Source organism: Coprococcus sp. AF21-14LB, from assembly GCF_003458885.1.
GTDB lineage: Bacteria > Bacillota > Clostridia > Lachnospirales > Lachnospiraceae > UBA9414.
The window spans coordinates 1-57,671 of record NZ_QRVX01000012.1; the positions used below are offsets into that span (position 1 = coordinate 1).

The following is a 57,671-nucleotide window of genomic DNA, read 5'->3' on the forward strand; positions in this document are numbered from 1 at the left end:
TTTGTTCAATTAGGTCAAATCGAAAATAGAGTAAACGAAGGGGCAGTTCACTGAAATGTCAAAACTGCTTTTTCGTTTACCCCATCATCGATTCTAACCTAAAGAATTTGTTTATTTCTCATAATATCATACTTTGTAATTATTTACACCATTCTAATCACAAAAATAACGCAGACAATATCTCTACTATCTGCGTCATTCCTCTAATGTCTTATTGAAATATTTACTCCATTTTCTTTCAATCTTTACTCCAAATTTACTCCATTTTAAAAATCTGTTACGATATTTTGCGGTATTCTACGATACCTTTTCATTGAAGAAAACTGTCTGTAAACCTTGATTTTCAGCGAACTTTTCAATATTTCCAAGCACTTTATTCTACAGTAGTGCTGCTCAAGCTCGAATCCACTTCGCTTCTTCTCGCTTGACGGCATATGCCTATAGATAACAAAAAAGATGTCCTTATTCCTGTAAACAGGATAAGTCCATCTTTTCTGTTATCTGCACTGCCTATTATTTCTGCACAATGTTGATGATCTTCTTCGGAACATAAATTTCTTTTACAATTGTTCCTGTTAATTTATCTTTGATAGCCTCTTTTCCGGCTGCGATTGCATCTTCTTTAGAAGCATCTGCCGCAATTGTAACGATTGCTCTTGTTTTTCCGTTAATCTGTACCGGAACTTCAATCTCATCGTCTTTCATTGCCTCTTCATCATAGGTCGGCCATCCTGCATGGAATACACTTCCTTCATTTCCAAGCTGCTGCCAGATTTCTTCTGCAAGGTGCGGTGCAAACGGAGCAAGGAGTACTGCAAGTGTATTTAATGTTTCTTTGTCTACTCCGCCCTCTTTCTTCGCAATCTCAATCAGTTTATTATTATATTCCATGAAACCGGAAACAACTGTGTTAAGACTGAAGCTTTCCAAACGTTTTGTGATCTCACATACCATTCTGTGGCGTGTTTTAATCATTTCTTTTGATGCTGTCACATTTTTCTCTTTGCTGTCCATCACGAGGTTCCATACTTTGTTTAAGAAACGATAAACACCGTCAATTCCTCTGTCATCCCACTCTGCATCTAATTCCGGCGGTCCTACAAACAGCTCGTACATTCTCAAGGAATCACAACCATAATCTCTTACAAGATCATCCGGAGAAACAACATTTCCTTTTGATTTACTCATCTTAATGCCGTTCTTTCCTGTAATCATACCCTGATTAAACAGTTTGTGGAACGGTTCATCAAAATCAACTACTCCGATATCATGCAGGAATTTTGTATAGAAACGTGAATACAGTAAGTGAAGTACCGCATGTTCTACACCACCGATGTACATATCAACCGGAAGCATTTCATCTGCTTTTTCTCTGGAAACAAGCTGCTCTTTATTATGTGGATCTACATAACGAAGGAAATACCAGGAAGAACCTGCCCATTGCGGCATTGTGTTTGTCTCGCGTTTTGCAGGAGCCCCACATACCGGACAAGTTGTATTTACCCAGCTGTCGATTGCTGCAAGCGGTGATTCTCCTGTTCCTGTCGGCTCATAGGAATCTACTTCCGGCAATGTCAGCGGAAGCTGATCTTCCGGAACCGGAACGTTTCCACAATGCGGACAGTGAATGATCGGAATCGGTTCTCCCCAGTAACGCTGACGTGAGAATACCCAGTCACGAAGCTTAAAGTTCACTGTTGCACGTCCAAATCCACGCTCTTCAATCATATGCGGCGCTTCTTTTTTCAGCACAGCTGATTCCATACCATTCCACTCGCCGGAATTAATCATAATTCCAGAAGCTTCTGTGTACGCTTCTTCCATATTTTCAATTTCTTTGCCATCTTTTGCAATTACCTGAATGATCGGAATGTTAAATTTCTTTGCAAATGCAAAGTCACGGTCATCGTGTGCCGGTACACACATAATCGCACCTGTACCATAATCAGCAAGTACATAGTCAGACAGCCAGATTGGTGTTTTTGCTCCGTTTAATGGATTAATTGCATAACTTCCTGTGAATACACCTGTCTTTTCTTTATCCTGAAGACGATCTACATTTGATTTCATAGAAGCATCGTAAATATACTGTTCTACTGCCTCTCTCGTCTCATCTGTTGCAAGTTCTTTTGCAAGTGCGTGTTCCGGAGCAAGTACCATAAATGTTGCTCCATGCAGTGTATCCGGTCTTGTCGTATAAACTGTAATCTTTTCGTCTCTTCCCTCTACCTGGAAATCTACTTCTGCACCATAGCTCTTGCCGATCCAGTCTGCCTGCATCTTTTTCACTTTTTCCGGCCAGTCAAGCTTATCAAGGTCATTCAGCAAACGGTCTGCATATTTTGTAATCCGCAGCATCCACTGGCGAAGATTCTTCTTTGTTACCTCTGAACCACAACGCTCGCATTTTCCATTGACAACTTCTTCATTGGCAAGACCTGTCTTACAGGACGGGCACCAGTTAATCGGGAATTCTTTCTCATATGCAAGACCATTTTTAAACATCTGCACAAAAATCCACTGTGTCCATTTATAAAATTCCGGATCTGTTGTATTTACTTCTCTGTCCCAGTCATATAATGCTGCGATTTCATTAATCTGGCGTTTAATATTTTTTACATTTTCTGCTGTGGAAATTGCCGGATGAACCCCCATCTTAATTGCATAGTTTTCAGCCGGAAGTCCAAACGCATCCCATCCCATTGGATGAATGATATAATAACCCTGAAGTAATTTATAACGGCTCCATACATCAGAAATAACATATCCTCTCCAATGTCCTACATGAAGACCATTTCCTGACGGATATGGGAACATATCCAGACAATAATATTTTTCACGCTTTCCATTGGCGTCTTCTTTGATATTTACCGGATTCTTTTCCCAGTTTTCACGCCATTTTTTCTCAATTGCCTTATGATTATAAGGTGCTGCCATGACTTTTCCTCCTTCTTCCTTATCCACAACACCGGCGGAGTCCTTTTCGTTAATAAAAAAAAGACTCTCATCTCATTCAAGAGACGAAAGTCATAATGATTCCGCGGTACCACTCTAATTTATCTGTACGAAACAGATACACTTACATTTCTATAACGGGAAATCCCGCTTCCGGCTACTGTACATATAGAACGGTTCACCGAAAGAACTCCGAGGTGAGTTCAAAATCTGCATCTGCTGCCTCACACCTTCCGACAGCTCTCTGAAAGATTAACAGCTCTCTACTATTCCTCTTCAACGTTTATTCGATATATTTTTTGATAAACTATATTTCATTCTAACATATGCCTGCTATTTGTCAAGCACTTGCTTATAAATTCCTCGTTTTCTGAAGTTTCCCCAAAATTACGCCCAATATTTTTGTTCAGTTTTCTCAAATTTGTTGTTGTTTTAAGCAGACATTTAGTGTATAATATACATATCTTGTAAGAGACGATAAAACAACATAAAGGAGATTACGATTATGGTTAATTTATTAATAGGCCCGAAAGGCACTGGAAAAACACAGATTATGATTGATCTCGCTAACAAAGCTGTAAAGGACTGCAATGGTAACGTCGTATTTATCAAGAAGAGCCATCAGGATACTTTCAACTTATCTTTCGACATTCGTGTTATCTGTATGGACGATTATGCAAAGGTTACAGGAGCTGATGCTTATCTCGGATTCATTTACGGTATGCTCAGCGCGAACCATGATATTGAAGCAGTTTTCATTGATGGATTATTAAAACATTCCGGTATTTCATCTGATCACATGCCTGCATTCATTGAAGAGTTGAAAAATATTTCCAAGAATGATAACGTTGACTTTTATGTAAGTCTCTCTGCTGAGAAAGACAGTCTTGCCGGAGTTGACATGACAGATTGTACACTTTTGAATTAATTTCAATATTACATAAGATGAGGAAGACATTCATCCCCTGAATCTCTTCCTCATTTTTATTACTGTTTTTATTACATTTTTTTCTAAAGCTTTCCATAACTACTGCGCTTCTTCCGGCACAACAATCTCCTCTGTAAACCTTCTCCAGAATTCTGATTCATCTTTTGCAGTTTTCAGTGCATTTGATAATTTATGTACTCCTATCTGTTCTGCCAGTGTCTTTTCTCCCGAATACAGATTTGTTCCAAGTCCAAGCTGATTTCCTTCAATTTCTACGCCAAGCTCGCCAATGTTGTCGGAAACATATCCAGCGCAGTAAATTTGCGGAACGTTGTTTCTTCTGCTTCTATTGGAGAATTTAAAATCGTGTTATATAAGGTACGCCGATAGTCCGGATCAATCGTGCTGCAAAAATCTGCATCCATTGTCCGATGATCTCCTGACAAAATTACTGTTGTATCTTTATAAAATTCCTGCTGTCGGATCCATGCCACAAAATCCGCCACCTGGCGACTTGAACAGGACAACACGGTTCCATACTGATCTGCTCCATATTCCCACCTGCAGAGCGGACATGGCCACCCATTTTCTTTATGTGTGTCTACCGTCAGCATTGTGAAATTAAATGGTTCTTCTTCTGCCGCCAGTTTCGTAAGCTCTTCTTTCGCATATTCAAAAAGCCTCTGATCTTCATATCCCCACCAGACACGGTAATCTATTGGAAATTTCTTATTGATCAGTGCTGTCGAATAATCATAGATTTTATAGCTGCCATGCTGTGAAAAATATTGCAGTCTTCCTCCGAAAATCGCATCTGAACCAATAAGTAATTCCTGCTGATAGCCTTCCTGTTCAAGAATATTCCCAAGACTCCATACTTTCGGAAAAAATACTTCCTGCGCATTCATAGCATTTCGCGCAATCGGAATCAATAACGGCAGCCCCGATGTTTGTGCAAACATGGATGCAACTGTCCAGCGTATTCCTTCTACTTCGTATGCTCCTCCTACTTGATCTGTATGGGAAAAGTTTAGATTTTCTTCTGCCAATGCGGTAAGTTCCGGAATATAATTGATATCATATGCCCCTCCATCCAGCTTTGACATATAGGTATTTTCCATTGATTCCAGGAAAATATAGATTAGATTTCTCTTTTTCTTCGGAAAATTAAGCTTTACATTTCTCGGATCTACATAGTTCTCCGCGATCACATCCGGATGAGCTTTTTGTTCCTCCTGATATTGCTCATATGGAAAAATTGTTTTAATTTTACTGCATTCTTCCGGAACAATATAAAATGAACTGCACAAAATACAGGTGCCAAGCACACCGGCAATAAACCGATGTGCCCTTATAGAAATCATAATTGTCAGTACAATTATCCCAAAAATAATCACCGGAGGCACCACATATTGAAATAAATTCTGCAATTCTTCTGTCAGAGATGTCTCTAATGGCACTTTTAATTGAAATACCATCTCTTCTATCGAAACATCACCCCAGCGTTTTGCAAACCATTTCTGAGTCAGACTGACAGCTCCAATAGCGATTCCCCCACATACTGCCGCTATAGCTGCCATAAAATAGCCAACTCTCTTAATCGCTTCCTTTGTCTTCTTTCTCAAGACAGATTCCTCTCATTTCTCTTCGTTTTAGCGTTTTTTTACAACTAATTGATATTTACTACCGTATGGAGTTCTTCACCCTCTTTGTATTCTATATGAAGTTCATCCCCCACATTATAACGGATAATTCCAATAAATTCATTTACCGCCACATCAAAAATATCTTCTGAACCTTCCAGCATAATATAGTAATGTGAATTTCCTTCCACAACGCTTTGTGCAATCTTTGTAATCTTTCCGGTAAGCTCTTTTACTTCTCTTGTGTCCTTTGTTTCTTCTTTCACTCCATTACTTACAAGAAGCTGATGATACTGTTCCTCACACGCAGAAACCGTATCTCCAATAGCTACAAGCTGATATTTCTGTACATTTACCATCGCATATTTTTTAACAAGTCCTGCATCATCTTTCAATGCGATAAAGTATGTCGGCTCTCCGGAAATGTTTAACAGAAGCGGAAAGGTAGCTCTGTATTTTAAGTTCTGAACCTGACCTTCTGCGGAAGATTGTGCCGATTCCTCTGTGGCGCCTTCCACCGGATAGAATTTTGTCTCCATTGTACGCTGATTCATCAAAACAAATCCAACATTCGACTGGTCTCCGCTGACAGAAGTTACTCCTGTATACACCCATACGTCATCATCAATTGCCAGATAGTTATATCCTGTTGTTGTCTTCAGGCAGTCTTTCTGACCGAGGATACTGTTAAAATAACCGTGTTTTAATGCGCCATAATAATCATACAGCCGAATCAAAAGATCTGCAGAATATGCATGGTCAATCCATTGCGGAACCTCGTCAATCTTATAATCTTTTGTTTCTCCCGTTATTGCATTGCAAAGCACAACACGTCCTATCGTCTCTCCTCCAAAAAGACCGATGTTATATTTCTTTACCGGACATACCCAGTACGGTATTCCTTCCTCGTCAATCTCGAAACTAAGTTCATCAAAAATATACGTCGGATAGCGGAAACGTAAATGACGGTAAATATTCCGGTTCAAATGTTCACTTGTGGAATACTTCATTCCCTCGTCCAGTTTTACAAGTTCTGTCGTCTGGCTGGCCATATCAATTTTAATATATGCCGGGATTCCTGTTTTCCAGTTGGTAAACCATTTAATAGTATTGGCATAACGAAGCGGCGATACTCTGACCGGACGGTTATTATAATTAATCTGGCTATAGATCTCATCTACTTCGTACTGAGATACCATGTCTACCATACTTCCCATCTTACGGTTTCCGAGCAGTTTAGCAGAATCTTTGTCAAGAATCGGAATCTGGTCAAAAGAAAGTTCTTCGATATCTTTCGTAAATTTTCCTTCCTCCACGTTCAAAAGCTTCTGATACTTCTTCGCATTAATAATCGGTGAAGACAAAAGGCTTCCGACAAGAAAAACAACCACAACAGCTCCGATCAAACCGATCATCAATTTCATCATTTTTGACTGTTTCACTTCTGAAGGGCTAATACGCTTACGGACAGCGTAAATTACCGTCACGACTGCGATTCCAAAGATAATAAAATACCAGAAATCAACAGAATGAATATTTACTGCCGGAAGACTGACATAGTAATATACAAATCCGGCTATCAGAAGTGCAAGCACACTTAAGATCTTTGTTTTTAGTTTCATATTTCATTTCCTCCCTTATATGAGGCAATTATACAAGATAATCCTGTGAAAATCTACGGTCACACCGAAACTAAAACCGTTTTTCTAAAAATTTAATAATTTCCTCTCCGGCATCGGAGCAGATCTCTGTTTCCAACCAGATTTCTTCTGACCGGATTGCCTGACCAACTAACATTGACAGACCGGATACTGTCTGCAGCCCGGCTTCTTTTGCAAGGCGCAAAAATTCTGTCTCCAGCGGATTGTATACCATATCTGCTGCAACACGATATGCTTTTATCTGTGATGCTTCAACAACACTTTGACCGGTATTTGGATACATCCCCACCGGCGTCGTATTCAAGATGATATCTCCCCCCGGAAGATCTTCCAGCGTACAGATATCCACTTCCGGAAAGTATGCTTTGATTGCTTCTGCCTTCTTTGGATTACGCACCGCCAGCGTTACCGATGCCGCTTCGCCCTGTAAAAAAGCATATACCGCAGCTTTGGCAGCTCCACCGGCTCCAAGCAGCGTCACATTTGCTCCCTTTAATGCGACACCGGCACGTTTGAACATATATAGGACACCTATATAATCTGTATTATATGCATATACTTGACCGTCTTTTTGTTTCAGCGTATTCAATGCTCCAATATTTTTCACATCTTTATCCGCAATCACATAAGGCAGTAACGTTTCTTTATAGGGAATTGTCACATTCAGCCCAAGATAGTCTTCCCGGATCATTCGGGGAATTATCTGATCTGTTTCCTCTTCCGGCACTTCCAGAAGTTCATATGTTCCCGTCATTTCTTGCTCCTTTAGTAAGTATCCATGAATTTCCGGAGACAGAGAATGTCCCAGCTTCTTTCCAATTAATCCCAGTTTCATTTTTTCACCTTTCCCCTGACCGTCTTTTCAAAAAGCACTGTCTCATTTGTCACATTTTACCATTCCTCTTCGGAGTCATTTTGCTAGATCACGCCTGCCTCATGAAAGAATTCTGCCTCTGTCGGATAGACGAAGCTTTCTCCGATTTCTTTCAAAAGTACTAAGTTCAAACAATGGTTCAAATTCTTTTTATCATGTTTTACTGCTGCCAACAATTCTTTCATCTCGATTCCACATTCTGTTGGAAGCCCATATTGCTTAAGCGTATCTCGGATCTGTTCTGCACAGCCTTGTTTTGTCATACCTCTTTCTTCAGATAATTTCGTAATCTGATACATTCCGATTGCCACCGCTTCTCCATGACTTTCCCTCTCATAATGATAATATTGCTCAATTGCATGCGCCAGCGTATGACCAAAGTTCAAAAGCATTCTTTCTCCTACATCAAATTGATCCTGCTCGACTACTTGACGTTTAATGTCTACACAGCGTGAAATAATCTCCGCCATATATGGCTTCAATCCTTCAAATCCCTCTGCTTTCCTGATGGTATGAAATAGCTGGCGATCCTTAATACAGCCGTATTTGATAACCTCTCCCATTCCATCAATCAAGTAGCGTTCCGGCAATGTATCAAGCACATCCGGATCGATCAAAACAAGCTTTGGATGGTAAAAAGCTCCCACAAGATTTTTTCCTTCTGACAGATCTACTGCTGTCTTTCCTCCTACTGAAGAATCCACCTGTGCCAAAAGTGAAGTCGGAATCTGCACATACGGTACACCCCTCATATAAGTTGCTGCTGCAAATCCGGTTAAATCGCCCACTACGCCTCCTCCAAGTGCAATCACAAGATCACTTCTTGACATTTTTGCTTCCAGCATAGAACTGTAGATGCCTGGAAGCGTCTGAAAACTTTTGGACGGTTCTCCATGTGGAATAATTGTCTGAAAACATTCATAATTCTCTCTTAATCCCTGAAGCAGTTTTTCTCCATAAAGTGCAAATACCGAATCATCAGACACTACCATAATTTTTCCTTTCGGAAATATCCTGGCAATATACTTTGATGCTTTTTCCAAAATTCCCCGCTCTATTTCTATCGGATAACTCTGTTCTCCAAGATGAACTGTTAACTGCATTTTACTACACCTGCTTTCCTACTACCGGAGCAATCTTTGTGATTGCCTGAATCAGTGCATCATATTTCTCTGGTTTCAATGACTGAGCGCCATCGCAGAGCGCATTCGCCGGATCATTATGTACTTCGATCATCAGTCCGTCTGCTCCTGCTGCCACAGCTGCCTTTGCCATTGGTTCCACAAGCCACCACTTGCCTCCCGCATGACTCGGATCAATGATAATCGGAAGATGAGTCATACTTTTGATTACTGGAATCGCCTGTAGATCTAACGTATTTCTCGTATAAGACTCAAATGTTCGAATTCCACGTTCACAAAGGATTACATTTTCATTTCCTGCTGCCATTATATATTCTGCTGCCATAATCCACTCCTCATAAGTTGCGTTTAATCCCCGTTTCAAAAGAATTGGACGTTTCGTCTGTCCAAGATGTTTCAACATATCGAAATTCTGCATATTTCTTGCACCAATCTGAATTAAATCTACTTTTTCATCAAACAGTTCTAAATGTTCCAGCGACATCAGCTCTGTCACAATCGGAAGTCCGGTTTCCTTTCTTGCAGTGCAGAGGATTTCTAACCCTCGCTCACCCATTCCCTGGAATGCATACGGACTTGTGCGCGGTTTAAATGCCCCGCCTCGCAGTAAATTCGCTCCTGACTTCTTCGCTGCTCTCGCAATCTCAATTACCTGTTCTTCAGATTCTACGGAACATGGACCTGCAATCAGCGCCAGATGATTGCCTCCTACTTTGACTCCACTGACATCAATCACAGAATCCTCCGGATGAAAAGCTCTGTTTACTAATTTATATGGTTCCTGCACATGCATAACCTTTTCCACACAAGGTTCTACTTCAAACAGTCTGGAATCCACACTTGTCGTATCTCCAATACATCCGATAATCGTCATTCCTTCTCCGATTACTGTATGTGTTTTCAAACCTTTTGCTAACACTAACTGTTCTACATGTTTTACTTCTTTTTCTCCTGTCCCCGGTCTTAATACAATAATCATTTTTATCTTCTCCTTTGCTTTGAAAATTTTATACAAGTTTCCGTCAACTCTCTCAAATGCGAAAAAACTCCCGCCCTCCTGGTTAAACCAGAGGGCGAGAGTCATAAATCCTTCGCGGTTCCACCTCTTTTTACAGATTCTTCACAAAATCTGCCTCATGAAGTACGCTGTTGATTCACAGATAATACTTCTGCAAGATAACGGCTGCAGCCGGAGATGCCTACTGTTGTTTCAGCACTCTACTCCAAGAGGAATTCGATATCGTCTGCTGTGTCCCGCTTCCACCACCCGGAACTCTCTGTGTCAGCCTCTCAATATCTACTATTTCTTTTCATCGTATTTGAGAGCGGATATATTATTTTTTACAATAGTACATTGTTTTGATCCATTTGTCAACTACTCTTCATTCGGATAGAATGAGTAATATTCTTCGCCATTCTGAAGTGCGATTCCTCTCGCTTCTGCCAATTCCTCAATTGTCACAAGCTGGTATCCTTTATCCACCAGCTGTGGAATGGCTGCAATCGCTGCATCAATCGATTCTGTATGAATATCATGCATCAGAACGATATCTCCATCCCCGGCCTCGTTCATAATGCAGGCAACCGTCTGATCCACATTTCTTGTCTTCCAGTCAAGTGTATCAATAGACCACATTCCAAGCGGCATTCCGGCATTCGCACGAACTTCATCATTCTTCGCTCCATAAGGCGGGCGGAGAATCGTAGCCCCATGCCCAATATAGCTTGTCAACAGATCATTCACTCCGCCAATCTCTGCCTGAATTCCTGCTGCATCTAAATGTGTCAGCTGTGGATGAGACATTGTGTGGTTGCCAATCTGACACCCTATCGCTTCCATCTTCTGAACCGTCGCAGCAACATCAACTCTGCTGTTCTGAAGTCCTGTTCCTGTCATAAAGAATGTTGCTTTTGAATTATACTGTTCCAGCACATTCAAAAGTTCCATTGTGCGTTCTCCTGGGCCGTCATCAAATGTCAGCGCCATCATTGGCCTTGTCAGATCAAGGGAACTCTCTTTCGATTTAAGCTTTCCGTCTTTTGCAAAAACACAGTCGCTTGCACCAATATGTTTCTCCCCTGTTACCATCTTGGCTTCTCTGTCAAAATAGTATGTATCTTCTCCAAGCTTAACCCAGCCGACAGCTGCTTTCCCATCCTCCTGAAGATAGTACTTTGCCCCGTCGCGTTCCTGCCAGCCTGTCTGCATCACACCTTCTTTATCAAACAGGTATTGTGCATTCTGAATCGTCTGCCAGCCTGTCACTTTATTTCCTTCTGTATCAAAATAATACATCTTGCCTTTAGAAGGAATAAAACTGTCGGTTACATACGCTCCTTCAAGATTCTTAAACTTATCGCCGTCCCACTCGCCATATTTATTCTTTACCGTCAGAAGTCCATCTTTTGTATACACTTGAACTTTTCCAAGCCATTTGTTGATCAGTGCGTTCTCTAACTCTTTCGAAAGCTTAACATCTACCGGAAATTCTCCTTCTGTTACGCCATCGGCATCACACTTCAATTCAATTCCTTCACCGCTTTTCAGCTGTTCTGCCAGATCCTTCACAGTCATATGTGTCTTCTCGTCAAGTACAGTATCTCCGTCTCCTTCAATCTCTACCTGAACTCCAAGCGCAGGCATCTCTGCTTCCTGAAGCATGGATTCCGCAGGTCCTGTTACTTTAACTCTGGTAAACTTTTCCTTGCTTGCAGCTGCTGCCGTATTGCACAGCAAAATTACCAGTACCAGCAATGCTGCAAGGCCCATCTGGCGTCTGCGTAAAAAGCGTTGTCTCCTTCTGTTTCTAATCTGACTTTCCATCTGACTGTATCTCCTTCTATAAAAATCCTCATCTCCTTTTTTATTATATCGAATCTTGTCAGATTAAGCAATTACTCTAATTCTTAAAACTCTGTCAAATCCCTTAATATCTTCTTCAAAATTTCTTAACATTTTTCAGCAATGACCATACATAGCTGACAACGCATTTATAGCTGTTCCATATCTTCTTCACTGAACACTTCACTGATTGCCGCGCCCGGAGCTACCATAGGCCATACTTTCTCATCTGCATCAATCTGACAGTCAATCACTACCGGCCGTCCAAGTGTCAGCGCCTTCTGAAACGCTTCCTGAAATTCTTCTCGCGTCGCCGCACGCATTCCTTCTGCTCCCATTGCCTCTGCAAGCTTTACAAAGTCTACCGCATCATTCAGTACGGTTGCCGAATAGCGTTTTTCATAGAATAAATTCTGCCATTGACGTACCATCCCAAGTACATGATTATTCAGTACAACTTGAATAATCGGGATATGATATCTTGCGGCCGTAGCAATCTCGTTCATATTCATTCGAAAACACCCATCTCCTGCAATATTGACAACAATCTTCTCTTTCACACCAAGTTTGGCGCCGATTGATGCCCCAAGTCCGTATCCCATTGTTCCCAGTCCGCCGGAAGTCAAAAATGTGCGTGGTTTCGAATATTTATAAAACTGCGCCGCCCACATTTGATTTTGTCCGACTTCTGTCGTAATAACAGCCTCTCCCTTTGTCTGTCGGTAAATCTCTTCCACAACATACGGACCGCTCAATACTTCCGGATGATATGTCAGCGGATATTTCTTTTGATACATCTGAATCCGCTCAATCCATTCATGATGATCCTGCTGTTCAAACCGTTCATTTAATAATCTCAGAACTTCTTTTAAATCCCCTGAAATACTGGCATCGGTAATAATATTTTTATCCACTTCCACCGGATCTACATCTATTTGAAGAATCTTCGCTTTATCTGCAAATTTAGCTGCATTTCCGGTAACACGGTCACTAAATCTGGCTCCTGCAACTACAAGCAGGTCACACTCACTCACACCATGGTTAGAGGTTTTTGTGCCATGCATTCCAAGCATTCCCGTATAGAGTGGATCTGTTCCCGGAAAACCGCCCTTTCCCATCAGCGAATCACAAACAGGCGCATCCAGTTTATGTGCAAATTCCAAAAGCTCCTCAGAAGCTCCTGACAGAATTGCCCCGCCTCCCACGAAAATGTACGGTCTTTTGCTATCCTTCAGCATCCGGATTGCTATATTGATATCTTCTTCTGTAATATGTTCCGTTACCGGCTTAATCTCTTTTCTTTCTGCTTTCACATATTCTGCTGTCTGAGCTGTTATATCCTTTGGAATATCAATCAATACCGGACCCGGACGGCCGGTTCTTGCAATCTCAAAGGCTCTTCGGATCGTATCTGCCAATTTCGCCACGTCTTTGACAATATAATTATGTTTTGTGATCGGCATTGTAATCCCTGCAATGTCAATTTCCTGGAAACTATCTTTTCCAAGCAGACTCACTCCTACATTACAAGTAATCGCAACGACTGGGATGGAGTCCATATAAGCTGTTGCAATTCCTGTTACCAGATTTGTAGCGCCCGGCCCACTTGTGGCAAAACATACGCCAACTCTTCCTGTTGCCCTTGCATAACCGTCGGCAGCATGAGCCGCTCCCTGTTCATGTGACGTTAAAATATGAGTGATTTCATCACTGTGTTGATAGAGGGCGTCATAGACATTCAAAATTGCTCCTCCCGGATATCCGAAGACCGTATCCACCCCCTGTTCTTTCAGACATTCTATTACTATTTCAGCTCCTGTCAGCTTCATAAACCTTTCCTCCTACTTTGGTATTTCAAGCACTGCTCCGCGGTTTCCGCTTGTCACAAGCGCGGCATATCTTGCCAGATAGCCGGTTGTTACCTTTGGTTCTCTCGGTTTCCATTCTCTTTTTCTTCGCTCCAGTTCTTCTTCTGTGACATCCAATGTAATGCGAAGTCCCGGAATATCAATGCGAATCATATCTCCTTCTTCTACAAGTGCGATCGGTCCTCCGACTGCCGCCTCCGGAGAAACATGTCCGATGGATGCTCCTCTTGATGCCCCGCTAAAACGTCCGTCTGTAATCAATGCCACACTGGAGCCAAGTCCCATACCCGCAATTGCAGATGTTGGATTCAGCATTTCTCTCATCCCCGGTCCGCCTTTCGGTCCTTCATAGCGGATCACTACCACATCTCCAGGTACGATCTTTCCGCCCTTGATTGCAGAAATTGCGTCCTCTTCACAGTCAAATACTCTTGCCGGACCTTCATGTACCATCATTTCTTCTACAACAGCAGAGCGCTTCACAACACTGCCGTCCGGAGCCAGATTTCCTTTTAATACAGCAAGCCCTCCCGTCTTACTGTACGGATGTTCCACCGGCCGGATGACTTCAGGATTTTTATTAACACATCCTGCAATATTTTCTCCGACAGTCTTCCCTGTCACTGTCATACATTCTGTATGAAGCAGCTGAAGTTTATTCAATTCATTCATAACTGCATACACACCGCCTGCCTCATTTAAATCCTCCATATACGTCGGACCTGCCGGTGCAAGATGACATAAATTCGGTGTACGCTCACTGATCGGATTCGCAAAATCAATTTCAAAATCCATTCCAATCTCATGGGCAATTGCCGGAAGATGCAGCATACTATTCGTTGAGCATCCAAGCGCCATATCTACTGTCAATGCATTTAAAATTGCTTCTTTTGTCATAATATCTCTCGGACGGATCTGCTTACGGTAAAGTTCCATTACCTGCATTCCGGCGTGCTTTGCCAGACGGATTCTCTCTGAATACACCGCAGGAATCGTTCCATTTCCTTTCAGTCCCATACCAAGCACTTCTGTCAGACAATTCATACTGTTAGCCGTATACATTCCGGAGCAGGAACCACACGTCGGGCATACTTTACATTCAAATTCTTCCAGCTCTTCATCATTTATTGCACCTGCGCATGTGCTCCTACTGCCTCAAACATACTGGACAGACTTCTCTTCTCTCCCTTTACACGACCTGCAAGCATCGGACCGCCGCTGACAAAGATGGTTGGTATATTAATTCTGGCTGCAGCCATCAAAAGTCCCGGCACATTTTTATCACAATTCGGCACCATAACAAGTGCATCAAACTGATGTGCCATCGCCATCGCCTCTGTGGAATCTGCGATCAGGTCGCGTGTTACAAGGGAATATTTCATTCCGGTATGTCCCATGGCAATTCCGTCACAAACAGCAATCGCCGGAAAAACAACCGGTGTTCCTCCTGCCATAGCGACACCCATCTTCACGGCCTCCACAATCTTATCCAGATTCATATGACCTGGTACAATTTCATTATAGGAACTTACAATCCCGACAAGCGGTCTTTCTAATTCTTCTTTCGTATATCCTAATGCATTAAATAAAGAACGGTGCGGCGCCTGCTGCACTCCCTTCGTTACAGTATCACTTCTCATTGATATCTTCTCCTCACTCTGTATCTATTTCTATTCAAACGATTGCTGTCTTATTTGACTGATCTCATCACAGATCAAATCTCCCATTTTTCTCGTTGAAACCTGCTCTTTGCCTTCTGACATAATGTCAATCGTCCGATAGCCCTTCTGAAGTACACGCTCTACCGCATGCTCAATTGCTGCTGCCTCTCTGTCAAGATCAAAACTAAAACGCAGCATTAACGCAGCTGAAAGGATTGTCGCAATTGGATTAGCAATGCCTTTTCCTGCAATATCCGGTGCAGAACCGCCGCTCGGTTCATATAAACCGAACTTTGTCTCATTCAGGCTGGCACTTGCAAGCATACCGATCGAACCTGTAATCATACTTGCCTCGTCAGATAAAATGTCTCCAAACATATTCTCGGTCAGAATGACATCAAATTGCTTTGGATCTTTGACAAGCTGCATAGCACAATTATCTACAAGCATATGTTCCAGCGTCACATCCGGATATGCTACAGCAACTTCTTCCACGATGTTTCTCCAGAGTCTGGAAGAATCCAGTACATTGGCTTTGTCCACACTTGTAACTTTCTTCCGCCGCTTCTGCGCCACTTCAAAGGCTCTGTGTGCGATTCTTCGTATCTCATACGCATGGTAGGTTAATGTATCATGTGCCGTCAGCTCCCCATCTTCCATCTGCGTTGCACGCGCTCCAAAGTAAAGGCCTCCTGTTAATTCGCGCATAATCATCAGATCAAAGCCGCCTGCTGTAATTTCTTCTTTCAGCGGACATGCTTCTTTTAATTCACCATAAAGCACAGCCGGTCTGAGATTCGCGAAAAGATTCAAAGCCTTTCGAATTCCAAGAAGTCCCGCTTCCGGGCGTTTTGACGGTTCCAATTTGTACCACGGCGATGTTTTCGCGTTCCCTCCGATCGATCCCATTAACAGTGCATCACACTGTTTTGCACAATGAACCGTCTCTTCTGTCAATGGTATGCCATATGCATCAATAGAGGCTCCTCCCAGCAACAGTTCTTCATACTGCAGTTCATGTCCAAATACTGTTCCAATTATCTCAAGCACTTTCACTGCCTCTGCAACGATCTCAGGACCGATTCCATCTCCTCGAATAATACCAATATGTAACTTCATTTCTCTCATCCCTCCTGCTGTTGTCTGATTATTATTTTATAATGATACTCTATTCTTATATGAAATTCAAGCTTTTATCCGCGAAAAATAGAGTGCGTTCGGTATTTTTGTTTTTCCGGAAAATATAGAAAAGAGCCTGTCCCTGATCGGTACAGACTCTCATCTTCTTAAGTATTCTTTTTCCTATGCTCCCGGTTTCTCCACCTGCATAATTGCAGCCTTCTGCATCGGGATACGGCAGTTCTTGTTGTTACCGAATTCTACGATGACATCTGTTTCAGAAATATCAATTACAACACCATAAAATCCGCTTGTAGTCAATACTGTATCGCCTACTTCCATATCAGCGATCATCGCTGCCAGTCTCTTTTTCTCTTTTTTCTGTGGACGCATCAATAAGAAATACATGATTCCGAAAATAGCAACATACATTAAAATGATCGGAAATAATCCCATTGTTCCTCCCTGTCCTGAAGCTAATATACCTTTCATTTTTCTTCCTCCTAATTGGCTTTAAAATTGGCATTACTACTAATATACACAAGTTTTACTGTTTCATCAAGCAATTATTATGACTTTATAGAAAATTTATGCTTCTTTCTGTTCAAACCCTGCTAATTTTGCCTTTTTATAAGACTGATACCGTCCTTCTTCAATCGCCTGACGTATTTCTTCCATCATATGATTATAGAAATATAAATTATGAAGAACGCAAAGACGCATTCCAAGCATTTCTCCCGCCTTCAAAAGATGTCTGATATAGGCTCTTGTATAGCTTCTGCACGCCGGACACTGACAGCCTTCCTCGATTGGCCGTTCATCCAGTTCATATTTCTTATTAAACAAGTTCATCTTTCCATGATTTGTATAAACGTGTCCATGCCTTCCATTTCTGCTAGGATACACACAGTCAAAGAAATCTACGCCTCTTTCTACTGCTTCTAAAATATTTGCCGGAGTTCCCACTCCCATCAGATAGGTAGGCTTATCCGATGGTAAATACGGTACAACTGACTCTAAAATGCGGTACATTTCTTCATGTGTTTCTCCTACTGCGAGTCCTCCGACAGCATATCCATCCAGATCAAGTTCTGAAATCTGCTTCGCATGTTCAATGCGAATATCATCATAAATACCACCCTGATTAATACCAAAGAGAAGCTGATTTTTATTAATGGTGTCTTCCAGTGAGTTCAGACGCTGCATCTCTGCTTTACATCTTGCAAGCCACCTTGTTGTACGGGCAACTGAATTCTCCATGTATTCTCTTGTCGCCACGCTGGACGGACATTCATCAAATGCCATTGCAATCGTAGATGCCAGATTAGACTGAATCTGCATGCTCTGCTCCGGACCCATAAAAATCTTCCGACCATCTACGTGAGAATTAAAATAAACGCCTTCTTCTTTAATTTTACGAAGTTTTGCCAGAGAAAATACTTGAAATCCGCCGGAATCTGTCAGAATCGGACGATCCCAATTCATAAACTTATGAAGACCGCCAAGTTGTTTGACAATTTCATCTCCCGGACGCACATGCAGATGATACGTATTTGATAATTCCACCTGCGTCCCAATCTGACGGAGATCATCTGTAGAAACAGCGCCTTTAATTGCTGCAATCGTTCCTACATTCATAAATACCGGAGTTTCAATCACTCCATGAACTGTCTCAAGACGTCCTCGCTTTGCAAGACCGTCTTTTTTCAATAAATGATACATAAATTACTTAACCTCTTTTTCTAATAGTGCATGATTACCGGAACACCCACATAAATCATATCATACAAGGTAGCTGCCCCGTTATATGTCATGTTAATGCATCCGTGAGAACCATAACCGTCTTTATACCGGGTGCCGCCAAAGGAAGACTGCCATGTGGCATCATGGAAGCCGATTCCCGTCCATGTTACACGCATCCAGTAACTTACCGGCGTCTCATATTCCGGTTTCCCATTTTCCTGTATCTCGCCTTTTAATACTTTATTTCTCATCTTTTCTAAAATAGAAAAAATTCCAGCCGGCGTCGCATGTTTTGGATCCGGTTTTCCCGTAACTACATCAGCCTCAAACGCACTTGCGCCATCGACAATATACCACATATGCTGTGCCGACAAATCCACTTCAATAAATGTATTTCCCCAGTCATTTGCTGCATGTATCACAGCTCTCTGACTATATTCCGGCTCTCTTGTTACCTGTTCACTTCTTGTAATATTCCCAATCAGCGCCTCTATCTCTGCCTCCTGGTTGATTTCCCAACCATAAGAGCCACCTGATACCTGCGCTGTCTTTCCTGCCGGCGTCTGAATTGTTCGTGTTGTGCCTACTGTATCATACCTTGCCGCCAGATCAGCGACATAAGCTGCTACTTGCTCTCTGTTTACTGCAACTGCCATATTCGCATCGGCAGCAAGCCACTGTGAGATCAGGGTTCGATCTACAACTTCTGTATTCGGGTTCAAGTCATAAGTGATTGCTGCATTCAAATAGCTGTTCATCGTATCTTTCGCCGCTACAACCTCCTGAGACTGTGATGTAAACTGCGGTTTTGCATAACATCCTTCCGATTCCATTTCAAGCATCGGCTGAAACTGATGAATCGCCTCTGCCACTTTTGTACGGAATACTTCATCATTGACCTGTGTTCCATATGTTTCAGGCTGAATTACATATTCTGTTCCATTAAATACCGGCACAGCTGAAACAGGCGGTGTCTGATTCTCCGGCTGCATAATCGTCAGTGATATAATCTTCTCATTCAGAGCATTTTCATCATATTTTACCCCGATGCTAGTCTGAACTTTATCTTTCTTCCAAAATGCCTGCGGCCATAGAAATGGATTCTGTTTGTCAAGATACTTTTTCAGTTCTGTGCCCGGCTGATATTTCAGACCGATTTCGGAACCTAAAATCTGTTCCTGCCCTCCATCCAGTTCTTTCAATGTCAATGTGTAACCACTTACCTGAGATTCCATATACTTTTCCACATCTGCAACCGTTTTCCCGGAAAAATCTTTCCCGTTGATCTCTGTAAAAAAGTAGTAGTGCTCCTGAAAATAAAAAGCAGCTCCAAAATAAACTGCCAGAAGCACACCCAAAATACTTCCTACAGTAATACCGATAATCTTACGACGTTTTTTTTCGTTTTTTATAATTTTCAAGCTCTTCTTCATATGATTCTTCTTCGTCTGAAAACTCATCATCTTCCTCGGAATCATCGTACTCATCTTCATATTCTTCTTCCTCAGAATCATCGTATTCGTCTTCATACTCATCTTCCTCAGAAGCATCGTATTCGTCTTCATACTCATCTTCCTCAGAAGCATCGTATTCGTCTTTATACGCTTCTTCAGAATTGTCGTAATCATCTTCATGGGCACGCCAATTCTGATCTATATCTTCTTGAGATTTTATATCTTTCTTCTTGCTCATGCGGTACTCTCCTTACTATTTCTGTCCATATGCGGTCATTATAATACGAAAAAAACGAAAAGTACAGTCCAAAATAAGGATTGCCTGTTTTTTTATCATCTTATATAATGAATGTAACATTTTGTTACAAACATGTCATTTACATACAATATTTGTCAATTATTCGAAAAATATTACTTCAGAAAGGATGATTTTATGTCTGGATCAATTTACGGACAACTTTTTACAATTACAACATGGGGAGAATCCCACGGAGCCGGCATTGGCGTCATTATTGACGGCTGTCCTGCCGGACTTCTGCTGGAGGCTAGCGATATTCAACACTATTTAAATAGGAGAAACCCGGTCAAAGTCGTTTTACTACTGCAAGAAAAGAAAATGATTCTGTAGAAATCCTCTCCGGCGTTTTTGAAGGCCGCACAACCGGAACTCCCATCTCTCTTCTTGTCAGAAACACAGATCAGCATTCCAAAGATTACGGCAATTTAAAAAACTGCTATCGGCCCGGACACGCTGATTACACCTTTGACAGCAAGTTTGGATTCCGGGACTATCGCGGCGGCGGACGTTCTTCCGGACGGGAAACAATCGGTCGTGTCGCTGCCGGCGCTATTGCTGCCAAAATTCTTAAAGAATTGAATATCCACGTTTGTGCATATACGAAAGCAATTGGTCCTGTTGTGATCAAATCATCCGAGTATGATTTCTCACAGCTTGGAGAAAATCCTCTTTATATGCCCCATAAGGAAAAAGCTATCCTGGCATCTGAATATCTTTCTGACTGTATTTCCCGTCAAGATTCCTGCGGCGGAATTATTGAATGCCAGATTACCGGAATGCCTTCCGGTATTGGCGATCCTGTATTTGAAAAACTGGATGCGAATCTGGCTAAGGCAGTTCTCTCTGTCGGGGCGGTAAAAGGATTTGAAATCGGAGACGGCTTTACAGCAGCCTGTGCAATGGGAAGTGAACATAACGATTCTTTCTGCTCTGAAACGACAGAATCCGGACCAAAAATTTCCAAACGGACAAACCATTCCGGAGGGGTACTTGGCGGAATGAGCGATGGCAGTACCATTTGTTTCCGGGCTGCTGTAAAACCGACGCCATCTATTTCACATCCGCAGAAGACAGTCACTGCATCCGGTGAAGAAATAGAGCTGAGTATTCATGGAAGACATGATCCGATTATCGTTCCAAGAGCTGTTGTCGTCATAGAATCTATGGCCGCTATTACTGTTCTTGATGCACTTTTAAAAAATATGAGCTCCCGCATGGATTCTTTGCTTCGTTTCTATCAGTAATGCTTGCATTTTTCGACAAAACATATATAATTTAAGAAGATTATTCAGAACAGTCAGACATTTGACATATTATCATGTACAGGAGGGTATCACGTGGCGAATAAATTAATTGACATTGTTAATATTTCTAAATCTTATGGGGATAATCTTGTCCTCGATGAATTGAATCTCTACATCCGGGAGAACGAATTTCTGACTCTGCTTGGACCGAGTGGATGTGGAAAAACAACTTTACTTCGAATTCTTGGCGGATTTGAAACTCCGGACTCCGGAAAAGTTATTTTCGATGGCAAAGACATTACGAATCTTGCTCCGAATAAACGTCAGCTGAATACCGTATTTCAGAAATATGCACTCTTCACACATATGACAATTGCTGAAAATATTGCTTTTGGATTAAAGATTAAAGGCAAATCGAAAGCCTATATTCAGGATAAGATTAAATATGCATTGAAACTTGTAAACCTGGATGGATTTGAAAACCGCTCTGCCGACTCTCTAAGCGGCGGACAGCAGCAGCGAATCGCCATTGCAAGAGCGATTGTCAATGAACCAAAGGTACTCCTTCTTGACGAACCTCTCGGCGCTCTTGACTTAAAACTTCGCCAAGATATGCAGTACGAGTTGATCCGACTGAAAAATGAACTTGGAATCACTTTTATTTATGTTACCCATGATCAGGAAGAAGCCCTTACCATGTCCGACACCATTGTTGTCATGAATCAGGGCTATATTCAGCAGATTGGTACACCGGAAGATATTTACAATGAACCGGAAAATGCTTTCGTGGCAGACTTCATCGGTGACAGTAATATTATTTCAGGACGCATGATCCGAGACCGCCTTGTCAACATCCTCGGCGCAGATTTCGAGTGTGTTGATACCGGATTTGGACGCAACCGTCCGGTCGATGTTGTAATTCGCCCGGAAGATATTGATCTCGTCAAACCAAACGAAGGCGTTATTAACGGAATTGTCACACACCTGATTTTCAAAGGTGTACACTATGAGATGGAAGTCTCTGCAAACAATTATGAACTGCTCGTCCACAGTACCGATATGTTTCCGGTTGGTACAGAAGTTGGAATCCGAGTAGATCCATTTGATATCCAGATTATGAACAAACCGGAATCTGAAGATGAGGAGGCTGTAAACATTGAAGAATAACGAAACCGCTATGAAAAAAGATTTTTTTTCCGATCGGGTTCGGGAGATTTTTCTTCGCTGGAAAAATGAATGCGGAAAAAACAAAAAGAAATATCTTGCCGGCCCATATCTGTTCTGGTCTGTCTCTTTTACGATCATCCCGTTGTTGATGATCTTCTATTACGGACTGACCGATGCAGACGGTGCATTTACGTTCGCAAATATTGCTGAAATCACGACTCCGGAGAACTTGAAAGCGCTCGGTCTTGCGCTCCTGCTCTCTCTTATCAGTACTTTGATCTGCCTGATCCTTGCCTATCCGCTGGCAATGATCCTTGCGAATTCCAACGTAAATCATACAAGTTTTCTTGTGTTGATCTTCATCCTCCCAATGTGGATGAATTTTCTTTTGCGTACGCTTGCATGGCAGACACTGCTTGAGAAAAACGGTGTTATCAACAGCATCCTCGGATTCTTCCACCTTCCGGCGCTGGAAATTATTAATACGCCTTATGCAATCATTCTCGGTATGGTATATAATTTCCTGCCGTTCATGGTATTGCCAATCTACAATGTTCTCGTAAAGATTGACAAAGATGTTATCCACGCCGCAAAAGATCTTGGCGCCAATAATGTACAGACATTTTTCAAAATCATTGTACCCCTCAGCCTCCCGGGCATCATCAGCGGAGTTACAATGGTATTTATTCCTGCACTGACAACTTTCGTCATCTCCGATCTTCTTGGCGGAAGTAAAATTCTGCTCATCGGCAATGTCATTGAACAGGAATTTAAGCAGAGCAGTAACTGGAACGTGGGAAGCGGACTTTCCATTGTACTGATGATCTTCATCCTCATCAGTATGGCCATCATCGGCAAATACGATAAAGACGGGGAGGGTACGGCATTCTAATGAAAAAAATATTACAGAAAACTTATTTAGGAATTATTTTCTTTCTTTTATATGCACCAATCGTCACATTGATGATTCTTTCATTTAATAATTCCAAAACCCGCGCAAAATGGGGCGGCTTTACCGGGAAATGGTACGTTCAGCTCTTTCAGAATGAACAGATCATGAATGCGCTCTATACCACACTCATCATTGCCGTACTGGCAGCCGCAATTGCCACAGTTCTCGGAACAATGGCTGCCATTGGAATCCAGGCTATGAAGCAGCGGAGCAAAACGATTACACTTGGTATCACAAATATTCCAATGCTTAACGGTGAAATCGTAATGGGAATTTCTCTCATGCTGCTTTTTATTGCGGGACGTATCAATCTCGGATTCGGTACAATCTTAATGTCACATATTACTTTTTGTGTTCCTTATGTTGTACTTAATGTTCTTCCGAAATTAAAACAGACAAGCCGTTATACTTACGAAGCCGCACTGGATCTCGGTGCGTCACCGCTCTACGCATTTTTTAAAGTAGTATTCCCGGATATCCTTCCAGGTGTTATTTCCGGCTTTCTGCTAGCATTTACAATGTCCCTTGATGATTTTGTGATTACGCACTTCACGAAAGGTCCCGGAATTGATACATTATCTACAAAGATCTACAGCGAAGTGCGAAAAGGAATCAAACCGGAAATGTATGCGCTGTCCACCCTTTTATTCGGTACTGTTTTAATTCTCTTACTGCTTGTGAATATGGAACCGGATACAACTGCAAAATCGTCTAAAACCTCTCGCAGATTTTCTCATTTTCTGCAGAAAAAACCGGTGCGGATCTTCTTACGCCGCGTTGTTCCTGCTGTGATGGCACTTGTTATCATCGCCGGCGGATTTTTCTATGGTTCAAAAGAAACGATTACAGGCGATAACCAGGTTGTTGTATACAACTGGGGTGAATACCTGGATCCGGAAACAATCACACTCTTTGAAGAAGAAACCGGAATCAATGTTGTTTACGAAGAGTTTGAAACAAATGAGATTATGTATCCAAAGGTACAGTCCGGCGCCATTGCCTATGATGTTGTCTGCCCTTCGGATTACATGATCCAGCGCATGATTGAAAATGATCTGCTGGCAGAAATTAACTTCGACAACATTCCAAATATCAAAAATATCGGTTCTACCTATATGAAAACTTCACAGCAGTTTGATCCGGAAAATAAGTATTCTGTTCCTTACTGCTGGGGTACTATTGGTATTCTCTACAATAAAACAATGGTAGATGAACCAATTGACAGCTGGTCTGTTCTTTGGGATGAGAAATACAAAGATAACATTCTGATGCAGGACAGCGTCCGGGATGCTTTCGCCGTTGCATTAAAGCTCTCCGGTCACTCTTTAAATTCTGCAGACCTTGATGAACTGACTGCTGCCAGAGATCTTTTGATTGAGCAGAAGCCGCTTGTACAGGCCTATGTCATTGACCAGGTGCGCGATAAAATGATCGGAAATGAAGCAGCGATTGGCGTCATTTATTCCGGAGAAGCGATTTATACACAGAATGAAAATAAGGATTTGGAATATGTAGTTCCAAAAGAAGGCTCTAATGTCTGGATCGATTCCTGGGTTATCCCAAAAAATGCAAAACATAAGGAAAATGCAGAAGCATTTATCAATTTCCTCTGCCGTCCTGACATTGCGAAAATGAACTTTGACTACATTACCTACTCTACGCCAAATGAAGCCGCTCGTGCACTGATTGAAGATGAAGCTCTTCGAAATAACACGATTGCTTTCCCTGGCCCGGAGATTTTAGACCGCTGTGAAACTTTTTCTTATCTCGGCGATGAAACAAATGATATTTACAATGAACTCTGGAGAGAGGTAAAATCCAATTAATACGGGAGTTTCCAAATGAAGCGAATATTTTACTACACGATTCCACTGAAATTTAATAATACCCCTCTGCTTGACTTCCTAAAAGCAGAGGGGTACTCCCATCAGGTTATTACGCACCTGAAACGAACGATGAACGGAATCCTTCTGAACGGAATCTGGGCACATACATGGGATATTCTTCACACGAATGACTATCTGACCATTCAGCTTGTGGAAAATGTCTCCTCTGAAAATATCGTTCCTGCAGACCTTCCTCTGAATATCATCTATGAAGACGAAGATCTCCTTGTGATCAATAAGCCTGCAGGCATGCCAATTCACCCCTCTCAGGGAAATTATGACAATACACTGGCCAATGCACTGGCATGGCATTATCTCTCACTTGGCGAACCTTTTACTTACCGGTGTATCAATCGACTGGACAAAGACACAACAGGACTTCTCATCGTAGCAAAACATATGTACAGTGCTTCTTTGCTCTATCATATGTCTGCTGAGCGAAAGATCAGCCGGACTTATCTTGCAATTGCCGAAGGAGAAGTTCCGGAAGAAGGAACCATTACTGCTCCGATTGCCCGGGCAGAAGGCTCTACCATTGAACGCTGTGTTGACGAAGAACGTGGTGAAACTGCCTGTACTCATTTCAAACGTATTTCCTATAAAGATGGATATTCTCTCGTCTCATTAAAGCTTGAGACAGGAAGAACCCATCAGATCCGTGTCCATATGAAATATATCGGGCACCCTCTTCCGGGCGATTTTCTCTATCATCCGGACTATTCACGGATTCACCGGCAGGCACTTCATTCTTTTAAACTGTCCTTCCAACATCCTATTACAGGAGAACCAATGGCATTTCAGGCACCAATTCCTGATGATATGAAAGTTTTCTTATAAACGATTGGAAATGTTCATAAAAATACCGCTGACTTCCGGAAACATAAGTTCCGATGCAGCGGTATTTTTGTATTTTTACTTTTCTATGCCTCGAAGCAGCTTCCGCCAATGAATTCACGGATGAGAGAATTGGTTGGCACAATCTCACTTCGACATCCCACAAAATAATCCAGAAACTTCAAAAGGCGTTTCGCCTCCGGATACTCTTTACAGTGCTTATCAATTCCAAAAAGAATCGGTTCGGCATATTGTTTCAGTACAGCCAGTTCATAGATTAGCGCAGAATTAAACATCACATCTGCCTCTTCCTGATACGGAAAGATATTCTCTTCCTCTCCCCGTCTGACGGAAGGCCACATAGCAATGGTCTGCTGTGCGGTTGTTCCTCTTGTTCTTGCATCTCTTACCATACGCCGGATCAAACGTCCGTCTGTTGTCGGAATCCGGTTATGCTCATCAATATTTAACTGCGTCAGCGCACTGATATAGATTTTGAATTTATTCTCTTTTGGAAGCTCATATGTCAGTGCATCATTCAGACAATGGATTCCTTCAATAATCAGAACATCATTCTTACCTAATTTCATCGTATTGCCCCGATATTCTCGTTTGCCTGTCTTAAAATTAAAGGTCGGCATGGCAACTTCTTTCCCTTTCAGCAATTCATTCAAATCCCGATTCAACAGTTCGGTATCGATTGCTTCAATGCATTCAAAATTATAGTTCCCATCTGCATCCAACGGAGTATCTTCCCGATTGTGGAAATAGTCATCCGCACCAATCGCATGCGGGATCAAACCATTCACACGGAGCTGAATCGCCAGACGTTTGGCAAAAGTAGTCTTTCCGGAGGAGGAAGGTCCTGCAATCAGAACAAATTTCACTTGAGACCTCTCTGCGATCATTGTTGCAATTTCAGCTATTTTCTTTTCCTGCAGCGCTCCTGAACGAGAATCGCTTCATGCTCGTCACCTTTTGTAATACGTTCATTGAGATCTCCTACATTTTCAATGTTCTGCATATCTCCCCATCTGGTAGATTCTTTCAATACTTGAAAAAGCTTCATTTGAGGTTCAAAATCCGGTACCTTTTTCGGGGATGATGCTTCCGGCATCTGGAGTACAAATCCCTCTTCCAGCAAATATAACTTGAAATATTTCAGATATCCGGCATCCGGCACCATATATCCATAGTAGTAATCCTCGAATTCGTTCATACGGTAAATATTCACACTGGAACTTCTGCGGTATTCAAATAATTTTGCTTTATCTGTCATGCCATACTTTTCAAATAAATCCACCGCATTGTCTGTACTGATGGAACGCTTTTTGATCGGCATCCGCTGTTCGACCATATGTTTCATATATTCTTCTACCTGATCAAGAAATGCTGATCCAGTTTCAGATTGCCTTCTACGGTACAATAGTATCCTTTGCTGACCGAGTAATGGATTCTCACTTTCTTTACCTGATCCTGGCCGCCAACATCATGTACCGCTTTTACAAGCATCAGACACATACTTCTGCGGTATGTTTGAATTCCGATTTCCTCTGATGTTGTCACAAAGGAAATGGCACAGTTTCTTTTTACTTTTTTCCGCAGCTCCCGGAGCTTTCCATCCGCAAATACGAGTACAATATCATTCTCATATCTGTCCTGGAACTCCTCTGCAATTTGCTGATATGTGGTTCCCGCCTCATATTGTCTCTCTTCCCCGTCTACAATGACTGTATAAAGCTCCATCTGCAACTACCTCCTTACGGTCTATAAACTCCAAAATGGATGTGTAATCGGCTCTTTCATAATCTCAAACTCAGACCAGTTCCTTTTAAAAAACTGTTCCATTTCATCCATGAAAATATGTTCCAGTCCATAGTGCCCTGCATCAATGACTGCAAGTCCTCTGGCTACCGCATCAATCCCGTCATGATGGCCAATATCTCCGGTAATCAGCACATCAACGCCCTTTTCGACCGCTTCGCTAATTTCATCTTTCCCTGATCCCGGAACGACTGCGACCTTTTTTATCTGCTTTTGCCGATCTCCAAAACTTCTTACATCGGGCAATGCAAAGATTTTCTTTACCTGTGCTGCACACCTTTCTAAAGACATACGCTCCGGCAGCATCCCTATGCAGCCGATTCCTTTCTCTTTCACACTGCCTTTTTCTTCCATCTGCAGCGTCACCTCTAACGGTTCTGTATCTGTCAGCAAAAGCCTCTCTGCCGCTGCTTCTCCCATTCTCATAACATCATAATTCGTGTGCATGGCGTAATAGGAAATATCTTCCCGGATTAAACGCAGTAATCGTCTTCCGATAAAATCATCATCGGTAATCCGTTTGATTGAGGAAAACAAAAGCGGGTGATGTGTCACAAGCAGATCAGCCTTCCACGCTGCTGCATGTTCGATCACCTCATCTGTCGCATCCAACGCCAAATACAGTCTTTTCACTTCTTTTTCTTTCCGGCCTGCCAGCAATCCCACATTATCCCAGGAACATGCTGCTGTTTTTGGAAAGGTTTCTTCAATCTTCGCTGTAATTTCTCTGCAAAGCATCTCTTCTACTCCTGTTCATACATTCGGCAGGCATTCTCTATGACGAGAATCTCATGCTGTAATACTTCTATTCTTGTTTTCACATGCTCTCCCGGAAGTTTCTGAAGCTCCTGAAGAATCTCTTGTTTTGTACGGCGTTCTTTTTCAAGAAATTCACGCAGCACCGGATGTTTTTCCTTTAATAATAAACGTCCATAGCAATATTCTTCCTCACGATAAGGTTCTTCACAGCCTTTTCTTACTTTCATCATCGGATAATATTTTCCGTCTTCTTTTACCATATTCTCAGCCACGCTGCAATATCCATGTTCGCAGAGATATTTCCGAACTTTCGCAAGCTCCGACTGCGGCTGCAAAATACAAGTACTCATCTCTTCCAGTACACTGCAGCCTTCTTCCAGAATCTTTATGATAAGATTGCCGCCCATTCCGGCGGCAATCATACAGTCAGCCTCCCCCGGCGCAAGCGCTCCCAGTCCGTCTGACAATCTTGTTTCTATGTAATTACCAAGTCCATGACCGGTAATGTGTTCTCTTGCACGCTCAAGAGGTCCTTTTCCAACATCCATAGCGAATGCTTTCTGACAGATTCCCTCTTCTACAAGCCAGATTGGAATGTATGCATGATCTGTTCCAATATCTGCCGGCCTGCTTCCGGCGTCTACAAGCGCCGCTACTGCGGCTAATCGTTTTGACAGTTCCATTGTTTCCTCTAATCCAGATAATCCCGAAGCTTACGGCTGCGGCTCGGATGACGGAGCTTTCTAAGCGCCTTTGCCTCAATCTGACGAATTCGTTCACGGGTAACATCAAATTCCTTGCCGACTTCTTCCAGTGTTCTGGCGCGTCCGTCATTCATTCCAAAGCGAAGACGTAATACTTTCTGCTCACGTTCTGTCAATGTGTTGAGTACTTCGCTGAGCTGTTCTTTCAGAAGTGTGGCTGCCGCTGCCTCTGCCGGCACCGGTACATTATCATCCTGAATAAAGTCTCCAAGATGGCTGTCTTCTTCTTCACCGATCGGTGTCTCAAGAGATACCGGTTCCTGTGAGATCTTCAGAATTTCTCTGACACGTTCCACCGGCATATCCATCTCTTCTGCAATTTCCTCCGGCGTAGGTTCTCTTCCGAGTTCCTGAAGTAACTGACGGGAAACACGGATTAATTTATTAATCGTCTCCACCATATGCACCGGAATACGGATTGTTCTTGCCTGATCAGCAATCGCACGGGTAATTGCCTGACGAATCCACCATGTCGCATAAGTACTGAACTTAAATCCTTTCTGATAATCAAACTTTTCTACTGCCTTAATCAGACCAAGATTTCCCTCCTGGATCAAATCAAGAAACAGCATTCCACGCCCTACATAACGCTTTGCAATACTTACAACAAGACGAAGATTGGCCTCTGCAAGACGTTTTTTCGCATCTTCATCTCCATCTGCCATACGTTTTGCAAGCTCAATTTCTTCCTCGGCGCTCAGAAGCGGTACTTTACCGATTTCTTTCAGATACATACGAACCGGATCTTCAATACTGATTCCATCCGGAACAGACAGATCAATCTTCTCCATATCTACGTCATCTTCTTCTGACAGCACCATATCAAGATCGTCTACATCCAGATCATCTGTATCATCGCTGATACGCAGTACATCAATATTCTTTGCTTCCAGATATTCAAAAATCTTCTCCATCTGGTCCGAATTCAATTCCATATCTGCAAAGAAATCATTCACTTCCTGCAGTTCCAGAATTCCTTTCTTCTTTTTGCCGAGTGCAAGAAGTTCTTTTAGTTTTTCCTGCAGTTTTACGGTATTCTCCTCCATGTGTTCCTTCCTCTCTGCTTTCTTCGGAACTCCGAAAAAAGCTCTGTTTATATTTTATCCTCAATTAATAGAAATATGCAGTCTTGAAAGGTCTTGAAGCGCCTTCTTTTCTTCCATTAAACGCTGAAGTCCTCCGATATCAGTAGGCGCAAGATGCTGTGTCGCATACTCTACGCTATGTTGTTTTACACGAATGATTGTTTCCTTCAGAGCTTTTTCCTGCTCTTCTTTCGTAGTAAGTTCCCGAATTTTTGTGTGGAATAAAGCCGCCACTTGCCGGTGTTCTTCCTCATCTGTAAAATGATTCATGATCCTTGCCGGATTCACTTCACCGGCATCATGCTGCTCATACAGAAGTTCTGCCACTGTATGATACAATTCGGTTGTAAAATCTCCCGGCTGAATATAACGTCTAATCTGCTCAAACAGACTTTCATCCTCTATCAGCCATGTCAATAATAACTTCTGAGAAGTCATATTTCCATCTTCCCGCATATGGTCTTTTCCCTGTGCTGTTAATGGCTTTTTGACGGGTGCGGCAAGTCCGCTCTGAATCGCCATCTTCGCCACAAGCTTTCGAAGTTCCTCATAACCGGTATGATAAATTCCGGCTACCGCCTCGATATAGTTATTGCGCTCAATCTCTTCTTCAAACTCGCCAAGACGCCTTGCAGCTTCCCTTATAAATTCCGTTTTCCCTTCAGGAGAATTCATATCATAACTGCGTTCCAATACTTCCAGCGAAAACAGGAAGCCATTTCGCGCTTTCTGGATTCTCTCTTCAAATGCCTGTGCACCGAGATGTTTGATAAATTCATCCGGATCTTTATAAGGATCCATTCGAATCACTTTCGCTGTAATTCCCGCTTCTTTTAAAATCGGGACTGCCCGCAATGCAGCCTTTGTACCGGCTTCATCGCTGTCGTAAGTCAGATAGACTTCATTGACATACCGTTTGATCAGCTGTGCATGTCCTGCCGTCAGTGACGTTCCAAGTGATGCCACCGCATTACTAAATCCTGCCTGATGCAGCGAAATCACATCCATATACCCCTCACAGATCAGAAAATACGGCTTTCTTGATGTTCTGGCGCGGTTCAGTCCATACAGATTCCGGCTTTTATCAAAAATCGGCGTCTCCGGGGAGTTAAGATATTTTGGCTTTGCATCTCCCATGACTCTGCCGCCAAATCCAATTACTTTATTATTCACATCCATGATCGGAAACATAACACGATTCCAAAACTTATCATAAACGCCATTTCGTTCATCGATCGTAATGAGTCCCGCCTGTTGGAGCAATGTATCCGAATAGCCTTTCATTTTCAGATAGCGGTACAGATCATCGCTGTATTTGTTAGAATAACCAAGCCCAAATGCAACAATTGTCTCATCACTCAGCTCCCGATCTTTCAGATAGCGGTACGCCTGCTGTCCATGTTCTGATTTTAATTGTGCATAATAATACTTGGCAGCCAGCTTATTGATCTCCAGAAGCTGCATTCGCAGATCTGCCTTTGCTTTCGCCTCCTGAGAATACTCTACTTCCGGAAGATCGATTCCTGCCCGCTCGGCAAGCATTTTCAGAGCTTCCACAAAAGTAAAATTCTCATACTCCATAATAAAGGTAAATACGTTTCCACCTGCTCCACATCCGAAGCAGTAATACATCTGCTTCTCCCGGCTCACAGAAAATGACGGAGATTTCTCATTATGGAATGGACACAGCCCAAAATATGAACTTCCTTTTTTCTGAAGTTTTACATATCCGGAAATCACATCTACAATATCATTTCTGGATCGCACTTCTTCAATAATCTCATCAGAATAGTACACCACTGTCTCCTTTCCGCTTATTTACGCTGAATTTTAAGAAGATCCTGATAAAAATCCCCTCTATATATTATATTCGACAAAAGTTCGTGATTTCCTTTAAAAATTCCAAGATTCTGGAATAAAATTTTCCTGAAAGATTTTAATCGCATAAGTGTCCGTCATACCTGCGATATAATCACAGATCACCCGCTCCCGATGCTCCCCCGCATCGATCATGGCCAGATATTTATCCGGAAGCTTTTCGATATGCGTCTCATAGAAATGATACAGACTTTGAATCATATGAACTGCCTTTTCTTCTTCTCCCTTTGCCACCGGATTTTGATACACATGCTGAAACATAAATTTTCTCAGCCCCATCGTTGCTTCCTCAATATCCGGGGACATTCTGATAAACGGGCGGTTCATACTGTTGACAATCACATTATGTACCATCGTATTTAACCGTTCAGAAGATGTTTCGCCAAGCACACGCCTGTACATTTCCGGTATATCTGCCTCCACAAGAACACCGCCCCGTACTGCATCATCAATATCATGATTGATGTAGGCAATCTTATCTGACAGACGTACAATCTGTCCCTCCAGCGTCTGAGGAGTTCCGCTCGTCTTATGATTTAGTATTCCATCCAGCACTTCATAAGTCAAATTCAGCCCTTGTCCCTGCTTTTCAAGCTTTTCTACCACTCGGATACTCTGCTTATTGTGCGAAAATCCTTCCCGACAGACTGCATTCAGCGCACGCTCTCCTGCATGCCCAAACGGTGTGTGCCCAAGATCATGTCCTAGTGCGATTGCTTCTGCCAGATCCTCGTTAAGCCGCAATGCCTTGGCAATTGTTCGCGCATTCTGCGATACTTCCAGTGTATGCGTCAGCCGTGTGCGGTAGTGATCTCCTTTCGGCTGAAGAAATACCTGTGTTTTCTGCTTCAGCCTGCGAAATGCCTTTGAGTGAAGAATCCGGTCGCGATCCCGTTGAAACACCGGGCGGATATCACACTGCGGCTCCTCCCGTTTTCTTCCCTGTGAATCTTTGCTTTTCATAGCATAAAGACTCAAGTATTCATATTCTCTTTTTTCAAGCTGTTCCCGGATTGTCATACACTCGCTCCTTTCTCTTCCGTACGTTTCTTTTTACACGATACGTTCCCATTACTCTTATTATAGCGAAATTCCTTCTTTATGCAAACGATCCCCTCTTTAATTTTTTTATTTTCCAAAAAAAATCTTGAATCCATAAGCCATTTTCCTTTATAATAGCCTCTGGAATTTTTATACAAAATAAATTTAAGAAGGGTGATACTATGGAAAAAGATATGACTGCCGGAAGCCCGGCAAAGATGATACTGAATTTTACAATCCCTTTATTTCTCGGAAATGTATTTCAACAATTTTACAGTATGGCAGATACCGTCATCGTCGGTAAGTTCGTAGGTACAAAAGCGTTGGCTGCCGTTGGTTCCACCGGTACGATCATGTTTCTCATTGTAACCAGCCTGATCGGTATGACTGCCGGTTTTACTGTCCTGACTGCCCAGCGCTTTGGAGCCGGTGATCTTGCCGGAATGCGAAAATCTGTAGCCATGTCCGGAATTCTCTCTGCCATCATTTCGATTCTTATTACAATCATCAGTATGGCGGGAATGAAATCCCTTTTGACAGTAATGAATACACCGCAAGACATTTTCCATGATGCATATGTATATATTATGATCATCTGCGGCGGGATTGTAGCACAGATTCTCTATAATCTGCTCTCCAGTATTTTAAGAGCCCTTGGAAACAGCAAGGTTCCTCTTTACTTTTTGATTTTTGCAGCCCTTATGAATATTGTCCTGGATCTTGTCTTCATTATCGGCTTTCATCTGGGTGCAGCCGGAGCAGCCTACGCCACCGTCATCTCCCAGGGGCTTTCCGGCGTTCTTTGCCTGATCTATATTATTAAGAAAGTACCTATTCTGAAGATGACAAAAGATGACTGGCGTATGGACTGGATTGTTGTAAAATTTCAGCTGACCATTGGGCTTCCGATGGCTTTCCAGTATTCGATCACAGCCATCGGTACACTCATGGTACAGTCCGCTCTTAATATTCTTGGCTCCACTATGGTCGCCGCTTTCACAGCCGCATGTAAGATTGAACAGGTTGTAACACAGGCATTTATCGCTATGGGAACTACCCTTTCCGTCTATTCTGCCCAGAACATGGGAGCCGGCAAAGTCAAACGAATCCGGCAGGGATTTCGCGCTGCTACCTGGATGAGTTTTGTTTACGCCATCCTCAGCGGACTTCTCATCATGACTGTCGGCAAATATATGACGGTTTTCTTTGTTTCAGGAAATATTGGAGAAATTATGGATGCAGTAGATATTTATCTGAAATGTGTCGGCATCTTCTTCATTCCATTAGCAGTAGTCAATCTCTACCGGAACGGAATTCAGGGAATGGGATTTGGACTTCTTCCGATGATGGCGGGAATTGCCGAATTGATCGGACGAGGCGTTACTGCCATCATTGCTTCCCGCCATGCAAGTTATCTCGGCATCTGTCTTGCAAGTCCTGCCGCCTGGATTCTTGCCGGAGCACTTCTTATTGTCATGTATTTTTATATCATGAAACATAAAATGCCAATCTCAGAAGAAACTACTCCTTAACGAAAAAGCTTCCCTCCGCATCTTGGAAGGAAGCTTTTGATTATGATTCTTTATTTTTCTCTTTGGCAATACGCTTTTCAATTGCATCTGCCACTGTCTCCAGCACCTTGATTCTTGCAAAACGCTTGTCATTGCCTTCTACAACAATCCACGGCGCATATGGCGTAGAAGTGCGGATCAGCATTTCATTTACTGCTTCTTCGTAGGCATCCCATTTCTCACGGTTACGCCAGTCTTCTTCCGTAATCTTCCACTGTTTTTCCGGATTTTCCTGACGCTCACGGAAGCGCTTTGCCTGTTCTTCCTGATCAATATGCATCCAGAACTTCAGCACAATTGCACCTGCGTCTGCCAAGTCTTTCTCCATATCGTTAATTTCCCGATAAGCGCGTTTCCATTCCTGTTCGGTGCAGAATCCTTCAATCCTTTCTACCATAACCCGCCCATACCATGTCCGGTCATAGATTGCAATGTGTCCGGCTTTTGGCATTGTTTTCCAAAATCTCCAAAGATAATGATGTACTTTCTCGATATCATTCGGCGCACAGACCGGATTGACAACAAATCCTCTCGGATCCATCTTCGCTGTCAACCTCCGGATAGCCCCTCCTTTTCCTCCGGCATCCCATCCTTCAAATCCAATCACAACCGGAATCCTTCTGCGATATAATTCATTATGAAGCAATGCGATTTTTTTCTGAAGTTTTTTTAATTTCTTTTTATATGTCTCCCTCGGACAAGTCAGTGACAGATCTGTTTTTGAAAGCGTGGATACTTCCAGTTCTTTCCACAGGCTGTCTTCCGCTTTCTGATGTTTTTCTTCCTGAATGCGTTCTTTCTGAACTCTTTTTGCCGCTGTTTCCAACGCTTTATTCACAATTGTTAAGATCTTTACCTCTGCAAATCTCTTATCAACTGCTTCTACAATATTCCACGGTGCATAATCGGTATCTGTTTTCTGCAGCATCTCTTCATTCAGCGCTTCATACTGTTCAAAAGCTCTGTTCCGCTTCCAGTCTTCTTTCGTCACACGCCAGGCAGTCTCTTTAGATTTTTCCAGCTTCTCAAACCGTTGTTTCTGCTCTTTCTTATCAATATCCAAAAACAATTTAATCAATACCATACCACCATCTGTAATCTGACGTTCAAACGACAGTATGGAACGAAAAGCATTCTCTACCGTATGCTCATCTGACTTTTTTTCAAAGCGTTCTGCCAATACTTTCTGATACCAGCTGCTGTCAAAAATGCTTATATTGCCATTCGCCGGCATCTTATCCCAGAATCTCCACAAAAACGGATGCATCCGTTCTTCTTCCGTCTCGTTTTTTACTGCATAAACCCGAAAACCTCTTGGATCCAGATTCTGAATCATCCGACCAATCTGAACTCCTTTTCCGGAAGCATCATAGCCCTCAAATACAATCATTACCGGGATATCAAGCTGTCTGCACAAGCGCTGCAGTTCACCGAGCCGCTGTCCAAGCTGTGATACCCGCTTTTGATATTCATCTTTGTCCATTTTCTTTGTTAAGTCAATTTTCTCCAGCATAATATCCTCCTGTCTTTATTCATCTGCATCTTTGAGGATAATTATACGCTTTTTTCAGAAAATTTTCTATGAATTCTTAACGGAATCTTTTTCCAGTTCTTTTCTGACTGGTGCGTATACAGATCATAATAATGACCTCTCTGTGCCATTAATTCTTCGTGGCTTCCCCGCTCAATAATATCTCCGTCTTGAACGACAAGAATAATGTCTGCCTGCCTGATCGTGGAAAGGCGGTGTGCAATGATAAAAGAAGTCCGATCCTGGAGCAGATAGTCAACTGCTTCCTGAATTAACTGCTCTGTCTCTGTATCGATAGAAGCTGTAGCCTCATCAAGAATGAAAATAGCCGGATCTGCCAATACTGCGCGGGCAAAAGAAACAAGCTGCTTTTCTCCTGTAGAAAGGGAATCTCCGCCTTCTCCAACATCACTATTCCACCCCTGTTCCAAATGTCGCACGACTTTATCCGCAGATACTCTTGCCGCTGCCGCTTTTACTTCCTCATCTGTTGCTTCCAAACGTCCATAACGAATATTTTCCATGACACTTCCGGAAAACAGATGTGGATTCTGAAGTACATATCCAATATGGCTGTGAAGCCATAACTGACTTCGTTCCCGGTAGTCTCGTCCATCAATTAAGATTCTGCCCTTTGTCGGTTCAAAAAATCTGCAGACAAGATTTACAATGGTGCTCTTTCCGGCTCCTGTTTCTCCAACAATTGCCACTGTTGTTCCTGCCGGTACTTTTAGATTAAAATCTTTCAAAATATATTCGTTTCCATCCGGATATTTAAAAGATACATGTTCAAACTCAATCTCCCCGCGGATTGGCTCAAAGTTTTCTGTTTTCGGTTCAAACACATCTCCATAAGTCTCTGTAACTTCTTTTGTATCGCGGATCTGCGGTTCCTCATCGAGAAGTCCCATTACCCGCTCAATATTCGCCTGAGCTGAAATTAATTCGGACAGGTTTCGGGCAATCTGCTGGATAGGCTCAAACAAATTGACCGCGTACGCCGTAAAAGCCGACAGTGTTCCGATCTCAAGCGCATGATCAAGCACCATCATTCCTCCATTCTTAAGAATGATTGCCGTAGCCACCGATCCAAAGAGTACGATCAGGGAAATATAGACCGCATTTAGTCTTGCCCCACGGATACCGCTCATTCTCATATCCGCTGTTACTTCCCGGAATTCCCGCGTGTTTTTTCCCTCAATCACAAGCGTTTTGGACGTCTTTGCTCCCATAATCCCTTCATTATAGGCGCTGGTAATTTTCGAATTCTGTTTTCGTATTCTTCTGTTCCAGTGCAGAATCCGTTTCTGAAAATATCCGGTCAGGAACACAATAAACGGAACAATCAGAATTACCCAGAGCGCCAATTTGAAATTCAAAAATGACATAGCGATCAGTACACCGATCACATAAGTCAGCGCCCATAAAATATCTACAAGATTCCATGCAATTAATCCGCTGATTCTTCCCGTATCGCTCATAACGCGGGCCAGAATATATCCTACCGGCGTCACATTATAATAAGAAAATGACAATGTCTGCAAATGTTTAAAACATGCAAATCTCATATCTCTTAAGAGATTCAGCTCAATCCTTGTAGAACCCCTTGTAAATACAATTACGCTCAGTGACTGTATTAGAATTACAACGCCATAAACAGCGGCGAATCTCCATATATGTTCTACCGTACCTGCTTCAATAAATTCATCTACTGCATACCGCTGAAACAGCGGCAACATAATATCGATAAGCGCACATACAAGATTAAAAAACAATACGATCGCAAATGTTTTATAAAATGGTTTAAAAAACGGAAGCAATCGTTTCCAGATTTTTAAATCAAATTCACTGCTGTATTCTTTTTCTTCTATCTTCATTGTCAATTACCTCCCTTCTTCCTGCTGTCCCATCTGAATATCATGGATCTTCCGATAAGTTCCTCCAAGTTCCATTAATTCTTCATGAGATCCCATTTCTGTAATTTTTCCATCCGAAAGTACCATAATCTTATCTGCCTGCATCAGCGTAGTAATTCGATGAGAGATCAAAATTACCGTCGCCTGATTCATCCGTTCTTTCAGCGCTGTACGAATCTTAATATCTGTCTCTGTGTCCACTGCTGAAAGCGAATCGTCAAAAATCATAATATCTGCATTTTGCATCAGCATCCGGGCAATCGCAACTCTCTGCTTCTGACCTCCGGAAAGTGTTACTCCCCTCTCTCCTACAATGGTGTCATAACCATCTGTAAAACTGTCGATGGCGCTGTCTACACATGCAATCTCACAAGCTTTCTTAATTTCTCCCAGAGTCGCTTCCTCCAATGTAATACCGATATTTTCCTGAATTGTCCGAGAATAGAGAAACGGTTCCTGCAGTACAAGTCCCACATGTTTTCTAAGATAACTTTTCTGAATATTTCGGATATCGGTATCTCCGATTAAAATCCTTCCTTCTCCTTCTTTCAATTCATATAAACTGTTAATCAAATGTACAAGTGTACTTTTACCGCTTCCTGTCGTTCCCAGGATGGCAAATGTTTTGCCTGCTTCAATAGTAAAATTCAAGTCTTTTACAATTGGCTGCCCCTCTTCGTATCCAAATGTCACATGTTCAAAATGAATATCCTGATTCATCGGAGGTGTGCATGCGCCCGGAGCATCTTTCTCTGATTCACTGTCTAATATGTATGCCAGACGGTCAATAGAAACTCCTGCTTTACTCATTTCCGAAAGTACACGGCCGAGACTTCTTACCGGCCAGATCAATGTCGCATTGTAAGACACCAACGCCAGAAATTCTCCCAGCGTAATATTTCCATTCACTGTTGAAATTGTTCCCAGTGTGATAATCAACATTACCTGAAGACCAGTAATCAAATCTCCTGTTCCCCAGTACAGACTCATAATCTTCCCAAGACGGATCCACATATTAGAAAAATCAATATTTTTTTCCTGAAACCGTTCCGTTTCATAACGCTCCCGTCCAAAAGCCCGAACGACACGGACACCAGTAAGGTTTTCCTGCACTTGTGTAGAAAGCCGTCCCTCCGCCTCATCTGCATCCAGAAATTTATTTCCAATCTTTCCATAAAAATAGCCGGAATAAAGCACAATAACCGGAATAAATATAATTGCGATCATCGTAATCTTCACACTCATTGAAAGCATTACACTGACTGAGAATAAAATCAAAAAGCAAATACGAAATACTTCCAGCAGCTGATTCGTGATAAAGTTTTTAACCACTTCTACATCCGAAGTACATCTCTGAATAATCTCTCCGGTCTGGTGCTTTGTATGCCACTCAAAAGGCAGCGTCTGGATATGTGCAAACAACGTATCTCTAAAATCTTTCACAAAATGCTCAGATCCTTTTGCGGTAAATGTTCTCGCCCAATAATTGCAAAGCATATTCAGACATGCGATGATAATAACCGCTGTTGCTGCGGCAGTCAGCATTGTCCCTGGATCAGCAAACACTTTCAGGCTCTGCGGAAGCGGCTCACTTCCGAGAATAGAATCTACACTCGTTCGAATGATCTGTGGAATAATCGCATTCAATACTGTATTGCCCATTGAAAATATAAGGGCTAATACAAAAAAATGTGTATTTCCTTTTAAAAAACGTAAGATAACTTTTGCCTTCCCCTTCATGATATCCTCCTTTTCACTTACCTTTTCTTATATATCATTTTACATAATATTTTTTGGATGCCAGCTGATCTTGACACGCAAAAGAATATTTATGTTTCATAAATGCACGAAAAAAGAGTATTGCATATGCAATACTCTTTTCATATAGTGCGGAAGATGGGACTTGAACCCACACGATCGCATTGATCACAAGATCCTTAGTCTTGCTCGTCTGCCAGTTCCGACACTTCCGCGTGCCTCATCGGTACTTGTATATAATACTATATATTCTTGCATATGTCAACTACTTTTTTAATTTTTTTTATTTTTTTCTGTAGCTGCTGTATGCAAAGGTTTGGGGCAATCCAACGACTCCCCGGAAGGGAGTCGCCCTCAAAACAATTTGACGTAAATCAAACCCCTATGAAGTTAAACTTCAATTAAGCTAATTTTGATTTTGCAGTCTCTGCTAAAGCTGCAAATCCCTGTGCATCATTTACTGCTAATTCAGCAAGCATTTTTCTGTTGATTTCAACACCTGCTAATTTTAATCCATGCATCATCTTGCTGTAAGATAATCCATTCATTCTAGCTGCAGCATTGATACGGGCAATCCATAACTGTCTCATCTGACGTTTACGCTGTTTTCTTCCTGCGTATGCACTTGTAAGTGCTCTCATTACAGACTGTTTTGCAACTCTATACTGTTTTGATCTAGCTCCTCTGTAACCTTTTGCCAGCTTTAATGTTCTATTGTGTTTCTTCTTTGCGTTCATTCCGCCTTTAATTCTTGCCATCTCTTAATCCTCCTTCAATCTTTCCATTACCTACAGATATGGTAAAATCTTCTTCATGTTCTTTACGTTAGTAGCATCTGTGATTGTTGCATGTCTAAGATTTCTTTTTCTCTTAGCTGATTTCTTTGTTAAGATATGGCTCTTATAAGCTTTGTTTCTTTTTAATTTTCCTGTACCTGTTACTTTGAAACGTTTTGCAGCAGCTCTGCTTGTTTTTATTTTTGGCATAATGTGTTCCTCCTTCATTTTGGTTCACTTTTGTAAACCTGTAAATAATTTATTTTTAACGTTTTTCAGTTAAAACCATACTCATGCTTCTGCCTTCAAGCTTAGCAGGTTTTTCAATAGATGCAACATCTTTCAACAATTCTGCGAAATCATCAAGAATATGCTTACTTGTCTGCATATGCGCCATCTCTCTTCCACGGAAACGAAGCGTAACTTTTACCTTATTTCCTTTTTCGAGGAATTTTCTCGCATTGTTCACCTTTGTGTTTAAGTCATTTCCTTCGATGTTTGGTGACAGACGCACTTCCTTTACTTCGACAGTCTTCTGTTTTTTCTTTGCTTCTTTTTCTTTTCTCGCCTGTTCATAACGATACTTTCCATAATCAATAATTTTGCAAACCGGCGGTTTTGCTGTCGGAGCAATTTTAACCAGATCCAGTTCCGCTTCCTGCGCAAGCTTCATAGCTTCTCTCGCAGACATAATCCCAAGCTGGTCTCCATTTTCTCCAATAAGACGGACTTCTTTGTCTCTGATTTGTTCGTTGATCATTAATTCGCTAATTGTAGTGCACCCCCATCATAATCTCTATGCTTTCATTACCAGGCATAAAAAAAGCGGATAGACAAACTATCCACATATACTTCCATAATACTATCCTTCTGTTCAGATACTATTATATCAATATCAAACCATTAGTCACTCACTTGTGCTAAGGTGAGAGTGGATACTCTGCTTTCTTTTCTCATGCACGTCATATATTATCACATACATATATAACTGTCAAGTGTTTTTCTAATTTTATATGAAATATTTTTTTAATCTTATTGAGATAATTGTGTGATAAATATATGCTATCGTAGATTATTATAAAGTACCTCTAATCAAAAATCAATTACATTCTATAATAGGAGATATTCTTATGAAACACTCTGCAAGAAAAAAAGCTTTACACCGCAAGCCTATGAAAAGAACAGCTAAACACCGTCAGCCTCATCCGGCTTATATGATTCTTTTTATACTGGCTGCTGTTTTTTATTTCGGGATGGCAATCTATTTTTCTTTTCATCTTCTTCCAGGTACAACAATTAACAACATTCCATTTTCTAACAATACATGTGAAAACGTCACAAAATATTTCCGTAATCAGATTCGTGATTATCAATTAACACTTCAGCTTGCAGATGGAAGCACCACAGTGATTGACAGCGCTTCCATTTCTCTTACTTATGATGGCAACAAGGCTATTCAGACGATCTTTGATGAACAGCCGGTATTCGCCTGGCCAGCTTATCTGTGGCGCACGCAGCATCTGACAGTCCCTTTAAATGTTACATATAATATAGAAGCAATGGATTCTGTGCTGCTCTCTTTCGTACCTCCGAGTCCGGAAGCACTCATCCCTTCTGCATCTGCTGAACCAGAATTTAACGGTGACACTTTCGTGATCAGACCGGAAGTCTATGGCAATGAGATAAATCCGGAACAACTCCGTAAAACGATTGACCATGCAGTTACCACGCTCACTCCAACGGTTAATCTGCTCGAACAGCATTGTTATCAGAAGCCGAAATATACCTCTAACTCAAAAGCTGTACAGGAAGCCTGTCGTATTTTAAATCAATACTGCAGCACTTCTATTACATACCAGATTGGCAATCAGACAGAAGTGATCGACAAATCTGTTATTTCCTCCTGGCTGACTTGGGATGAAAACATGAACGTCTCTGTGAACCGTGATGCAGTGACCGCATTTTATCGCGATTTTGGTACACGGTATGATACACTTCGTTCTGAACGTACTTTTACAACACCGACCGGCAAAAATGCCGTTGTCTCCGGAGGAACTTATGGCTGGTCTGTAGATGAGGCCGCTGAAATAGAATATACCCTCTCCATTCTTGAGAGCGGTCAATCTGTCACAAAAGAGCCCGCTTATGTGCAGACGGCTGCTGCCCATGCCAATCCGGACTGGGGTAATACTTATATCGAGGTAGATCTGACTGAACAGCATATGTGGTATCTTCAGAACAATAATGTTGTCTTTGAGTGTGATGTTGTAACCGGTGAACCCATTCCTGAAAAAGAAACACCGACAGGCGTTTTCTTTATCATGGAAAAACTCCGCAACAAAACGTTGATCGGCGCTCCGGATCCTATTACCAACGAGCCTTCTTACCGGCAGCCTGTTACATACTGGGCAAGAGTTACCGGAACCGGCATCGGATTCCATGATGCCGACTGGCAGACAGCTTTCGGAGGCTCCAGATATCTTTATTACGGTTCTCACGGATGTATTAATATGCGTCCTTCCGATGCTGCCGCCTTTTATGATATGATTTCTGTAGGAGATCCCGTCATTATTCATAACTGATGATTCGTGACGAATTCTCTGTAACTGATAATCACAATCCAAAACCAGAGCGAATTTAACATAACAAGATAAATTTGTCACTTGTTTGAACTTTCTTTTACTGTCATAATTATGTATTAGTACTAAATGAATGGGGGAAACATTATTATGAAAGAAAGAAGTAATTTTTCCAGCAAGATCGGCTTTGTTCTGGCAGCAGCCGGTTCTGCTGTCGGACTGGGGAATTTGTGGCGGTTCCCATATCTCGCCGCCCAATATGGAGGAGGCACGTTCCTTCTTGTTTATGTTATATTGGCGCTTACGTTTGGATTCACACTCATGATTGCAGAAATTGCAATCGGACGTAAGACAGGGCTCAGCGCAATCGGCGCTTTCAAAGCACTTGATAAACGCTTTAATTTTCTTGGAATCCTGGCTTCCATCGTTCCGATCATCATATTCCCATACTACTCTGTTATTGGAGGCTGGGTAATTAAGTATCTCGTGACATTTGCTCAGGGACAGGCGAACGCCGCCGCACAGAACGATTACTTTACAGGATTTGTGTCAACAGCCACTGAACCGGTTGTCTGGTTTTCCATTTTCCTTGGCATTACAGCAATTGTTGTTATGTTCGGTGTGGAAAAGGGTGTCGAAAATGTCAGCAAATTCATGATGCCGGTTCTTGTCCTGCTTACAATTGGAATCGCTGCCTATACTTGTACGATCGATGGCGCAGGCGAAGGCATCAAATACTACCTTCAGCCACATATGAAAGATTTTTCAGCGAAAACAATCCTCGCTGCTATGGGACAGTTGTTCTATTCTATGTCACTTGCAATGGGCATTATGGTTACATATGGTTCTTACATGAAGAAAGACAACAACCTGGAACGCTCTGTTCATCAAATTGAAATTTTTGATACCGGAATCGCATTTTTCGCAGGATTAATGATTATCCCTGCAGTATTTGCATTCTCAAACGGAGATACTTCCAATTTAAAGGCTGGTCCAAGCTTAATGTTCGTTACACTTCCAAAGGTATTCGACAGCATGAAAGCCGGCAATCTGATTGGATTCGTTTTCTTTCTGCTTGTATTATTTGCAGCATTAACCTCTTCGATTTCATTGATGGAGACTATCGTTTCTATCTTAATGGATAAATTCCACCTGAAACGCCGCACAACCTGTGCCGGTGTCGCAATCGGAGCATTAATCCTCGGTATCCCTTCTTCTCTTGGATTTGGCGTACTGAGTCATATTTCCTGGAGAAATATGACCATTCTTGATATCATGGACTTCATCAGCAACAGTATCCTGATGCCGATCGTTGCCTTCTTTACATGTATTTTTGTTGGATTTGTGATTTCACCAAAAGTCATTTCCGATGAGATCAAAACAACCAATGGACGCTTCAAATTAGAAAAAATGTTCACAATCATTATCAAATGGGTTGCACCTATTATTCTGGTATTGATTTTAGTAAGTTCTATCTTGAACGCACTTGGAATTTATACACTTTAATAGATATACTTTTTCAATATAATCAACAAAAGGCCGAAGATACAGTTCATTTCATCTTTCAACATTCTAACTGTATCTTCGGCTTTCATTAATTTCTCATATAAAATCTATTTATCTCTTCTCACCCATACAGAATACAGCAACTACCCCCGGTCCTGTATGTGTTCCGATCACAGTACCGATTCCGTTGATTACAACATCCTGAATTCCATATTTCTTTTGAATCTGTGTTTTTACATATTCTGCATCCTCCAGACAGTCCCCATGAGTTACCATTACAAGATCATTCTCATATCCTTCCATCTGTTTTCCCATCATATCTACAATCGTATTCAGGGCTTTCTTTCTTCCGCGCTCTTTACCAATTACAATAAGTTTCCCTTCATCATTCATATGAATAATCGGTTTAATCTGGACAAGTGTTCCAAGCACTGCTGTCGTTTTAGAAATGCGTCCTCCTCGATATAAATGATTTAAATCATCCACTGTTACATTATGACAAATATGAAGCTTATTCTCTTCCAGCCACTGTGCCAATTCCTCCAGTGTCATTCCTTCCCGCTGTTTCTTCAGCGCTTTCACCAGAAGCAGTCCCTGCCCCATACTTGCACAGAGTGAATCTATCACGATAATCTTAGCATCCGGATATTCTTCTGACAGCTCTTCTGCTGCAATTCGTTCACTATTATACGTTCCGCTTAATCCTGAACTAAATCCAATACAAAGAATATTCTTTCCTGCTTTTACAAATGGTTCAAAAAATTCTTTTGCCTGTTCCGGATTTACCTGGGAAGTCGTAGGCATGGATCCTTCCCGAAGCTTATCAAAAAATTCTTTTCCGGAAAGTCCCTTTCTGTCTTCATAAGTCTTGCCATCTAATACATAATTTAACTGGAGCACCGGAATTCCCTGCTCTTCCAGCATATGCTCCGGCAGATCTACTGTACTATCTGTTACGATGATAAAATCTCTCATGTTATTCCTCCCTGTATATATCTATGCACATTATACACGAAAACAAAGAGCTGGTACAGTTTTTCTTTTAATTCAACTTAATATTTAGATAATTGCGCCCTGACAGTGTTTTATTAAATGCAAGCGAACAAAAAATAATCACACATCCTATTCCAAAGCCTGCCACATTGAACATCGCTGTCAGTACGAGCAATAACAATCGCATAAATTTAAGCGCATAACCAAGTTCAAAATTAGGCTGCGTATAATTTGAAACTGCTACAAACGCCATATAAAGCATCACTTCTGAATTAAACCAACCGGATTTTACGGAAAACTCTCCCATCACAATACCGGCGATCACGCTGAGCGGCGTACTTAACATACTCGGCGTATTCATTGCCGCCAGCCTTAATCCATCAATACCAAGTTCCAGCATCAACATCTGATAAATGAGCGGAATATTAATCTCATCCTGCACTTGAATAAATGCGAACATATCAGGAATCCACTCCGGGTTCTGCATAAACAACAAGAACAGCGGCGTAAAGAATACCGTCAGAATTGTTATAATTGCCCTTGAAATCTTCAGATAAATTCCTGTCAACGTTGGAAAATAATAATCATTCGCCTCTTCAATCATATCAAGAATTGACGTTGGCAAAATCATTGCAGAGGGTGAGTTATCAACAAGAATCACAACCTTTCCCTCCAAAAGGCAGGCTGCCGCTGTATCCGGCCGTTCAGTAAACTTAAATTTAGGAAAAGGATTGAACCACTTCCGTTTAAACAATGCTTCTGCTAAACTCTGCTGGTTCATCCGAAGATCATCAATTTCAAGAGATTCGATCCGATTCAGCAGATTTTTCAATAACTCCTGATCCACTCTGTCTTCCATATAGCTTACTACAACGTCAGAACGGGAACTTTTTCCTACTTCCAGCATTTTCATCACAAGATGCGGATCTCTGATTCTTCTTCTCATTAATGCGGTATTAAATACAATTGTTTCTACAAACCCATCTCTTGATCCCCGGAGAGATTTGTCCTTGTCAGGTTCATCCACTCCTCTTGCCGGATAGGTGCGTGTGTCGATGGCAATACATTCTTCATAGCCGTCAATAAAAAGGCAGGTGACTCCTGAAAGAATATTTCGTATAATATCATCAAAATCATTTATAATATCTACTTCCACATAAGAAACAACCTTTTCTGAAAATGCTCTTGCAGAATCAGGCATATTTTTCTCTGTCACCGCAAAAAATGATGCCATAATCTTGACCATCGCTTCATCTTTCATAAAACCATCAATAAAATAAAAAGAAGACGCCCTGCCTCCGATCTCAATATCTCTTTGCAGCACGTCAAAACTTTCCTCAATTGGAAGCTGCATTGATAAATAGCGCCGGTTCTCTTCTATAAGTCTGCTAACTTTCTTCGCCATAGAACTCCTCCTCGAACTGTTGCTACTTATCATGCCCGCTTCTTTTCATTTTCATTCTCTTTATTTTGTTGTACTTCCGAATCCGCCATTTCGGATCTCGTCTGCATCATCATCTACTGTGATACCATACTCTACAAAAATTCCCTGCATAAATCCGGTTCCTTCCGGAATCTCGACCGTCTTGCCTTCCTTTGTATCATTTGTAATCTTAGCAAAAATATGCCCTTCATTATCTGAATAAAAATAATCACTGTCAATGATTCCGACGGTGTTGTTCAACTGTAAACGATACTTAAATCCAAGTCCGCTCCTCGGATAACATTTCAGCACCCAGTCATACTCCATTTCTACCCGGATCCCTGTTGGAATCTTAACTGTCTCGCCCGGTTTCAATGTGAAAGCAGCCGGCGCAAAAAAATCATATCCCGCGCTGCCTTTCGTAGCACGTTTCGGAAGCCGGATTGCCTCATAAATTTCACCAATCGGCTTCTGACCTTCCACAGCTTCTCCAAATGTATCTGTCCAGTCGGATTCAAACCGTTCTTTACTTACTTTATGAAATCTCGCAATTCTTTTCATGTCTGTTCTTTCCTCTTCTTCTATTGGGTTATGCATGCAGTACGACTGTTCCGGCTTTCAGCGTTGCAGGAACATCTATTACCCGCTGATTCGCACTTCCCTTCCAATGCAGGTTTGCATCAAACTTCTCGATCTGGAACTCCCCGTCTACAATTACATCTACATACTTAACAATTTCCATCGTTCTAATCTCTTCCCATGTACACCCTGTATAAAGCCAGATTGTTTTCTCCGGAAATTTTGTACGGATTTCTTTTGCCAGTTCTTTGATTTCATATATATTGTTTGCGTGAAGCGGATCTCCGCCGCTGAATGTAATTCCACTGACATAACTTTTCTCTAATTCATCAAAAAGTTCTTTCTTTGCAGACTCATCAAAAATAAGTCCGCTGTTCGGATCCCATGTGATCGGATTCTGACATTCTTTACAGCAATGATCACATCCGGATACCCACAGTACTACCCGGAGTCCGTCTCCATTTAACATATCATCCTTTGTGATATTATGATAACGCATTACATACTTTTCCTTTCCGCAATTTCTGCCATTTTCGCGTCATTCAGACGAGTATCGCCCTTTACGCGGGAATAGGATAAATATCCGTTCATCCGGTCAATTTTTGTTAGATTTGAACTTCCACAAACCGGACATACATCCATCGAAAGCTCTTCATGACCACAGTCATCACAGTAAGCCAATGACAGATTCACACCTTCATAAAATCCAAGTTCCATTGCACGGCGTACAAGTGATTTGATCGCCTCTTTATTATAATTGATCGGATATTTTACATACTGAATTTTCCCGCCATTGAGAAGATCCCAGAATCTTCCTTCCAGGTTCTGTTTTTCAATCGGCGTAATCTCTTCTGTTACATGACAGTGGAAACTGTTACTTACATATGGACGGTCAGAAACATTTTCAATGATCCCATATTTCTTGCGGAACTGCTGAACCTGAACACCACAGAGATTCTCTGCCGGAGTGCCGTAAATTGCATACAGATGTCCGTCTTCCTCTTTAAATTCATTAATGCGCTTGTTAATGTATTCCATTGTCTCAAGCGCAAAAGCACCGTCCTCCACAAGAGATTTCTTGTTGTGAAGCTGCTGCAGCTCATTCAGCGCTGTGATCCCAAAGGATGCTGTTGCGGATTTTAAAAGCGGTTTAATCTTATCATACAGTCCAAGATTACCACCGTAGAATCCTCCTTCACAATAAGCCAGCGGATTCGTTGACGCTTTCATTTCTCCAAGATATTCATAAGTACGAATATGGAGCTGGCGGATCAATTCCAGATAATAGTCAAGCACTTTGAAGAAATCTTTGCTCTCTTGTTTCGCTTTCGCATAAATCATCGGAAGGTGAAGACTGATCGCACCAATATTAAATCTTCCAACAAAAACCGGTTTATCATTATCATCTGCCGGACTCATGCCGCCTCTCTCATACCACGGAGAAAGGAATGCGCGGCATCCCATTGGGCTGATGACTTTTCCATAGCGTTTGTACATACTTGCCACATATCCCTTACCGGTCAGACTTAACCAATCTGGATACATTGTCTTACTGGAACACTCAATTCCCGCTTCAAATACATCTTCCAGTTCTTTCCCCGGTCCGTGAAGGTTCTCGTCATACAGAAATACAATCTTCGGGAATAATACCGGTTTTTTATGTCCCGGTTTTCCCTGTCCGTTTTGGCGCACTCTCAGCATCGTAATCGTTGCCAGCTTACCATACCTGGAAGTATTGATTCCGGCTGTTACCGTAATAAATGGATAATCACCACGGCTTGAAGATACGGAGTTAAATTTATACTCCCAGCCCTGGAATCCCTGTTCCATTTCCTTCTCGAGATCTTTCCATGCCATCTGCTGTACAACTTCTTCATCTAATCCCAGGCTTCTGTATTTTTCAATATATTTTTCATGAGACTTTCTCGCGTACGGTTCAAGAATATCATCCACGCTCGGAACAGTAAAGCCGCCATATTGCTGACTTGCAGCGCTCAGTACGATATCCCCGATAACATCAAATGCCGTATCCAGTGTCTTCGGTTCGTTATACCAGAGATTTCCCATCTCAAATCCGCCGGACAGTACATTCTGCACATCAAACAGACAGCAGTTCATTGTATCGCGTCTTGCAGACATATCATGAATATAAATATAACCGTCACGGATCGCCTGAACTTCCTCAACTGTCAGGAAGAACTTCTTGTAGAGTTCTTTATTCAGCTCATTAAAGATCAGACTCCGTTTTGTAGAAACAAGTGCGCTGTCCGTATTACTATTTTCTTTGTCTCCAATATACATAATCGACTGACTCTTCTTGTACACTTCATCCAGCATCTGAACAAAATCCTGCTTATAGTTGCGATAATCCCGATAGCTTTTCGCCACAAGCGGATTCACCCGCTCAAGCGCACCTTCGACAATATTATGCATCTGCGGAATATGTACTTCATCTACACCCATCTCTTTTACTTTTTCTTCCACAAAGCGACAGATATCCTGTAATTCTTCTTCTGTAAATTTTACAAGTACACGATAGGCAGACTTATTGACTGCCACAACAACCTTCTGTACATTAAACTCTTCTGCAGTACCGTCTTTCTTGATTACTTTCAGCATTGCCTTACTCCTTCCTCTCCTATAATCAAATCTATGATTCGTATATATTGTATACATTTCTACCTTTTAAGCACAATATAGTGTATAAAGACCATGTAATATAGTACCTTATACACTATAGGAAAGTCAATATACAAATGCACCAAAAATTTCACTGCTTCTGTCTAATTCCCGCATTCTATACTGATCTCATTAAATTGTTTTAGAATATCATCAATCGTAAGAACTGCCTTTTCCTTACCTTTTTTATCTAACACACACTGCCCCTGATGCATCATCAAAAGGCGGCTTCCATATTCCACCGCATAACGAAGATTATGAGTAACCATTATCGTTGTGATATGCTTCTCTTTCACAATCTGATCTGTCAACTCCATAATTAAGTCTGCTGTCTTTGGATCTAATGCTGCCGTATGCTCATCTAAAATCAGAAAATCAATCGGCGTCATAGTAGACATTAAAAGCGCCATCGCCTGACGCTGTCCCCCGGAAAGCGCTCCTACTTTTGTATCCAGTTTTTGTTCCAGTCCAAGATTTAACTGGCGAAGCAATTCCCGGTAATGTTCTATCTGCTTTCGGTTTGTTCCTCTTTGCAGTCCAAAAAAACTTCCTTTATGATCTGCCAACGACATATTTTCCAAAATCGTCATGTCCGGACAAGTTCCAAGCGCCGGATTCTGGTACACTCTTCCAATTCTGCGGCTGCGCCGGAACTCCTTTTCCTTTGTAATATCTTTCCCATTTATAAAAATTTTACCGGATTCCACCGGAATACTTCCACAGATAATGTTTAACATAGATGTTTTACCGGAACCGTTACTTCCGACAACCGAAACAAATTCTCCATCCTCAATCTGCAGATTAAAATGTTCAAAAAGGCACATCTCATTTAATGTTCCCGGATTATAATATTTGTCAATTTCTTTAAGCTCCAGCATGTTTCTTTACCCTCTTCTTTCTGTCCATACTAATGATTAAAATCACAAGAAACAGTACCGCTGTGATCAATTTCATATCCTGCGGCTCAAAATTCCGGATTGCCAGCGCTGCACAGGCTTTATAGATCACTGCACCGATCAGAACCGTTGTTGTTGTCTGAAGTAACGATATATTTTTAAACAGGCTTGTTCCGATAATCACGCTTGCCAGACCGATCACAATTGCTCCGGTACCCATAGAAATTTCAAAAACTCTTTCCTCCTGACAGAAAATACATCCAGCCATTGACACAAGTCCATTGGCAATCGCAAGTCCAAGAATCTTCACATTACCTGCATCTTTTGCAAGGGATGTAACAAGCGTTTCATTGTTACCAACCGCCCGCAGAAGGTATCCGGAACGGGTTTTCATATACAGATCAAGCAGGATTTTTGCAATCACTGCGATGATAACAATGATAAGCAATGTGCGATACGGAAGTAATCCTTTCGGAACAATCTTGTTCAGCAATTCATTGGAAAAAATGGTTTTCTGCGAAAACAGCGGAACATTTGACGTCCCTGCAATTCTGAGATTGATCGTCCAGAGCGCTGTCATCATAATAATTCCGGACAGCAGATCCCGCACTTTGCATTTCACATGGATCAGTCCTGTACAGATTCCTGCAGCTGCTCCTGCTGCAAAAGATATGAATAGTGTCAAAAATGGATTAAGTCCCCGCGTAAGCATTGCCGCACTAATGGCAGCGCCAAGCGGAAAGCTTCCGTCTACTGTCAGATCCGGAAAATCCAGTATTTTGTATGTGATATAAACTCCCAGCGCCAGAATTCCGTAAATGAATCCCTGCTCCAGAATTGATATGATCAGATTCATGTTGATTGTCCCCCATTCCTTCGATATCTGTTTTTCTACAGATTCTCCCTTCTATTTGGAAATTGTCTCGAACACTTCTGCTGCTCTTTCATTCAGTGACTCCGGAATCTGAATACCAAGCGTTTCTGCTGTTTCTGTGTTGATATAAAGACTGCTTCCTTCAATGACTTCTGCCGTCATTTCACTTGCTTTTGCTTCACCTTTCAACACTTTGGCTGCCATACGTCCTGTCTGCTTGCCAAGTTCCACATAATCCAGTCCCTCTGCTGCCAGGCATCCAAGTTTTACCTGTTCAATCTCACTTCCAAATACCGGAATACTTTTCTTCGTTGCTTTTTCTAAAATTGTGGTAAGCGAGTTTACTACTGTATTGTCTGTCAGATTTGTCATGCAGTCTACTTTTGATAACAGACTTTCCGCTGCCAGAGGAATATCTGCTGTTGCTGTAATACCTGCCTTTTCAATCGTAAATCCATACTCCGGCGCCAATTTTTCATAAGTTTCAATGGCTGAAATAGAGTTCGCTTCACTTGTTGTATACATAATTCCAATGGTCTTCGCCTCCGGAAGCATCTCTCGGATCATTTTCAATTGTTCTTCAATCGGAAGCTGATCGCTCGTTCCTGTCACTTCTCCAACCGGATTTCCTTCCTCATCTGTCAACTGCGCTGCTGCTGTATCTGTCACAGCAGTATAGATTACCGGAATTCCCATATCCATGGCTGCATTATAGGCTGTCTGAGCGCTCGGTGTTGCTATGGCGCAGATCAGATCTGCCTGATCCGATACAAATGTATCTGCAATCTGTCCTGCCGTTCCCATATCTGCTGCTGCATTTTTATAAGTAACGGTAAGATTCTTTCCCTCTTCAATTCCTTCTTCTTTCAGACCTTCCAAAAAGCCTTCCCGACAATTATCAAGAGAGCCATGCTCTGCAAACTGTGAAATTCCGATCTGATATTCTTCTGCCTTGCTTTGACTGCCCTTTGCTTCATTTTTTGCATTTCCGCACCCTGTGAATACTCCCATTGTGAATGCTGCTGCCAATAAAATTGCTGTTACTTTTCTCTTCATAATTCATTCTCCTTCTTTATTCTGCATTTTCGCGTTTTGCCAACCAAAGAGTTCTATGCCTCACTCTCTGATTCATGTCAGTTCAGAAGGGGCTGTCAATGGTCGATACAACGAAAAAACCGCCCCAGGCTATTCGCCTGAGACGGTAATAAAATCTTATTATCGCGGTACCACTCAACTTGACAATCTGTCCACTCTCTCATGTACTAACATACATTCCTAATTGGTAACGGGTTCGGTTCCCGTCAGCGTCTACTTAAATGAAATCTCATCTGTTCAAGCTGCCCTCGAAAGTCCATTCAGTCATCTGCTCTATACAGCAATCCCACCATCTGCTGCTCTCTGTGATATCGCCTGATCACTTACTCCTCTTTCTCAACGGTTTTTCTATGTTCTACACTTTACCACGGTAAATTATATTTGTCAATATATCTTATGCAATTTTCTGAAAATGTGTGTCTGCACAGCATTTTTTCAAAACAATATCTCAATTATTTTAATTTCTCAATGCAGGCACGCACACGGGCTTCAAAAATGTCTTTGCCGACAAACTGAATAATAGAATACAGATCCGGCGTATTTTTATGTCCTGTTACCGCAACGCGGAGCATACCGCAGGCGTCTGCGATCATTCCTTTATACGCTTCCGGATTCGCCTTATATTCCTTCTTATTTGCACAGTAGTTTTTCGCTCCTGCGATTACTTTCACATCTTCAAACCATTTTTCCGCATCTGTATCAAACTCATACCCTTCCAGATAAGCGTCCAGAAGCTCAATAATGTCTTCTTTCGGTCTTGTCTCGTCAAATTCATAGGCATCAATCGTCTTCTCCAGATTGTAGAGGTATGGATACATTTCTGACAGATCAGACCATTTTCCAACGTCACGGCGCACTTTATTACCATTATATTTCCAAAGCTTAATGCTGCCTTTGAACTTTTCCTCATCGGCTTCAATGATTGCTGAAAGTTTCTCATCGTAGTTTGCTGCCCAGGCTTTGATTTCTTCAAATAACTGCTCTTCTGTCTTCTCTGCAATGACGCGCTTGCTGATATCATTTAATTTCACAATGTCAAACAGCGCTCCGCTGACACTCATTTTGGAAAGTCGGAATTCAAATTCAGAATTATCTGCCTCCGGATTATCACGTCTCCACTCTTCATAGTCAGAGTTGGCAATCGTCAGCATATATTCTATCAGAGATTCCTTCGGATATCCCTGCTCACTGTAATAGCTCACTGCTGCTTCCGGATCTTTTCTCTTACTGAGTTTTCTCTTAGAACCATTCTCGCTCTTCATAATCGGAGCAATATGCGCATAAGCCGGAAGCGGGAAACCAAATGCTGCAAATAACTGTTCGTGGATCGGATAAGAAGAAATCCACTCATCTCCGCGGATAACGTGTGTTGTTCCCATCAGGTAATCGTCGATAGCATGGGCTGCATGGTAAGTCGGAATCCCATCTGTCTTTAAGAGCACAACATCATTGATGTTCTCCGGCAGTTCAATATCTCCTTTGATCAGGTCATGGCAAACTGCCTTCTTCTCTTTATCCCCATTGGAACGAAGACGCACAACAAACTTATCCCCACGTTTTACTCTCTCATAAGCTTCTTCCGGAGATAACTTTCTGCATGCGGCGTATTCTCCGTAATAACCCATATCTTCTTTCTTCTCTTCCTGCTCCTTACGGATTGCAGCAAGCGCTTCTTCTGTACAGAAGCACGGGTATGCTCCGCCTTCTTCCATCAGACGTTTCACATAGGCACGATAAATCTGTTTTCTGTGACTCTGAATATACGGACCATAAACGCCTCTTTCCGGTTCAAAAGGTCCCTCGTCAAACTCAATCCCATACTGATGTAAAGCAGAAACAATCTGTCCGATTCCGTCTTCAATCTCACGCTTCGCATCGGTATCTTCAATTCTTAAATAAAACACACCGTCAGACTGCGCTGCCATTCTCCATGAAACAAGTGCTGCATACAGTCCTCCTACATGCATATATCCTGTCGGGCTTGGTGCGAATCTTGTCACACATGCCCCCTCTTTTAAGTTTCTTCTTGGATAAGCAGCTTCAATCTCTGCTGCCTCTTTCTCTACATCGTCAAAAATCAACGCTGCAACTTCTCTCCAGTCCATTTATCTTCCTCCTAAAAATGATTTTACTCATTGCTATTCACTTCTGTTATTGTAGCAAATATCGTTCCGATTTAAAAGGATTTTTTCGGAAACATGTAAAAGGCTTTTTATTAAATTGCATTCTCACCGCTCTATAGTATAATAATCATATACATTATTTCAAAAGAAACAAAAATATGACAAGGAGATTTACTTATGTATCATGAACTGCTTAACCTGATCGAATGTCCGCTTTGCAGGTCAAAACTGACGCTAAGCACTGCAAAGATGTCAGAAGAGGAAATCATCGAAGGCACGCTTATCTGCAATGAAGGTCATAGATTTTCTATACGCAATGGCGTTGTAGACTTCTGTTCTGAAGAACAGTCTCTCATAAATCAGTGGAGTGAAGCATACAAAGAAATGGATTATGAGGCATATGATGCCCACATTGAACAAATGAAATCTTCCCGTGAAAAAGAACTTCAGCAACTTGTGCTCAATCAGTTTATCCGGGAAATTTGTCCTCTGAAAGATAAAGTAGTTGTTGATATTGCCTCCGGAAGAGGAATGCTGCTCACTGCGCTCGCGGCATGCGCGGACGCCTCCTTACGCCTCATCGCCACAGACCTGAGCTTTGAGGTGCTCATGTACGACCGCCTGAAATTAAAAAAGAGGAATCCTAAACTTCGGGCGAATTTTATCGCATGCGATGCAGCGAATCTGCCCCTGAAGTCTCACTGTGCAGACCGCACCGTATCATTTTTCGGCATCGCTAATATGCTTGACAGTACAGAACACGGAATCCGTGAGGCAGCACGCATCTTAAAAACAGACGGCGCACTCTTCAATGCATTTCTGCACATCCAAGAAGCGTCTCAAGGGTTCGAGGCTGTCCGGAAGTTTTATGCAGAACACCAGAGCCCCGGAGCCGAGACCGTGTATTTGCCGGAAATTGCAGCTCGTATGCACGAAAACCATTTTGCAAACGTACAGTGTGAAATTGTCTGTGAAGATATTAAAGATTCCGCAGAAAGCGCTCTGGATCTTCTTCCTTATCCCGGAGAATGGTTTGCATATGTCATCTATCGGTGCTCCATTTAGAATGTTTGATCACCGCAAGCTGAAACTTTCTCTTACCGAAAAAAAGCTCCTGCTTTCAGATCTGACCGATCTGTCTGCAAGAGCTCTTTTTGTTACAGCTTTTTGCTTATCGCCGCTTTTTGCTTAATGATTTTTCTTTTGATTCTGTGATTCTTCTTTCCTGCCATGTCGTTCCATCTGCGCAATCCTCTTCTGTTCAGCTGCCCAGGCTTTTGCTTCTTCTTTCATCTCTTCTTCCGCAAGCGCTTCTGCTTCCGCTGCCTCCGGCGAGCCAACCGCTGCAAGTTTATTTGCACGGCGCTTAATTACTTCTTCCGATTTTGGCTTAATATCTCCTGCAGCTGCCAGAGCTTCTCTTGTCATAAGCGGTCCGACAATTTCATAAACAAGTACTGCAAACAGTGTAATGTTTCTGATCAGAGCGCCTTCTTCCCCTAATTGCATCGCTGTTGCACACATTCCAAGCGCAACTCCTGCCTGCGGGAACAACGTGATTCCAAGATATTTACAGATCTGCGGCGCACACTTCGTCGCGCGCGCACTGATATATGTACCAAAATATTTTCCAATGCAACGAAAGACAATATATACGATTCCAATGGCAACAATCGCCCAATCTCCAAATACACCAAGTTCCAGTTCAGAACCACTGATAACAAAAAACACTGCAAATAGCGGGGAAGTC

43 protein-coding genes, 1 tRNA gene, 3 pseudogenes and 3 other annotated features (1 of these 50 running past the window's edge) are annotated in these 57,671 nt (G+C 42.0%); of the genes and pseudogenes, 10 read left to right on the forward strand and 37 right to left on the reverse strand.

Annotated elements, in window-relative coordinates:
* Positions 1–513: 513 nt before the first annotated feature.
* Complete coding sequence (gene leuS, locus DWX73_RS04560; RefSeq protein ID WP_118347291.1) at positions 514–2,937, reverse strand: leucine--tRNA ligase; 2,424 nt, start codon at positions 2,935–2,937, stop codon at positions 514–516.
* Between the two features lie 76 nt (positions 2,938–3,013).
* Positions 3,014–3,244, reverse strand: a binding site (T-box leader).
* Positions 3,245–3,460: 216 nt separating this feature from the next.
* On the opposite strand from leuS, the gene DWX73_RS04565 reads away from it, so the two are divergent.
* The gene (locus tag DWX73_RS04565; protein WP_118347293.1) at positions 3,461–3,883 is read left to right on the forward strand and encodes an ATP-binding protein; all 423 of its coding nucleotides are present in this window, start codon (positions 3,461–3,463) and stop codon (positions 3,881–3,883) included.
* Positions 3,884–4,155: 272 nt separating this feature from the next.
* Here DWX73_RS04565 and DWX73_RS04570 read toward each other — a convergent pair whose 3' ends face one another.
* From DWX73_RS04570 to DWX73_RS13880, 13 genes and pseudogenes are all read right to left on the reverse strand, one after another.
* Positions 4,156–5,508: an LTA synthase family protein gene (locus DWX73_RS04570; protein WP_118347295.1), complete on the reverse strand. Its 1,353-nt coding sequence runs from the start codon at positions 5,506–5,508 to the stop codon at positions 4,156–4,158.
* A gap of 44 nt (positions 5,509–5,552) precedes the next feature.
* On the reverse strand, positions 5,553–7,148 hold the full coding sequence (locus tag DWX73_RS04575) for a CvpA family protein (protein ID WP_118347297.1): 1,596 nt from the start codon (positions 7,146–7,148) through the stop codon (positions 5,553–5,555).
* Positions 7,149–7,218: 70 nt separating this feature from the next.
* On the reverse strand, positions 7,219–8,022 hold the full coding sequence (locus DWX73_RS04580; protein WP_118347299.1) for a shikimate dehydrogenase family protein: 804 nt from the start codon (positions 8,020–8,022) through the stop codon (positions 7,219–7,221).
* 83 nt (positions 8,023–8,105) lie between these two features.
* Positions 8,106–9,164: a 3-dehydroquinate synthase gene (aroB, locus tag DWX73_RS04585; protein WP_118347301.1), complete on the reverse strand. Its 1,059-nt coding sequence runs from the start codon at positions 9,162–9,164 to the stop codon at positions 8,106–8,108.
* A gap of 4 nt (positions 9,165–9,168) precedes the next feature.
* Positions 9,169–10,182: a 3-deoxy-7-phosphoheptulonate synthase gene (gene aroF / locus DWX73_RS04590; RefSeq protein ID WP_118347303.1), complete on the reverse strand. Its 1,014-nt coding sequence runs from the start codon at positions 10,180–10,182 to the stop codon at positions 9,169–9,171.
* A gap of 87 nt (positions 10,183–10,269) precedes the next feature.
* Positions 10,270–10,526, reverse strand: a binding site (T-box leader).
* 52 nt (positions 10,527–10,578) lie between these two features.
* Positions 10,579–12,027, reverse strand: coding sequence for a polysaccharide deacetylase family protein (locus DWX73_RS04595; protein WP_118347305.1), 1,449 nt, complete (start codon positions 12,025–12,027; stop codon positions 10,579–10,581).
* Between the two features lie 167 nt (positions 12,028–12,194).
* Positions 12,195–13,874: a biosynthetic-type acetolactate synthase large subunit gene (ilvB, locus tag DWX73_RS04600; RefSeq protein WP_118347307.1), complete on the reverse strand. Its 1,680-nt coding sequence runs from the start codon at positions 13,872–13,874 to the stop codon at positions 12,195–12,197.
* A 12-nt stretch (positions 13,875–13,886) separates the two neighbouring features.
* Positions 13,887–15,553: pseudogene (ilvD, locus tag DWX73_RS04605) on the reverse strand (dihydroxy-acid dehydratase).
* Between the two features lie 30 nt (positions 15,554–15,583).
* Positions 15,584–16,693: a 3-isopropylmalate dehydrogenase gene (gene leuB / locus DWX73_RS04610; protein ID WP_118347309.1), complete on the reverse strand. Its 1,110-nt coding sequence runs from the start codon at positions 16,691–16,693 to the stop codon at positions 15,584–15,586.
* A 183-nt stretch (positions 16,694–16,876) separates the two neighbouring features.
* Positions 16,877–17,185 carry a preprotein translocase subunit YajC gene (gene yajC / locus DWX73_RS04615; RefSeq protein ID WP_118347311.1) on the reverse strand — a complete coding sequence of 103 codons (309 nt, stop codon included), beginning with the start codon at positions 17,183–17,185 and terminating at the stop codon, positions 16,877–16,879.
* 96 nt (positions 17,186–17,281) lie between these two features.
* The gene (gene tgt / locus DWX73_RS04620; RefSeq protein ID WP_118347313.1) at positions 17,282–18,415 is read right to left on the reverse strand and encodes a tRNA guanosine(34) transglycosylase Tgt; all 1,134 of its coding nucleotides are present in this window, start codon (positions 18,413–18,415) and stop codon (positions 17,282–17,284) included.
* A 20-nt stretch (positions 18,416–18,435) separates the two neighbouring features.
* Positions 18,436–19,857 carry a L,D-transpeptidase family protein gene (locus DWX73_RS04625; RefSeq protein ID WP_242996623.1) on the reverse strand — a complete coding sequence of 474 codons (1,422 nt, stop codon included), beginning with the start codon at positions 19,855–19,857 and terminating at the stop codon, positions 18,436–18,438.
* Positions 19,823–20,128, reverse strand: coding sequence for a hypothetical protein (locus DWX73_RS13880; RefSeq protein WP_242996625.1), 306 nt, complete (start codon positions 20,126–20,128; stop codon positions 19,823–19,825). Before DWX73_RS13880 ends, DWX73_RS04625 begins: the two co-directional genes overlap by 35 nt.
* Before the next feature lie 195 nt (positions 20,129–20,323).
* Here DWX73_RS13880 and aroC point away from each other — a divergent pair.
* The 5 genes and pseudogenes from aroC (at position 20,324) to DWX73_RS04650 (ending at position 26,274) form a co-directional block, all read left to right on the forward strand.
* Positions 20,324–21,432, forward strand: a pseudogene (gene aroC / locus DWX73_RS04630) (chorismate synthase).
* A 93-nt stretch (positions 21,433–21,525) separates the two neighbouring features.
* Complete coding sequence (locus DWX73_RS04635; RefSeq protein ID WP_118347315.1) at positions 21,526–22,599, forward strand: ABC transporter ATP-binding protein; 1,074 nt, start codon at positions 21,526–21,528, stop codon at positions 22,597–22,599.
* The gene (locus DWX73_RS04640; RefSeq protein ID WP_242996627.1) at positions 22,589–23,491 is read left to right on the forward strand and encodes an ABC transporter permease; all 903 of its coding nucleotides are present in this window, start codon (positions 22,589–22,591) and stop codon (positions 23,489–23,491) included. Before DWX73_RS04635 ends, DWX73_RS04640 begins: the two co-directional genes overlap by 11 nt.
* Positions 23,491–25,377 carry an extracellular solute-binding protein gene (locus DWX73_RS04645; RefSeq protein WP_118347317.1) on the forward strand — a complete coding sequence of 629 codons (1,887 nt, stop codon included), beginning with the start codon at positions 23,491–23,493 and terminating at the stop codon, positions 25,375–25,377. Before DWX73_RS04640 ends, DWX73_RS04645 begins: the two co-directional genes overlap by 1 nt.
* 15 nt (positions 25,378–25,392) lie before the next feature.
* Positions 25,393–26,274, forward strand: a complete 882-nt coding sequence (locus DWX73_RS04650) for an RluA family pseudouridine synthase (RefSeq protein ID WP_118347319.1) — start codon at positions 25,393–25,395, stop codon at positions 26,272–26,274.
* Between the two features lie 83 nt (positions 26,275–26,357).
* Here DWX73_RS04650 and DWX73_RS15480 read toward each other — a convergent pair.
* From DWX73_RS15480 to DWX73_RS04680, 6 genes and pseudogenes are all read right to left on the reverse strand, one after another.
* Positions 26,358–28,017: pseudogene (locus tag DWX73_RS15480) on the reverse strand (nucleoside kinase).
* Positions 28,018–28,038: 21 nt separating this feature from the next.
* The gene (locus tag DWX73_RS04660) at positions 28,039–28,833 is read right to left on the reverse strand and encodes a Nif3-like dinuclear metal center hexameric protein (protein WP_118347321.1); all 795 of its coding nucleotides are present in this window, start codon (positions 28,831–28,833) and stop codon (positions 28,039–28,041) included.
* A 5-nt stretch (positions 28,834–28,838) separates the two neighbouring features.
* Complete coding sequence (locus tag DWX73_RS04665; RefSeq protein ID WP_118347323.1) at positions 28,839–29,537, reverse strand: tRNA (adenine(22)-N(1))-methyltransferase; 699 nt, start codon at positions 29,535–29,537, stop codon at positions 28,839–28,841.
* Between the two features lie 8 nt (positions 29,538–29,545).
* The gene (rpoD, locus tag DWX73_RS04670; protein ID WP_118347325.1) at positions 29,546–30,664 is read right to left on the reverse strand and encodes an RNA polymerase sigma factor RpoD; all 1,119 of its coding nucleotides are present in this window, start codon (positions 30,662–30,664) and stop codon (positions 29,546–29,548) included.
* Positions 30,665–30,724: 60 nt separating this feature from the next.
* Positions 30,725–32,500, reverse strand: coding sequence for a DNA primase (gene dnaG, locus DWX73_RS04675; RefSeq protein ID WP_118347327.1), 1,776 nt, complete (start codon positions 32,498–32,500; stop codon positions 30,725–30,727).
* A gap of 96 nt (positions 32,501–32,596) precedes the next feature.
* Complete coding sequence (locus DWX73_RS04680) at positions 32,597–33,601, reverse strand: deoxyguanosinetriphosphate triphosphohydrolase (RefSeq protein WP_118347329.1); 1,005 nt, start codon at positions 33,599–33,601, stop codon at positions 32,597–32,599.
* Positions 33,602–33,804: 203 nt separating this feature from the next.
* On the opposite strand from DWX73_RS04680, the gene DWX73_RS04685 reads away from it, so the two are divergent.
* A complete protein-coding gene (locus DWX73_RS04685; protein ID WP_118347331.1) occupies positions 33,805–35,154 on the forward strand; it encodes an MATE family efflux transporter in 1,350 nt (449 codons plus the stop codon).
* A 40-nt stretch (positions 35,155–35,194) separates the two neighbouring features.
* Here DWX73_RS04685 and pap read toward each other — a convergent pair whose 3' ends face one another.
* The 7 genes from pap to infC all read right to left on the reverse strand — a co-directional run bounded on the left by pap (position 35,195) and on the right by infC (position 41,934).
* Positions 35,195–36,706 carry a polyphosphate:AMP phosphotransferase gene (pap, locus tag DWX73_RS04690; protein WP_118347333.1) on the reverse strand — a complete coding sequence of 504 codons (1,512 nt, stop codon included), beginning with the start codon at positions 36,704–36,706 and terminating at the stop codon, positions 35,195–35,197.
* A gap of 41 nt (positions 36,707–36,747) precedes the next feature.
* Complete coding sequence (locus DWX73_RS04695; protein ID WP_118347334.1) at positions 36,748–38,601, reverse strand: ABC transporter ATP-binding protein; 1,854 nt, start codon at positions 38,599–38,601, stop codon at positions 36,748–36,750.
* Positions 38,602–38,607: 6 nt separating this feature from the next.
* On the reverse strand, positions 38,608–40,380 hold the full coding sequence (locus DWX73_RS04700) for an ABC transporter ATP-binding protein (RefSeq protein WP_118347336.1): 1,773 nt from the start codon (positions 40,378–40,380) through the stop codon (positions 38,608–38,610).
* A 148-nt stretch (positions 40,381–40,528) separates the two neighbouring features.
* Positions 40,529–40,613: transfer RNA gene (locus tag DWX73_RS04705), tRNA-Leu, on the reverse strand.
* A 186-nt stretch (positions 40,614–40,799) separates the two neighbouring features.
* Positions 40,800–41,156 carry a 50S ribosomal protein L20 gene (rplT, locus tag DWX73_RS04710; protein WP_118347338.1) on the reverse strand — a complete coding sequence of 119 codons (357 nt, stop codon included), beginning with the start codon at positions 41,154–41,156 and terminating at the stop codon, positions 40,800–40,802.
* Positions 41,157–41,186: 30 nt separating this feature from the next.
* Entirely contained in the window at positions 41,187–41,384 is a 198-nt protein-coding gene (gene rpmI / locus DWX73_RS04715; protein ID WP_118347340.1) for a 50S ribosomal protein L35, read from the reverse strand.
* Positions 41,385–41,439: 55 nt separating this feature from the next.
* Complete coding sequence (gene infC / locus DWX73_RS04720) at positions 41,440–41,934, reverse strand: translation initiation factor IF-3 (RefSeq protein WP_118347342.1); 495 nt, start codon at positions 41,932–41,934, stop codon at positions 41,440–41,442.
* A 370-nt stretch (positions 41,935–42,304) separates the two neighbouring features.
* On the opposite strand from infC, the gene DWX73_RS04725 reads away from it, so the two are divergent.
* Together DWX73_RS04725 and DWX73_RS04730 are read left to right on the forward strand one after the other, a co-directional pair.
* Complete coding sequence (locus DWX73_RS04725; protein ID WP_118347344.1) at positions 42,305–43,756, forward strand: L,D-transpeptidase family protein; 1,452 nt, start codon at positions 42,305–42,307, stop codon at positions 43,754–43,756.
* A 147-nt stretch (positions 43,757–43,903) separates the two neighbouring features.
* Positions 43,904–45,259 (forward strand): sodium-dependent transporter, encoded by a 1,356-nt coding sequence (locus tag DWX73_RS04730; protein WP_118347346.1) that lies wholly within the window; start codon positions 43,904–43,906, stop codon positions 45,257–45,259.
* Positions 45,260–45,370: 111 nt separating this feature from the next.
* Here the strand turns inward: DWX73_RS04730 and DWX73_RS04735 are convergent, their stop codons facing one another.
* The 9 genes from DWX73_RS04735 to gltX form a co-directional block, all read right to left on the reverse strand.
* A complete protein-coding gene (locus DWX73_RS04735) occupies positions 45,371–46,234 on the reverse strand; it encodes a DegV family protein (protein ID WP_118347349.1) in 864 nt (287 codons plus the stop codon).
* A gap of 67 nt (positions 46,235–46,301) precedes the next feature.
* Positions 46,302–47,657 carry a spore germination protein gene (locus tag DWX73_RS04740; protein WP_118347351.1) on the reverse strand — a complete coding sequence of 452 codons (1,356 nt, stop codon included), beginning with the start codon at positions 47,655–47,657 and terminating at the stop codon, positions 46,302–46,304.
* Positions 47,658–47,717: 60 nt separating this feature from the next.
* Entirely contained in the window at positions 47,718–48,236 is a 519-nt protein-coding gene (locus tag DWX73_RS04745; RefSeq protein ID WP_118347377.1) for a deoxyuridine 5'-triphosphate nucleotidohydrolase, read from the reverse strand.
* Between the two features lie 28 nt (positions 48,237–48,264).
* Positions 48,265–48,753: an anaerobic ribonucleoside-triphosphate reductase activating protein gene (gene nrdG / locus DWX73_RS04750; RefSeq protein ID WP_118347353.1), complete on the reverse strand. Its 489-nt coding sequence runs from the start codon at positions 48,751–48,753 to the stop codon at positions 48,265–48,267.
* Positions 48,753–50,873, reverse strand: a complete 2,121-nt coding sequence (gene nrdD, locus DWX73_RS04755; RefSeq protein WP_118347355.1) for an anaerobic ribonucleoside-triphosphate reductase — start codon at positions 50,871–50,873, stop codon at positions 48,753–48,755. The genes nrdG and nrdD overlap by 1 nt, the downstream gene beginning before the upstream one ends.
* 164 nt (positions 50,874–51,037) lie before the next feature.
* Positions 51,038–51,811, reverse strand: a complete 774-nt coding sequence (locus DWX73_RS04760; RefSeq protein WP_118347357.1) for an ABC transporter ATP-binding protein — start codon at positions 51,809–51,811, stop codon at positions 51,038–51,040.
* Positions 51,798–52,685, reverse strand: a complete 888-nt coding sequence (locus DWX73_RS04765; protein WP_118347359.1) for an ABC transporter permease — start codon at positions 52,683–52,685, stop codon at positions 51,798–51,800. Before DWX73_RS04765 ends, DWX73_RS04760 begins: the two co-directional genes overlap by 14 nt.
* Positions 52,686–52,736: 51 nt before the next feature.
* Positions 52,737–53,759, reverse strand: coding sequence for an ABC transporter substrate-binding protein (locus DWX73_RS04770; protein WP_118347361.1), 1,023 nt, complete (start codon positions 53,757–53,759; stop codon positions 52,737–52,739).
* Positions 53,760–53,894: 135 nt separating this feature from the next.
* Positions 53,895–54,147 (reverse strand) — a binding site (T-box leader).
* A 103-nt stretch (positions 54,148–54,250) separates the two neighbouring features.
* Positions 54,251–55,903, reverse strand: coding sequence for a glutamate--tRNA ligase (gene gltX / locus DWX73_RS04775; RefSeq protein WP_118347363.1), 1,653 nt, complete (start codon positions 55,901–55,903; stop codon positions 54,251–54,253).
* A gap of 195 nt (positions 55,904–56,098) precedes the next feature.
* Between gltX and DWX73_RS04780 the strand changes: the two genes are divergently transcribed.
* Positions 56,099–56,986, forward strand: a complete 888-nt coding sequence (locus tag DWX73_RS04780) for a methyltransferase domain-containing protein (RefSeq protein ID WP_118347365.1) — start codon at positions 56,099–56,101, stop codon at positions 56,984–56,986.
* 123 nt (positions 56,987–57,109) lie between these two features.
* Here DWX73_RS04780 and DWX73_RS04785 read toward each other — a convergent pair whose 3' ends face one another.
* Positions 57,110–57,671: the end of a cation:proton antiporter gene (locus DWX73_RS04785; RefSeq protein ID WP_118347367.1), read on the reverse strand. 869 nt of this gene lie beyond the right edge of the window; only the last 562 of its 1,431 coding nucleotides appear in the window; its start codon lies off the right edge, out of view; it ends in the stop codon at positions 57,110–57,112.

Coding starts and splice junctions, on each gene's coding strand:
- DWX73_RS04595 (WP_118347305.1), bottom strand. CDS start 12,027: ATGGAAAGTCAGATTAGAAACAGAAGGAGACAACGCTTTTTACGCAGA.
- DWX73_RS04650 (WP_118347319.1), top strand. CDS start 25,393: ATGAAGCGAATATTTTACTACACGATTCCACTGAAATTTAATAATACC.
- DWX73_RS04660 (WP_118347321.1), bottom strand. CDS start 28,833: ATGCTTTGCAGAGAAATTACAGCGAAGATTGAAGAAACCTTTCCAAAA.
- gltX (WP_118347363.1), bottom strand. CDS start 55,903: ATGGACTGGAGAGAAGTTGCAGCGTTGATTTTTGACGATGTAGAGAAA.
- leuB (WP_118347309.1), bottom strand. CDS start 16,693: ATGAAGTTACATATTGGTATTATTCGAGGAGATGGAATCGGTCCTGAG.
- DWX73_RS04575 (WP_118347297.1), bottom strand. CDS start 7,148: ATGAAACTAAAAACAAAGATCTTAAGTGTGCTTGCACTTCTGATAGCC.
- DWX73_RS04780 (WP_118347365.1), top strand. CDS start 56,099: ATGTATCATGAACTGCTTAACCTGATCGAATGTCCGCTTTGCAGGTCA.
- DWX73_RS04745 (WP_118347377.1), bottom strand. CDS start 48,236: ATGAAAAGAATTGCGAGATTTCATAAAGTAAGTAAAGAACGGTTTGAA.
- DWX73_RS04765 (WP_118347359.1), bottom strand. CDS start 52,685: ATGAATCTGATCATATCAATTCTGGAGCAGGGATTCATTTACGGAATT.
- infC (WP_118347342.1), bottom strand. CDS start 41,934: ATGATCAACGAACAAATCAGAGACAAAGAAGTCCGTCTTATTGGAGAA.
- DWX73_RS04740 (WP_118347351.1), bottom strand. CDS start 47,657: ATGGCGAAGAAAGTTAGCAGACTTATAGAAGAGAACCGGCGCTATTTA.
- DWX73_RS04700 (WP_118347336.1), bottom strand. CDS start 40,380: ATGAAGGGGAAGGCAAAAGTTATCTTACGTTTTTTAAAAGGAAATACA.
- DWX73_RS04680 (WP_118347329.1), bottom strand. CDS start 33,601: ATGACAATCCGGGAACAGCTTGAAAAAAGAGAATATGAATACTTGAGT.
- DWX73_RS04580 (WP_118347299.1), bottom strand. CDS start 8,022: ATGAAACTGGGATTAATTGGAAAGAAGCTGGGACATTCTCTGTCTCCG.
- rpoD (WP_118347325.1), bottom strand. CDS start 30,664: ATGGAGGAGAATACCGTAAAACTGCAGGAAAAACTAAAAGAACTTCTT.
- DWX73_RS04735 (WP_118347349.1), bottom strand. CDS start 46,234: ATGAGAGATTTTATCATCGTAACAGATAGTACAGTAGATCTGCCGGAG.
- yajC (WP_118347311.1), bottom strand. CDS start 17,185: ATGAAAGGTATATTAGCTTCAGGACAGGGAGGAACAATGGGATTATTT.
- nrdD (WP_118347355.1), bottom strand. CDS start 50,873: ATGCTGAAAGTAATCAAGAAAGACGGTACTGCAGAAGAGTTTAATGTA.
- rpmI (WP_118347340.1), bottom strand. CDS start 41,384: ATGCCAAAAATAAAAACAAGCAGAGCTGCTGCAAAACGTTTCAAAGTA.
- aroF (WP_118347303.1), bottom strand. CDS start 10,182: ATGATTATTGTATTAAGACCGGGGACAGGAGAAAAAGAAGTAAAACAT.
- DWX73_RS04685 (WP_118347331.1), top strand. CDS start 33,805: ATGGAAAAAGATATGACTGCCGGAAGCCCGGCAAAGATGATACTGAAT.
- leuS (WP_118347291.1), bottom strand. CDS start 2,937: ATGGCAGCACCTTATAATCATAAGGCAATTGAGAAAAAATGGCGTGAA.
- ilvB (WP_118347307.1), bottom strand. CDS start 13,874: ATGAAGCTGACAGGAGCTGAAATAGTAATAGAATGTCTGAAAGAACAG.
- DWX73_RS13880 (WP_242996625.1), bottom strand. CDS start 20,128: ATGAGCAAGAAGAAAGATATAAAATCTCAAGAAGATATAGATCAGAAT.
- DWX73_RS04730 (WP_118347346.1), top strand. CDS start 43,904: ATGAAAGAAAGAAGTAATTTTTCCAGCAAGATCGGCTTTGTTCTGGCA.
- DWX73_RS04695 (WP_118347334.1), bottom strand. CDS start 38,601: ATGAAGATAGAAGAAAAAGAATACAGCAGTGAATTTGATTTAAAAATC.
- DWX73_RS04770 (WP_118347361.1), bottom strand. CDS start 53,759: ATGAAGAGAAAAGTAACAGCAATTTTATTGGCAGCAGCATTCACAATG.
- rplT (WP_118347338.1), bottom strand. CDS start 41,156: ATGGCAAGAATTAAAGGCGGAATGAACGCAAAGAAGAAACACAATAGA.
- tgt (WP_118347313.1), bottom strand. CDS start 18,415: ATGTATCATTTATTGAAAAAAGACGGTCTTGCAAAGCGAGGACGTCTT.
- nrdG (WP_118347353.1), bottom strand. CDS start 48,753: ATGCGTTATCATAATATCACAAAGGATGATATGTTAAATGGAGACGGA.
- aroB (WP_118347301.1), bottom strand. CDS start 9,164: ATGCAGTTAACAGTTCATCTTGGAGAACAGAGTTATCCGATAGAAATA.
- DWX73_RS04760 (WP_118347357.1), bottom strand. CDS start 51,811: ATGCTGGAGCTTAAAGAAATTGACAAATATTATAATCCGGGAACATTA.
- DWX73_RS04665 (WP_118347323.1), bottom strand. CDS start 29,537: ATGGAACTGTCAAAACGATTAGCCGCAGTAGCGGCGCTTGTAGACGCC.
- DWX73_RS04645 (WP_118347317.1), top strand. CDS start 23,491: ATGAAAAAAATATTACAGAAAACTTATTTAGGAATTATTTTCTTTCTT.
- DWX73_RS04565 (WP_118347293.1), top strand. CDS start 3,461: ATGGTTAATTTATTAATAGGCCCGAAAGGCACTGGAAAAACACAGATT.
- DWX73_RS04725 (WP_118347344.1), top strand. CDS start 42,305: ATGAAACACTCTGCAAGAAAAAAAGCTTTACACCGCAAGCCTATGAAA.
- pap (WP_118347333.1), bottom strand. CDS start 36,706: ATGCTGGAGAAAATTGACTTAACAAAGAAAATGGACAAAGATGAATAT.